Annotated in this window: 43 protein-coding genes and 1 tRNA gene (2 of these 44 only partly in view); 32 read left to right on the top strand and 12 right to left on the bottom strand. The window is 36.6% G+C overall.

What is annotated here, in order from left to right:
- From ACXX8U_RS02875 to ACXX8U_RS02855, 5 genes are all read left to right on the top strand, one after another.
- Positions 1-3,152: the 3' portion of a RemA C-terminal-like gliding motility protein gene (locus tag ACXX8U_RS02875; RefSeq protein WP_458564525.1), read on the top strand. It extends 1,465 nt beyond the left edge of the window; 3,152 of the gene's 4,617 nt are visible here — the last part of the coding sequence; the start codon falls outside the window, past its left edge; its stop codon occupies positions 3,150-3,152.
- Between the two features lie 51 nt (positions 3,153-3,203).
- Positions 3,204-3,428: an Fjoh_0651 family PID-CTERM protein gene (locus tag ACXX8U_RS02870; RefSeq protein WP_458564524.1), complete on the top strand. Its 225-nt coding sequence runs from the start codon at positions 3,204-3,206 to the stop codon at positions 3,426-3,428.
- A 299-nt stretch (positions 3,429-3,727) separates the two neighbouring features.
- Positions 3,728-7,522, top strand: coding sequence for a M14 family zinc carboxypeptidase (locus ACXX8U_RS02865; protein ID WP_458564523.1), 3,795 nt, complete (start codon positions 3,728-3,730; stop codon positions 7,520-7,522).
- 282 nt (positions 7,523-7,804) lie between these two features.
- Positions 7,805-12,922 carry a DUF8202 domain-containing protein gene (locus ACXX8U_RS02860; protein ID WP_458564522.1) on the top strand — a complete coding sequence of 1,706 codons (5,118 nt, stop codon included), beginning with the start codon at positions 7,805-7,807 and terminating at the stop codon, positions 12,920-12,922.
- A gap of 306 nt (positions 12,923-13,228) precedes the next feature.
- Positions 13,229-18,892 carry a DUF8693 domain-containing protein gene (locus ACXX8U_RS02855; RefSeq protein ID WP_458564521.1) on the top strand — a complete coding sequence of 1,888 codons (5,664 nt, stop codon included), beginning with the start codon at positions 13,229-13,231 and terminating at the stop codon, positions 18,890-18,892.
- A gap of 87 nt (positions 18,893-18,979) precedes the next feature.
- On the opposite strand, the gene ACXX8U_RS02850 is transcribed toward ACXX8U_RS02855, so the two are convergent.
- On the bottom strand, positions 18,980-19,432 hold the full coding sequence (locus tag ACXX8U_RS02850; protein ID WP_210788758.1) for a DUF4442 domain-containing protein: 453 nt from the start codon (positions 19,430-19,432) through the stop codon (positions 18,980-18,982).
- Positions 19,433-19,717: 285 nt separating this feature from the next.
- Here ACXX8U_RS02850 and ACXX8U_RS02845 point away from each other — a divergent pair, with 285 nt between their 5' ends.
- The 5 genes from ACXX8U_RS02845 to ACXX8U_RS02825 all read left to right on the top strand — a co-directional run bounded on the left by ACXX8U_RS02845 (position 19,718) and on the right by ACXX8U_RS02825 (position 24,148).
- Positions 19,718-20,173 (top strand): DUF4870 domain-containing protein, encoded by a 456-nt coding sequence (locus ACXX8U_RS02845; protein ID WP_458564520.1) that lies wholly within the window; start codon positions 19,718-19,720, stop codon positions 20,171-20,173.
- Positions 20,174-20,391: 218 nt separating this feature from the next.
- Positions 20,392-20,724, top strand: coding sequence for a PadR family transcriptional regulator (locus ACXX8U_RS02840; RefSeq protein WP_458564519.1), 333 nt, complete (start codon positions 20,392-20,394; stop codon positions 20,722-20,724).
- Positions 20,725-20,726: 2 nt separating this feature from the next.
- Positions 20,727-22,490 carry a PspC domain-containing protein gene (locus ACXX8U_RS02835; RefSeq protein ID WP_458564518.1) on the top strand — a complete coding sequence of 588 codons (1,764 nt, stop codon included), beginning with the start codon at positions 20,727-20,729 and terminating at the stop codon, positions 22,488-22,490.
- 2 nt (positions 22,491-22,492) lie between these two features.
- Positions 22,493-23,236 (top strand): head GIN domain-containing protein, encoded by a 744-nt coding sequence (locus ACXX8U_RS02830; protein ID WP_458564517.1) that lies wholly within the window; start codon positions 22,493-22,495, stop codon positions 23,234-23,236.
- Between the two features lie 81 nt (positions 23,237-23,317).
- Positions 23,318-24,148: a GIN domain-containing protein gene (locus ACXX8U_RS02825; RefSeq protein ID WP_458564516.1), complete on the top strand. Its 831-nt coding sequence runs from the start codon at positions 23,318-23,320 to the stop codon at positions 24,146-24,148.
- Positions 24,149-24,228: 80 nt separating this feature from the next.
- On the opposite strand, the gene trxB is transcribed toward ACXX8U_RS02825, so the two are convergent.
- Positions 24,229-25,176, bottom strand: a complete 948-nt coding sequence (gene trxB, locus ACXX8U_RS02820; protein ID WP_458564515.1) for a thioredoxin-disulfide reductase — start codon at positions 25,174-25,176, stop codon at positions 24,229-24,231.
- 125 nt (positions 25,177-25,301) lie between these two features.
- A tRNA-Pro gene (locus ACXX8U_RS02815) sits at positions 25,302-25,376 on the bottom strand.
- A 403-nt stretch (positions 25,377-25,779) separates the two neighbouring features.
- Between ACXX8U_RS02815 and ACXX8U_RS02810 the strand changes: the two genes are divergently transcribed.
- The 6 genes from ACXX8U_RS02810 (at position 25,780) to ACXX8U_RS02785 (ending at position 31,291) form a co-directional block, all read left to right on the top strand.
- Complete coding sequence (locus tag ACXX8U_RS02810; protein ID WP_166136650.1) at positions 25,780-26,547, top strand: ParA family protein; 768 nt, start codon at positions 25,780-25,782, stop codon at positions 26,545-26,547.
- A 4-nt stretch (positions 26,548-26,551) separates the two neighbouring features.
- A complete protein-coding gene (locus ACXX8U_RS02805) occupies positions 26,552-27,451 on the top strand; it encodes a ParB/RepB/Spo0J family partition protein (protein ID WP_458564514.1) in 900 nt (299 codons plus the stop codon).
- Complete coding sequence (locus tag ACXX8U_RS02800) at positions 27,451-28,011, top strand: DUF5683 domain-containing protein (protein ID WP_458564513.1); 561 nt, start codon at positions 27,451-27,453, stop codon at positions 28,009-28,011. Before ACXX8U_RS02805 ends, ACXX8U_RS02800 begins: the two co-directional genes overlap by 1 nt.
- A gap of 227 nt (positions 28,012-28,238) precedes the next feature.
- Positions 28,239-28,937 carry a 4-hydroxy-tetrahydrodipicolinate reductase gene (gene dapB, locus ACXX8U_RS02795; RefSeq protein WP_458564512.1) on the top strand — a complete coding sequence of 233 codons (699 nt, stop codon included), beginning with the start codon at positions 28,239-28,241 and terminating at the stop codon, positions 28,935-28,937.
- Positions 28,938-29,003: 66 nt separating this feature from the next.
- Positions 29,004-30,572 (top strand): signal peptidase I, encoded by a 1,569-nt coding sequence (lepB, locus tag ACXX8U_RS02790; RefSeq protein WP_458564511.1) that lies wholly within the window; start codon positions 29,004-29,006, stop codon positions 30,570-30,572.
- A 92-nt stretch (positions 30,573-30,664) separates the two neighbouring features.
- Positions 30,665-31,291 (top strand): WbqC family protein, encoded by a 627-nt coding sequence (locus ACXX8U_RS02785; protein ID WP_458564510.1) that lies wholly within the window; start codon positions 30,665-30,667, stop codon positions 31,289-31,291.
- 6 nt (positions 31,292-31,297) lie between these two features.
- Here the strand turns inward: ACXX8U_RS02785 and ACXX8U_RS02780 are convergent, their stop codons facing one another.
- From ACXX8U_RS02780 to ACXX8U_RS02755, 6 genes are all read right to left on the bottom strand, one after another.
- On the bottom strand, positions 31,298-32,344 hold the full coding sequence (locus tag ACXX8U_RS02780; RefSeq protein ID WP_458564509.1) for an endonuclease/exonuclease/phosphatase family protein: 1,047 nt from the start codon (positions 32,342-32,344) through the stop codon (positions 31,298-31,300).
- A gap of 44 nt (positions 32,345-32,388) precedes the next feature.
- Entirely contained in the window at positions 32,389-33,258 is an 870-nt protein-coding gene (locus tag ACXX8U_RS02775) for a rhomboid family intramembrane serine protease (RefSeq protein WP_458564508.1), read from the bottom strand.
- A gap of 62 nt (positions 33,259-33,320) precedes the next feature.
- On the bottom strand, positions 33,321-34,070 hold the full coding sequence (locus ACXX8U_RS02770) for a rhomboid family intramembrane serine protease (protein WP_458564507.1): 750 nt from the start codon (positions 34,068-34,070) through the stop codon (positions 33,321-33,323).
- Positions 34,067-35,908, bottom strand: a complete 1,842-nt coding sequence (mutL, locus tag ACXX8U_RS02765) for a DNA mismatch repair endonuclease MutL (protein ID WP_458564506.1) — start codon at positions 35,906-35,908, stop codon at positions 34,067-34,069. The genes ACXX8U_RS02770 and mutL overlap by 4 nt, the downstream gene beginning before the upstream one ends.
- 162 nt (positions 35,909-36,070) lie before the next feature.
- Positions 36,071-36,643: a 6,7-dimethyl-8-ribityllumazine synthase gene (gene ribH, locus ACXX8U_RS02760; RefSeq protein WP_458564505.1), complete on the bottom strand. Its 573-nt coding sequence runs from the start codon at positions 36,641-36,643 to the stop codon at positions 36,071-36,073.
- Between the two features lie 128 nt (positions 36,644-36,771).
- Positions 36,772-37,548 carry a tetratricopeptide repeat protein gene (locus ACXX8U_RS02755; RefSeq protein WP_458564504.1) on the bottom strand — a complete coding sequence of 259 codons (777 nt, stop codon included), beginning with the start codon at positions 37,546-37,548 and terminating at the stop codon, positions 36,772-36,774.
- Between the two features lie 236 nt (positions 37,549-37,784).
- Between ACXX8U_RS02755 and recF the strand changes: the two genes are divergently transcribed.
- The 10 genes from recF (at position 37,785) to ACXX8U_RS02705 (ending at position 47,738) form a co-directional block, all read left to right on the top strand.
- Positions 37,785-38,864: a DNA replication/repair protein RecF gene (recF, locus tag ACXX8U_RS02750; RefSeq protein ID WP_458564503.1), complete on the top strand. Its 1,080-nt coding sequence runs from the start codon at positions 37,785-37,787 to the stop codon at positions 38,862-38,864.
- Positions 38,865-38,935: 71 nt separating this feature from the next.
- On the top strand, positions 38,936-39,628 hold the full coding sequence (locus tag ACXX8U_RS02745) for a thioredoxin domain-containing protein (RefSeq protein WP_458564502.1): 693 nt from the start codon (positions 38,936-38,938) through the stop codon (positions 39,626-39,628).
- Between the two features lie 4 nt (positions 39,629-39,632).
- Complete coding sequence (locus ACXX8U_RS02740) at positions 39,633-40,304, top strand: DUF2461 domain-containing protein (protein WP_458564501.1); 672 nt, start codon at positions 39,633-39,635, stop codon at positions 40,302-40,304.
- Positions 40,305-40,310: 6 nt separating this feature from the next.
- Positions 40,311-41,378 carry a glycosyltransferase family 4 protein gene (locus ACXX8U_RS02735; RefSeq protein ID WP_458564500.1) on the top strand — a complete coding sequence of 356 codons (1,068 nt, stop codon included), beginning with the start codon at positions 40,311-40,313 and terminating at the stop codon, positions 41,376-41,378.
- Between the two features lies 1 nt (position 41,379).
- On the top strand, positions 41,380-43,227 hold the full coding sequence (gene asnB, locus ACXX8U_RS02730) for an asparagine synthase (glutamine-hydrolyzing) (protein WP_458564499.1): 1,848 nt from the start codon (positions 41,380-41,382) through the stop codon (positions 43,225-43,227).
- 39 nt (positions 43,228-43,266) lie between these two features.
- A complete protein-coding gene (murB, locus tag ACXX8U_RS02725; protein WP_458564498.1) occupies positions 43,267-44,280 on the top strand; it encodes a UDP-N-acetylmuramate dehydrogenase in 1,014 nt (337 codons plus the stop codon).
- Positions 44,281-44,321: 41 nt separating this feature from the next.
- Positions 44,322-44,936, top strand: a complete 615-nt coding sequence (locus ACXX8U_RS02720; protein WP_458564497.1) for an FMN-binding negative transcriptional regulator — start codon at positions 44,322-44,324, stop codon at positions 44,934-44,936.
- A gap of 98 nt (positions 44,937-45,034) precedes the next feature.
- Positions 45,035-46,141: a glycosyltransferase gene (locus tag ACXX8U_RS02715; protein ID WP_210788794.1), complete on the top strand. Its 1,107-nt coding sequence runs from the start codon at positions 45,035-45,037 to the stop codon at positions 46,139-46,141.
- The gene (locus ACXX8U_RS02710; RefSeq protein ID WP_458564496.1) at positions 46,132-46,689 is read left to right on the top strand and encodes an RNA polymerase sigma factor; all 558 of its coding nucleotides are present in this window, start codon (positions 46,132-46,134) and stop codon (positions 46,687-46,689) included. Before ACXX8U_RS02715 ends, ACXX8U_RS02710 begins: the two co-directional genes overlap by 10 nt.
- A 230-nt stretch (positions 46,690-46,919) precedes the next feature.
- Positions 46,920-47,738, top strand: coding sequence for an energy transducer TonB (locus ACXX8U_RS02705; RefSeq protein WP_458564495.1), 819 nt, complete (start codon positions 46,920-46,922; stop codon positions 47,736-47,738).
- A gap of 70 nt (positions 47,739-47,808) precedes the next feature.
- Here the strand turns inward: ACXX8U_RS02705 and ACXX8U_RS02700 are convergent, their stop codons facing one another.
- Complete coding sequence (locus tag ACXX8U_RS02700) at positions 47,809-48,657, bottom strand: M48 family metalloprotease (RefSeq protein WP_458564494.1); 849 nt, start codon at positions 48,655-48,657, stop codon at positions 47,809-47,811.
- A 254-nt stretch (positions 48,658-48,911) separates the two neighbouring features.
- Here ACXX8U_RS02700 and lipA point away from each other — a divergent pair, with 254 nt between their 5' ends.
- The 3 genes from lipA (at position 48,912) to ACXX8U_RS02685 (ending at position 53,051) form a co-directional block, all read left to right on the top strand.
- Positions 48,912-49,781 (top strand): lipoyl synthase, encoded by an 870-nt coding sequence (gene lipA / locus ACXX8U_RS02695; protein WP_166136576.1) that lies wholly within the window; start codon positions 48,912-48,914, stop codon positions 49,779-49,781.
- Positions 49,782-49,868: 87 nt separating this feature from the next.
- Entirely contained in the window at positions 49,869-50,870 is a 1,002-nt protein-coding gene (gene gap / locus ACXX8U_RS02690) for a type I glyceraldehyde-3-phosphate dehydrogenase (protein ID WP_458564493.1), read from the top strand.
- A gap of 15 nt (positions 50,871-50,885) precedes the next feature.
- Positions 50,886-53,051: a tetratricopeptide repeat-containing hybrid sensor histidine kinase/response regulator gene (locus ACXX8U_RS02685; RefSeq protein WP_458564492.1), complete on the top strand. Its 2,166-nt coding sequence runs from the start codon at positions 50,886-50,888 to the stop codon at positions 53,049-53,051.
- Between the two features lie 98 nt (positions 53,052-53,149).
- Here ACXX8U_RS02685 and ACXX8U_RS02680 read toward each other — a convergent pair whose 3' ends face one another.
- Both ACXX8U_RS02680 and lpxK read right to left on the bottom strand, forming a co-directional pair.
- The gene (locus ACXX8U_RS02680) at positions 53,150-53,962 is read right to left on the bottom strand and encodes a purine-nucleoside phosphorylase (protein WP_458564491.1); all 813 of its coding nucleotides are present in this window, start codon (positions 53,960-53,962) and stop codon (positions 53,150-53,152) included.
- Entirely contained in the window at positions 53,934-54,971 is a 1,038-nt protein-coding gene (lpxK, locus tag ACXX8U_RS02675; protein WP_458564490.1) for a tetraacyldisaccharide 4'-kinase, read from the bottom strand. Before lpxK ends, ACXX8U_RS02680 begins: the two co-directional genes overlap by 29 nt.
- 92 nt (positions 54,972-55,063) lie before the next feature.
- Between lpxK and ACXX8U_RS02670 the strand changes: the two genes are divergently transcribed.
- The 3 genes in view from ACXX8U_RS02670 to ACXX8U_RS02660 are tightly spaced (at most 38 nt apart) and all read left to right on the top strand, a layout consistent with a single transcriptional unit that may run on beyond the window.
- On the top strand, positions 55,064-56,158 hold the full coding sequence (locus tag ACXX8U_RS02670; RefSeq protein ID WP_458564489.1) for a Nif3-like dinuclear metal center hexameric protein: 1,095 nt from the start codon (positions 55,064-55,066) through the stop codon (positions 56,156-56,158).
- Positions 56,159-56,161: 3 nt separating this feature from the next.
- Positions 56,162-56,941, top strand: coding sequence for a zinc ribbon domain-containing protein (locus ACXX8U_RS02665; protein WP_458564488.1), 780 nt, complete (start codon positions 56,162-56,164; stop codon positions 56,939-56,941).
- Positions 56,942-56,979: 38 nt separating this feature from the next.
- Positions 56,980-57,671, top strand: the 5' portion of a protein-coding gene (locus ACXX8U_RS02660) for an alpha/beta fold hydrolase (protein ID WP_458564487.1). 154 nt of this gene lie beyond the right edge of the window; the window shows 692 of its 846 coding nt (coding positions 1-692); its start codon is at positions 56,980-56,982; its stop codon lies off the right edge, out of view.

The raw sequence follows: 57,671 nt of genomic DNA, 5'->3' as shown, positions 1-57,671 counted from the left end.
GCAAATTCGCCCAATTACACGATTTAAATACCTCTGACGTCACAACCAAAAGCGGTAACTTAAAATTTGGGTTAGAATATTTGGGTCAAACACTAGGAAACTTAACTTTAACCGTTACACCGGTTTCTGCCAACATTACTTCTATTACATCTCCTCCTGTTCAAACAGGCTGGAGCAAACTAGAACAAAGAACTGTTACCGCAGCTTTTGAATTAGATACAAACATCAAAGACAAAGAAGTTATCGAATTTAAAATTTCATTACGCAATGATGATGGCTATGTTATGTATGAAACAACAATTATAAAAAATTACAACCCAACCGTTATTTTTTCCAACAACCCAGACGTAACTGGCATTACAGGATGGACAAGCTCACCAGCTTCGTCATGGGGAACTACCACCGATGGGTTTTTAGGAACAACTGCATTGACAGATTCTCCATCGGGAGCGTACGCCAATAATTCCGCAAAAACGTTACGTTTAACGAACTCTGTAAGCTTATCTGGTGCAGCTGCTACCGTGGTTCAGTTTTACGCAAAATGGGATTTAGAACGTAATTTCGATTATGTTCAATTACAAGGTTCCACAGATGGTATCAATTGGACAGCACTAAATGGTAAATACACTAAACCAGGTGCTTCACCGAGTACAACTCCTTACAATAGTGCCGCAAGCACAAACACTTCAACTGGCAAAACAGCTACTGACAGAGATAATCAGCCTGATGGTCAACCAGTTTACGAGGCAGATACGATGGATAAATGGGTGATGGAAGAAATTTACATCAGTCCAACCGAAAATAGTTTTCTACACAATAGTGGTACCGCACGTTTTAGATTTTTATTAGACTCTGACGCTTCTAATCGTGCAGACGGTTATTCTACAACTTTTGACGGCTTTGTTTTTGACGATTTTAAAATTGTTAAAATTCCATCTGCACCACCAGTTGCAATTTGCAAAACGGCGACTATAGCTTTAGATGCTAATGGAAATGCAACCTTATTACCAGCAGCAGTAAATAATAACTCAACGGATGATGTAGCTATTACAACAATTACTGTATCACCCAACACCTTCAACTGTACACATATTGGCACTCCACAAACAGTTACACTTTCAGTTACTGATGCTGACGGTCAAACAAGGACTTGTACAACAACTGTAAACATCATTGACAACTTAAGCCCTGTTGCAAGTGTGACTAACTTAACTGCATTAAATGCTCAATGCTCAGTAACGCCAACTACTCCTACTGCTCTTGACAACTGCTCTGGAACAATAACTGGTACTACCACGACTAGCTTCCCAATAACAAACCAAGGGACCACAGAAGTAACTTGGACTTATACAGACGCAAATGGTAACAGTAGCAATCAAACTCAAAACGTGACTATTGACGATACCATCGCACCTGCAGTTCCAACCTTAGCGTCTATTAGCGGTCAATGTTCAGTTACACCAACTGCACCTACTACAACTGATAATTGCGCTGGAACCATCACAGGAACAACTACTACTAGCTTCCCTATTACAGAAACTACTGTAATTACTTGGACTTTTAATGACGGAAATGGCCAGCAAGTAACTGCCAATCAAACCGTAACTATTGGTTCTACAACATGGAATGGCACAAACTGGTCTGCTGGAGTACCAGTAGGCGGAACTAATGCAATCATAAATGGCAACTTAACGATTTCAGAAAATATTACCGCTTGTAATTTAACGGTTAATAACACAGCTGTGGTATTAGTTAAAAGCGGATTCAACCTTAATATTTTTGGTAATGTGACTGTAGCAAGCGGCGCAACGCTTACATTTGAAAATAATGCTAACTTAATTCAAAGTAAAAACACAAATGGAAACACTGGTAATATCGTTGTAAACAGAAAAACAAGTCCTTTGATGCTTTTAGATTATGTTTTATGGTCTTCACCAGTTGCTAGCCAACAATTACAAGCTTTTTCACCAGCAACTTTAAGTAATCGTTTTTATACCTATAACCCTGCTACAAATTTGTATAATGCCATTACACCAACAAACCTTTTCAACAACGGAGTAGGATATCTCATTCGAATGCCAAACACACATCCTACTACCCCAACCATCTGGGAAGGACAGTTTAGAGGTGTACCTAATAACGGTACTTATACAATATCAGTTAGCGCAAATGCATTCAACGCAGTAGGTAACCCGTATCCATCTACTGTTAATGCTAACACTTTTATCAGTACCAATGATTTAACTGAACCTCTATATTTTTGGAGAAAAACCAATAATTCAGCAACCACTTCATATGCTACTTATACAACCGCAGGAGGAACGGCTAATGCTGGAGGAGCTAGTAGCATCATTCCAAATGGAATTATTCAAGTTGGACAAGGATTTATTGTAAAATCTCCTTCAAACGCTATTACTTTCAATAATGGAATGCGTTTATTGAACAATGATGATCAATTTGTAAGAACAAATAATTCGTCAACACACCGTATCTGGTTGAATTTGACAAAAGGAAACACTGCCATAAATCAAATGATGATTGCTTATTTACCAAAAGCAACTACCGGCATCGACGCCACTATCGACGGAAGATATATTAATGATAATTCTACTGCATTAAACTCGTTAATTAACAATGAAGAGTTTGTAATTCAAGGAAGAGGCATTCCATTCGAAAATACAGATACCGTACCATTGAGCTTTAAAACAAGTGCTGCCGGAGATTTTTCGATTACAATCGACCACGTAGATGGATTATTTTTAGGTAACCAAGCCATATACATCAGCGACAAAGTGACTGGAGTAACCCACGATTTAAAGAAAAGTGCTTACAATTTCTCTGCTACAGCAGGTGTATTTAATGATCGCTTTAATGTTGTTTATAAAACAGACGCTACACTAGGATTGCCTGAAAACCTAACAGCAAACGACATTATCGTATATAACGAAAACGGAGTTATCAACGTTAAATCAAGTAAAACTGCAATTAAAGACATCAAAATTTTTGATATCAGAGGAAGACTGTTATTTGAAAAAAATGGGGTTAATAGCACATCATCTAGCTTAACAAAGTTTACCGCTGCCAACCAAACTTTAATCATTCAAATCACTGCTGAAGACAACCAAACCGTAAGCAAGAAGTTAATCTATTAAATAGCAACTACAAGCTGTTTAATAGGAACAGCTTGTTTAAAAGATAAAAAAATGAAAAAATATACATTCAAATTAATATACACATTTTACTTTGTATTACTAAGTTGCTGTTCTGTACTAGCTCAAATTCCGGGAGATGAGAATGACACCGGAAACTTAGAAGGAACTGATCCGCCTTCAAGTGTACCAATCGACAATTTACTACTAGCGCTAGCAGTGGCAGGAATACTCTTTGCTTTTTATCATATTACAAAAACTAAAAAAGCGCTTCAATAGTTGTATTCTTGACTTCTTTCCTATCATAAGGATAGATTATTTTTAGAAATTAGAGAATAAAAATTTTATGAAAGGATGTTTAATCGATTTGATTATAACATCCTTTTTTTTGTACCTCTATTTAAATTTTCTAAAAATGATTTAAAAGCGCCTACATTACAAAATACCTGTATAACAAATACTTAAAGAAAAGGCCTTGTGGAAAAATGCACTTTATCGAATTTAAATGCATTTTATCGGTAAAAAAATTTGAGATTCACATTTTTTTATTAGATATTTACGTACCAAACAAAATCACTATGAAAAAAACTACTCTTCTTTTTTTACTGTTATTAGGCGCAATTACAACTGAGTATGGACAAACAACAAAACCCAAAGCGATAACTACTCACGATTCGCAAGACCAAGACGCATACAAAAGAGTTCAAATTCTTAAAACACAAAGCAATGTAGAACAAAAAGTAGCAGACTTAGGTATTGATTTGGACTGTGGTATTGTAAATACAAAAGCATATTTACAATTGGAACTTTCAGCTTATGAACTACAAAAACTAAAGGACGCAGGGCTACAGTATAAAGTTGTTATTAACAATCTAACCAAACATTATGCGGAGCGCGCTCAAAAAGACATGCCACAAGCACAGCTCAATTTATTGCGTGAAAAAAGACAAGGTCAAACCAACAAATCCTTTAGCGTTCAAAATGTAATCATTGGCAATATTGGGCAACAGAATGATTGCAGCGAAATTGACTTTGTTACGCCAACCAATTTTACTATTCCAACTACATTTGGCGGCAGCTTGACTAATAGTGGTGTGAATGCTGAATTGGATAAAATGCGCCAGTTGTATCCCAACTTAATTTCAGTAAAAACCAACATATCACCTAGTAATCAACTCACACATCAAGGACGACCTATTTATTATGTAAAAATATCCGATAACCCTTCTTCAAATGAGACTGAACCACAAGTTTTATACACAGGAATGACTCACTCTAGAGAGGTTAGTAGTATGATGAATACCATTTACTACATGTGGTATTTACTTGAAAATTACAACACTGATCCTTTTATAAAAAGTATTGTTGACAATACAGAACTGTTTTTTGTTCCTGTAGCAAATCCTGACGGACTAGCTTGGAACCAAACCATAGCGCCAAATGGTGGTGGTATGCAACGCAAAAACTTAAGACCTTCAATATGTGATGCAGGAACCACTGCAAGTACTAACAATACTAGAGGTGTTGACTTGAACCGAAACTATGGCTATTACTACGGTCTTGTTGGTTCATCAGCAGTGGCATGCGACAATACATACCGTGGCACAGCTGCCTTCTCTGAACCTGAAACACAAATGATGCGTGACTTTGTACTTACCAAAAATTTTAAAACTGCTTTGAACCACCATGCCTACAGCAACTTGGTACCACACCCTGTAAATGGAAAGTCTGCAGTATTAACTGGTCGAGAGCGTGAATTTGCTAAACTGAGCCACGATATGACACAGTATAACCGCTACGTGTATGGACCTGCACCCGGTATTTTATATGCTGCAAGTGGAGATGCCAGTGATTGGATGACAGGTGGTGCGAACGATGGCACGGGATCAATTGGATCCGGCAAAAACACTCTTTCTTTATCTCCTGAAAATGGTAGCCTTGCTGAAGGTGGTTTTTGGCCTAGCCCACTAAACATTACTGCGATTGCAAAAAGAGCGCTACGCATGAATTTAATTGCAGCTTATTATGCCGGAAAATATGCAAAACTACATGATCTAACACAAAGCAACATTACTGCACTAAATAGCAACATTACTTTAGGTGTGGAAAGATTAGGACAAACAGCGGGCAATTATACTCTAACTATCACTCCTATTTCATCAAAAATTACTTCAATAACATCGCCTGCTACACTAAGCAACATGGCTATCTTGGAACAACGCAATGTTACCGCAGCATTACAACTATCACCAAACATCGCTGCAAACAGCAAAATAGAATACAACGTAAAACTTAGTAATGGAGATTACGTGCTATACGATGCTAATTTTGTAAAATACTACCAACCTGCTGTTGTTTTTAATGACAATCCTGACACAAACTTATTGGCTAATTGGACACAAGCAGGAGGAACATGGGTCAACGCATCCTCAGGTTTTACGGGCACTAGATCAATCACAGATGCCTCTACAGTAGCCTATGCCAACAATATTAATAAAACATTAACAACGGCTACAACCTCTAATTTAGCAGGCGCAACTAGAGTTTTAGTACAATACTATGCCAAATGGGACATTGAAAGAAATTTTGATTTGGTACAAATACAAGGTTCTACCAACGGTACCAACTGGACACCGCTCTGCGGAAATTACACCAAACCAACTTCAACCACAGAGACCAACGGACATGCTACAAAAGCATCTACCAACAATTTTCAAAATACAGCAGGAGCAGGCGGAGTAGTCTATGATGGGGATCAAATGGGTAAATGGGTAATGGAAGAAATAGTAATTGATGCCAACAATAATAGTTTTTTGGTTGGCGCTACTGCTGCACGTTTCCGTTTTTACATGCGATCTGATGGCTCAAACAACACCGATGGCTATACCACTACTTTTGACGGTTTTTATATAGATGACTTTAAAGTTATTAAAATTGTAGAACCTTCAGCGCCGCCAGTAGCTAATTGCAAAAATGCAACCTTGTCATTAAACAGTAATGGCACCGTAACCGTCACAGCTGCTGACATTAATAATGGTTCAACCGATGATGTAGCCATAACCAGTATGAGCGTAGCTCCAAATACTTTTACGTGCGCTCAAGTGAATACCAACCAAAATGTAACCTTAACCGTAACCGATGGGCAAGGTCAAACAGCAACTTGCGTGGCAGTTGTAACAATAAAAGACACCACCGCTCCAGCAGCACCAACCATTGCTAGCATAACAAGCAATCAAGCTGTGACACCAACAGCACCAACAACAACAGACAATTGTAGCAATACAGTAACAGGAACCACTACAACTAGTTTTCCTATCACAACCCAAGGCACAACAGTAGTTACTTGGACTTTTACAGATGCACAAGGCAATAGCAGCACCACTACTCAAAATGTAATTATTGACAGTACTGCTCCTACTGCACCACAAAACTTGTTGGCTAGTGGCACTACAAGTACAAACACCAATTTGTCTTGGACTGCTGCAACAGATAACAACCAAGTCACCGCCTACGAAGTGTATCAAAACGGAGTGCTACGTGCTACTGTCACAGGAACAACCTTCACCGCAACTGGACTAGCGGCTGCTACAAACTATACTTTTACGGTGCGTGCCAAAGATGCCGCAGGAAACCTGTCTGCAACCAGCAACAACTTAATTGTAACTACAACAGCGGTAGCGGTTACTTATTGCAATTCACAAGGAAACAATACCACTCGCGAACGCATTAGCCGTGTTGTTTTCAATACCATTAACAACCCAAGCACGAGCAGCGCAGGTTATGAAAACTATACCAACTTAAGCACTACAATACTCAGAAATTCATCTTACACTTTGACCATTACACCAGTATGGGCGAGTACTAGATACAGCGAAGGTTATTCAGTCTGGATTGATTATAACGGCGATGGAGATTTTATTGATGCGGGTGAGCAAGTTTTTACGAGAGCTGCCAGCACCACCTCGCCAGTTAGTGCTACAATCAAAATACCAACAACCGCACTATTAGGCGCCACTCGTATGCGAGTGTCTATGAAATTTAACGCTACACCAACATCATGCGAAGTATTTACGTACGGTCAAGTAGAAGATTACACCGTAAATATCAGTTCAAGTACCGCTCGACTGATCAACTCCGAGACAACAGCAGCAAGCTATCTTGTTTTGTATCCCAACCCGGTGAATGATGTAATTTATTTGAGCGCTACGCCTGAGAAAGCACAATATGTCATTTATTCTATTTTGGGGCAAGTAATTGCCAAAGGCAAATTAGACCAACCTAAGATTGACGTTTCTAACTTAAGCCAAGGAACCTATATTTTAGAGATGGAATACGAGGGCCAAGTCAGCAGTAAAAAATTTGTTAAAAACTAAAACAAAGACTTGTCATACAAAACCAAAAGCTACCCTAAACCGGTAGCTTTTTTGGATTTTAAAAATTTTAATATTTATTGACAAGAGTAATACAAGTCTTAAAATACTGAATTTAAACGGTATAAAATGCTTTTTATCGAGAAAAAGACCTTGCAATTAAAAATAAATACTTTACTTTTGCAATGTAATTTCTTTTAAATTTAGCACACAACAAAGGTCTTAAAACCACAAAAGCAAACTTTACGTAAATACCACAAATATAAATTGTCAAAAACTAAGCTTATGAATAAAGTTTTACTTAAAAAATTGAAAAACATTTTCAATGTGTTTCTTATTTTAAATTGTTCCGTTTTGTTTGCTCAGCAAATTGATGTTTATGGAAGTGGCAATTTAATTAATGACAACGGAACCAATTCTCCGAACGTTGCTAACCAAACAAATTTTGGCTCAACAAACGTAAGTTCTGGAGTAATTACAAAAGTTTTTACGATTGAAAATAACGTGGTATTTGCACTACAGCCTTTAAATCTTAGCACTATAACTATTGGCGGTGCAAATGCTACTGACTTTACAGTTATAAGGCAGCCAGCAGGGAGCGTTAATACCGGCGGGAGAACAACTTTTGAAATAGCTTTCAAGCCCTCAGCTTTAGGGACAAGAAATGCAACGGTATCTTTCAACACTAACGTTATTGGAAAAAACCCTTACAACTTTAATATTAGTGGTACCGGAACTAGCTTTCCTACTCAAAGTTACACACTATACTATGAAAATTTTGACGCAAACGATGGAGGATGGAGCCCAGTTAGTAATACTGCTAGTAATTGGGTAAATACTAATACTCCTTTTAGAGGTGAAGGTAATTATTGGAGACTGGGAAATAATTATAACAACAATACTCAAGCTACATTAACATCACCCATAATTAGCTCCGCTGGATTCACAAACATTAGAGTTTCATTAGATGTAAGATTTGATACTAGTAATGATTCAGACGATGGTATGCAAATACAATATAGCGTAGATGGTGGAACAACTTGGTTTATTCTTGGAGCATATACAGATGGAACAACATGGTACAATGCTAATAACGTTAATGCATTAAATGCATCGATAGGAAGCACATTAGGATTTAATGCTAACAGTAACAGAGATGCTATGAATAACGTTATAACTCCCGCACCGTTTAATGAATTCATAGAAAGATCTACCACAAGCAATGTTTTAGACAATGCAGCTAATTTAAGATTTAGAGTAGTTTTTAACTCAGATAACAATACAAATGATGTTGGTGTTGCAATTGATAATTTCTTTGTAAAAGGAGACCCAATTACGCCATTGGCAAACAAAACTTTAACGCCAGGGAATTCCCCAGATAATTTACAATTATGGTTAAAAGCCAACGCCGGCACAAGTACCACTGCCGATGGAACTGCATTAAATAGCTGGAGCGACCAAGCAATTGACAATAATGCAGTAGGTATTGGGGCATCTAGACCTATTTTTAGAGACGGTACACGAAACATTAATTACAACCCAATAGTCGATTTTACTGACGCAGGAGCTACATCGATGCGAGGTAAAGGTGGTTTTTACTCTCAAGATTATTTTATAGTTGTTAAGACAAATAATACCGTAAGTAGCACGTCAGTGTTAAGTCAGGCACCGATATCTGGTAGAACCTCTGTAAGCTCTTTTCATCTTGATGGTACAGCATTTGCAGTAGGTCCCTTTACTGCCAGGTACAAAAACGAAATTGTCTCACACAGTATCGGATCAGTCCCTGGAACTCCTTCAACTAACTCATATGGTAGAGCCTACGCATCGACAACAGATACTTACGTTCAAGAAACAACTATTTATAACGTAAAAACAAATGTAGCAGGTACAGCTACAGAAATTTATAAAAATGGCGTTCGTATCGACAATTACACAGGAGAATCTGTTGCAACAGATCAGATAACAGTTACCGGTACTTTAAATTTTTCGGAATTCAACAACCTTCAATACAATCTTGGTGTGGGTAGATTTTCACTAAATGGTAATTCGGCCTCTTATTTGGACGGAAAAATATCCGAAATTATTTCCTACTCTAGCCCAAAATCAGCTGTGGATAAAAAGAAAATAGAATCTTACTTAGCTATCAAAAATGGAGTAACACTGCACGCTACTAATAGCACAACGGCAACAAATTTAGGTGATACGGATTACTTAGATTCAAATGGAAATGTAATTTGGAATTCCATAGCCAATAATGGCTTTAATTATGACATCGCAGGGATCGGTAGAGATGATAGTAGTGCATTAAACCAAAAACAATCAAAAAGTGAAAATGCAGGTACCGTTTTAACTATTGGCCTTGGAGATGTACTCGCAACCAATAGTGCCAATACAAACACTTTCCCTACCAATAGAAATTTTTTAATGTGGGGCTCTAACAATGGTAACATGGCAAATTCTGGAGTTAATTTAAATATCTCTCTAGGACCAACGACCATAACAACAATTACAGAGGTTGTAAACAGAAAATGGAAGATAAATGAAGTAAACGGTGATGTACCTACAACTAGAATTGCTGTTCCAACTGCATCTTTTGCTAGTTTACCTGCTTTAGGACCTACCGATGCTTATGTGATGGTAGTAGCTACTAATGCAGCATTTACAACCGGTTTAGAGACCGTATTTATGTCAACAACAGGAGGCAATCAAACCTGTCTGTATGATTTTGATGGAACTAAATACATCACCTTTGGTGTTGCACATAGAGCTACAAACCCGTTACACATTACCTTAGACGGCGTTGATGATTATGTTCGAGTAGATGATACAAATAATTTACCTGCATCATTTACGGTCATGACATGGATACGACCAAATGGCACTAATAACTCAGGTACCGATAGAACTATTTTATCTAAAAAATCTGCAGCAGGAAATGGCTATCAAATAGTTTTACAAACTAACAATTTAGTTCGCTTTGACTTTTTTAATGGATCTGCAATGCAAACTGCTAGTACAAATACAGCGCTTCCTGATGCTAAATGGCACAACATAGCATTTACTTATGCAAGTAATACATTAAGAATGTACATTGATGGTGTTTTAGATAAGACAGTTACATTGAGTGGTACTCCATTAGCATCTTCAGGAATCTTTAGCATTGGTGCTCAATACCTGAGTAAAACTTCTATAACTAACTTGTTCAAAGGAGATATAGACGAACTTAGAATGTGGGACCGTGTGCTTACACCAACCGAAATTCAGTTCATCATGAATCAAGAAATACTGCAGAGCGGTACGGGCACAATAGGAACAGTAATTCCATTACCACTTTCTAAAAATGATATTAATTCTTTATTATGGAATAATTTATTTGCATACTACTCAATGAACTCTTACATAGGAACACACCTTGACGATGATTCAAAAAATGTAAATAGAGGAAGTTTAGTAATTCCTGACAAAATATCTATCAATGTTCAAACAGCACCTTTGCCTTATGAAAGCGATTCTCCTGGTACGCTATGGGAAGAGACCATAAAGTGGAAAAATGGAACTACGCAAGATTTACCAAATAGCAATTCAATAATAAATGGAACAACTCCCATTGATTGGAATATTGTACGTACCAACCACGCTGTAACATCAAATGGTAATAAAACAGTATTAGGGTTATTCGTTAATAGTAACAAATTGAGCGCTTCAAATAATTCAAAAATTGAGGTTACCCATTATTTAAAGTTAGATGGAACTATTGATTTGGTAGGTCGTTCACAGTTGATACAAAAAACGGGTAGTGATTTGGATATTAATAGTAGTGGTACTTTAGAAAGAGACCAACAAGGACAAGCTAACTTGTACAATTACAATTATTGGGGATCGCCTGTTGGAATTTCGAATACAACAAGTAATAATAACGCTTATACAGTGGAGGGCGTACTTCGCGATGGTACTACTGCTTCCGCACCCGGTATACTAAAGTGGACTGATGCATTAAACGCAAATCCGAGTACAACTCCTAAAACCTTATCAAGATATTGGATTAATAAATTTGATAACCAAGCAAATGCTTACGCAAACTGGAGCAAAATTGGTGAAAAAGGCAACCTTCGTGCTGGACAAGGGTTTACACTAAAAGGAAGTGGTGCAGTAACTGGCACACAAAACCTAGTTTTTATTGGTAAACCAAACAACGGAGAGATTATTAATACAGTAAATAAAAATCAGTTGTTATTAGTAGGAAATCCGTACCCATCAGCCTTGGATGCAGTTAAATTTATTGATGATAATATGGGCGGAAGCAATGACGTAATAACAGGAAGCTTGTATTTCTGGGAACATTATGAAACCAATGACAGTCACATTCTGCCACGATATAAGGGGGGTTACGGAGTTTTCAATAAAACAGGTGGTAGCAGCCCTCCTGGAAGTATAACAGTAGATCTGATATCTGGTCAAGGACTAACAAATAAAGCAGCACCTAGACGATTTATACCAGTAGGACAAGGTTTCTTTGTAATTGGTAACGCTAGTGGTGCAAGTACCAACTTAAAATTTAACAACAGTCAGAGAGAATTTGTTAAGGAAGATGCGGTTGATGGCTCTTCAAACCCACTTTCTCAAACTATGTATAGATCAACTTCAAAAGAAAAAGTCAAAGATCATTGGACGGACAATAGCAATGCGGTTGTACCAGTTGGTAATAATAAAAAGATTTACATCGGCTTTAATTTATTAAGTAATAATTTCCATCGTCAAGTGCTTTTAGGATTTATGGATGAAAAAGCCGATAGCGAAATTAATCCTGGTTATGATGCACCCAATATTGATGGATCACCAAGTGATATGTATTTATTGAACAAAGATCAAATGTTGAGCATTCAAGGTGAAGGCTACTTTAATAAAGAAGCCTCCTATCCTATTGCCGTAAAAATGGAAGAAGAAGGTAAAGTATCGTTTGTAATTGATAACTTAGAAAACTTTGATGCTGATCAAAATTACTTTATCTACGATGCTCAAACCGATACCTACAACAGTATCAAAAAAGGACCGTTTGAAGTACTAGTTGCCAAAGGGGAACACAAAACTCGTTTTGCTTTGCACTTTACAGATAAAAAAGCAGCAACTGTTATTGAGGATCCTAATGCTACCAATAATAAAATTGAAGCAATATTCACGAGGTACAACAACACCTTAAACATAACAAACGGTGTAAAAGATGCCACGATTGAAACAGTACAATTATACAATATTCAAGGAGCATGTATCAAAACTTGGGATATCAAAGATAAAACGCAATTTTATCATAAGTTGCCAATTACAGAAAATAGCTCTGAGTTTTACATTGTAAAAATTAAAACTTCAAAAGGCATCATGACACAAAAAATTATTGTCAAATAACTTTAATTTCTCGAACTTAAAAAAAGAGACTTCTCCACAAGAGAAGTCTCTTTTTTTTATAATTTTACTATAATATTCAAAATCAAGCCATTAAGAACAATAAAAAAGAAACAAGGATATTTCCTAACAATACTATTAATCTTACTTAAAATAAATTAAAGTGTCATTCATCGATTATTTTATACTTTTCAACGTTTTTTTTAAAAAATCAAGTATTTTTATCTAGTATAACACTTCTCTAAAAAAACACTAGAACAAGAGAAAGAAACCAAATACCATAAATTAATAATTAAACCGTATTAAATTATGAATAAAACTCTACCTCTATTCACGTTTATAAGTACTATTTGTCTTTTTATAACCTTACAATATACTGCTTTAGCACAAACGTATTCCTATACTACAGCAGGACTTCATACTTTTTCTGTCCCATCAGGAGTCACCACTATACAGGCAGAAGCCTGGGGCGGCGGCGGTAAAGGCGGTAGTAAATCCTCAGGCAACAGCACTTACGGAGGCGGTGGCGGAGGAGCTTATGCCCGCAAAGCCATAGCCGTTTCAAATGGTACTGTTTACAATTTATCGGTTGGAGCTGGAAGCAGCATTGCAACGTCACCGGGAGGAGATTCGTGGGTGATTGACAACAGCACACTTTTAGCCAAAGGAGGAAATACAGTTCCTAATAATGGAACGACCGGAGCAACCGGAGGCAGCAGTGCTTCCAGTATTGGTGACTTTACTCTTTCGGGCGGAAATGGAGCCAACGGAGGCACTAACGGTGGCGGTGGAGGTTCATCAGCAGGAACCTTACTTGCGGGCACAACCGCGCTTTTACAATCTGGAGCAATCGCCCCAAGTGGAGGTGGCAATGGTGGCAACGGTGCCACAACCGGAAACGCTACTGCGGGAGTCAATCCCGGAGGCGGAGGTGGCGGAGGAAAAGGCAATGATAACGGCGCTTTTGGCGCTTCAGGAAAAGTAACTTTAACATGGCTTTGCCCTTCCTATTTATTACTTTCTACCACAGCAGGAGCTCCAATTTGTGCAGGAGCAAGCAGCACAATTAACGTACTCGGTCTCGCATTAAACTTACCTTCAGGTAATTACACAGTGACTTATAATTTATCAGGAGCCAACACCGCTACAGGACTTACAGCCACTATGGCAGTTAACCTACTAGGTAGCGGAACTTTTTCTACTACGGCACTGAACAATGCGGGAGCTACCACTTTAACCATTACAAACCTTTCTAGCGGGGTGTCACCAACTATTTGCAGTGCAACTCTATCATTAAACAATGTTGCAATCATTACTGTAAATGCGGTACCAACTATTACCGGCACAACTGCTGGCAGCACAATAGGACCCGGCTTAGTAACGCTTTCAGCAACTGCATCCGCAGGCACTATCTCGTGGTTTGGTGCGCCAAACGGCGGTTCAGCCCTAGGTGTGGGCCCAACTTTTATTACACCTCTTATCAATACCACAACCACCTATTACGTTGAAACAAGCACCTTATCTTGTACCTCACCCACTCGCGTGGCCGTGACTGCTACAGTAGCTGAACCCGAAATTGCAATAACAGGTAATTCCGTAGCAATAAGTGATGGTGACCTCACCCCTACAACAGCCGATTGGACCAGCTTTGGATCTATGGAAATCAGCACAGGAATTATCACAAAAACGTTTACAATTTCAAATACGGGAAACGCACCACTACTTTTAGGAGCCATTAGTTTTAGCGGACCCAATGCTGCTGATTTTAGTGTAAATACGTCTCCTAGTTTAATAATTGCTATTGGTGCATCAAGCACATTCTCTATAAGTTTTAATCCAAGTACTCTTGGAATTAAAAATGCCACTTTATCTATCGCCAACAATGATAGCAACGAAAACCCTTTCGATTTTGCGATACAGGGAACAGGTATTCAGAGTTTTTTTGATAGTGATGGCGATGGTGTTTTTGACAATTTTGATATTGATGATGATAACGATGGCATTACCGATATTACCGAAGAAAATAATTGCAACAGTTCAAATGGTAGCAAGGTTGACTACAAATTTTTAAACGAAACATTTGGAACTGGGGGGCGCACCTCTAACTTTACAGCCACATACAATGCAACCACTACTTATTGTTATGAGGATGGTATTGTAGGAACTAATACAACTGCTTGCCCGTTTCAATCTTCAAAAATTTTAGATGATGGTGAGTATACTGTTGTTTCAAAAATAACTGGTACAGTTGCTAGCGACCCTGAAAACATTCATGGCGATTTAGCTTGGTACAATGGCGAAGATCATACTCCGGGAGATACAAACGGAAGAATGGCCGTGTTTAATGCGAGTTTTACACCTGGCACTTTTTATGAAACTACCATAACCGGTATATTATCCAACTTACCCATAACTTATAGTTTTTGGGCGCTCAATATCATGGCAGCTAATACCTATCCTGGTTCTATTTTACCCAATATTACGGTTGAATTTTATGACCTATCTAACAATTTATTGAATACGTTTAATACAGGAGATATCGGTCGTTGTTCCAGTAATGTACTTGACAATACTTGTACACAAGGTCAATGGATGCAGTTTTCTACTAGTGTCAATCTCGGCAATGTCAATGCTTTTACCATTCGGTTCAAAAATAATGCACGAGGCGGCGGAGGTAATGACTTGGCTTTGGATGACATCCTAATATCGCAAACTTTATGCGATCGTGATGGCGATAGCGTTGCAGATTTGTTTGATTTGGACTCCGACAACGACGGACTAGAAGATGTAATTGAAATAGGATTGGGTAGCTTAAGCAACGGTAAAGGTAAAATTGATGCCGCTTGGATTGATATCAACGCCAATGGCTTACATGACTTGGCTGAGCCTATAGCAGCATTGCCAACCTTAGACAGTGATGGTGATGGCGTACCAAATTATTTGGATTTAGACAGCGACAACGATAGCATATTTGATGTAGATGAATCAGGTGCTGGCAATGTCAATGCGGTTTTAGGTTTTGAAAATGGAGACGGAGATATCAACGGAGATGGTGTGGGTGACGGTCTAGAGACAGAAACATTTCGTAACAAAGACATGAACGGCGATGGAACAACCGAAGGATTTGGTGACGGAATTTTAGATATTTATGATTATGGAACCGGAATTAACCAATATGGAAATTTAGGTCAAGGCAGTCTACTGGCACCATTTTTAGACTTTTTACTAGATTCAGATGGAAACAGTATACCCAATTATTTGGATGTAAAATCAAATGGAATTACTTTCGATATTTCGCACACAGCAATTTTGTATCCAAATAAAATATTAGATGCTAATAATGACGGAATTATTGATGGTGGTGCAGATATTGACAAGGATGGTATTTTAGATGCATTTGATACTAATACCGCTGTTTTTGGTTCTCCAAGGGACATCAACACCAAACTATTTTTAAACTTTGATGGTCGAAATGATTTTATTCAAAGTAGCTCGCTTCTTGGCGGATTGGGTGGTGCGACGCTCATGTGTTGGATTGACATCAACCCTTCGTTTTCAGCTGAAGGAATACTTTTAGGTCAAGATAAATTTCATCTCAAAATTGATGCGAGTCGTAAACTTGTCGTGACACTAAACGGTCAAAGCATTCAAACAAGCGTTAGCTTGAATACCGCACAATGGTATCATGTAGGAGCTGTTTTTAATGGCAATTCGTTAAAACTGTTTCTAAACGGAAATGTAGTTGGTGTACTAGCCATCAGTGGAAGTATTGCTCCTGATTTATCCATTTTTACGGTGGGTAAAAATCCTTTGTTAAACACGCAGTTCTTCAGAGGTAAAATAGATGAAATACGCGTTTTTGGCAAGGCGCTAACAGATGTGCAATTGCAAAGAATGGTTTATCAAGAAATTCAGTCTGTTGGATCACAAATTCAAGGAACTGTGATTCCGAAAAATATTGCAAGTGGATCAGAGTTGTTATCGATCACTGACATGCTTCATTATTTCAGAATGGATACCTACAAAGACGATGTTGTTGATGACTTAACCACAGTTGGTGTCGATTTGATAGGCGCTAAATTATTCAACTTTAAAAACATGAATGTGCAAGAAGCTCCAATGCCTTTTCTTACAGAGCGTAATGGCGATTTTTCTATCGCGGCCAACAGTCCAACCAAAGAAATCCGTGGTCAAGATATTATGGACCAAGACTGGTCTATTGTGCATGTAAGACACGATGTAACAGAATCAGCCAATACAATTGACCTCGGGATGATTGTTGATGCCGGTAAAGTTGTAACTGTAACCAACGACTCAAAATTGCAAAACGATTGGTACCTGGTACTAAACGGCAAAATTGATTTAGTAGGAATGTCGCAATTAGTACAAACAGCCGAAAGCGACCTTGCTCCCACTAGTTCTGGATTTATTGAGCGTGACCAACAAGGCCAAACCAATTTGTACAACTACAATTATTGGAGTTCACCAGTAAGCCCGATCAATGCCACCACTAACAATATGGATTACACTGTGAATAATGTTTTTAAAGATGGCACCAACCCCGCAAACCCGGTTAACATTAATTGGATCGACGGATTAAATAGTTCGCCTACTGCCCCACTAAGTGTAACCCGCTACTGGCTTTACAAATATGAAAACAATGCCAGCGCCTATGCCAATTGGATTAAAATTACTGAAAACAGTCCGCTACGCGTGGGACAAGGTTTTACCCTGAAAGGTTCTGGAGCAGGCACCGCTTTACAAAATTATACTTTTGTGGGTAAACCCAACAACGGAACTATCATAACCAATACTGTAAGTGCCAATCAACTTTTGCTCACCGGCAACCCTTACCCTTCTGCCTTAAATGCTTATCAATTTATAACAGATAATATAACTACAATAGACAATTTTGAAAACACAGGAATCAACGGTACTTTATACTTATGGGAACATGCGTCAAATAACAACTCTCATTACCTTAAAGATTACTTGGGTGGCTATGCTGTGCTCAATTTATCCGGAGGTTTACCACCAGTAGTTCCCACTTTAATTGCTGGCGTTGGGTTGAGCAATAAAATACCGAAGCAGTTTATTCCAGTAGGTCAAGGATTTTTTGTTTATGGCAAAAATGGCGGCGGCGGAACTGTCAATTTTAATAATGGGCAACGCGCTTTTCAAAAAGAAACTGCTGCAGTGTCAACTACATTGTTTAAGACTAAAAGCAACTCAAAGAACGCTACTGCAACACCAAAAAATGACAATGATACTGTACCCATAGACACTTTTAAAAGAGTACGCTTGGGTCTCAATACAGCTAGTGGCTACCATAGACAATTGCTATTGGCTTTCATGGAAGACAAGGCAACAGATGGATTTGATTACGGTTATGATGGTATGATATTGGATAACTTCCCTGCAGACATGTATTTTTTACAAGGAACAAATCCTTTAGTAATTCAAGGAGTAGGACGTTTTGATACCGCTGCTAGTTATCCTTTGGGTATAAAAACAGATCGTGAAGGTCCGGTAACCTTTCTACTTGACGGAAAGGAAAATTTTGACAATCAGCAAATGATATTTATTCATGACATGAGCAACAATACCTATCACAATATACAAAATGGAAGTTATACGGTTAATTTACCTCAAGGAAAAATCGAAAACCGTTTTGCATTGACATTCGCTGATAAAACTTTAGGGACTAACGACCCTGAAATTCAAGACAATCAAATTATAGTGATCCATTCTCGAAGCAAAAGTCAGCTTGAAATTACGAATACCACAATAGATAATGGTGTAGAAAATGTAAAAATGTATTCCATCTTGGGGCAATTAATAGCAGAATGGGATGCTAAAGACAAGGGAGTACAGCAGGGAATTTTACCAATAAAATCGGTAACGCCTGGCGTTTATGTTGTGACAGTAATAACCACTAAAGGGCAACTTAACAAAAAAATTATTATCCCGTAAAAGGAAAAAATAAAGACCAATTGAAACCACTTCGCTTCGTATTAAATCTATATTTTGAAGATTTAATATAAAGCGCAGTGGTTTATTTTATTTTACACGTACACTCCATTCAAAATCCATTTCGGATACTTGAACACCTTTTTCGTCAATGCCTATTGATTTCATCCAGAAGGTTTGCCCCTCGCCTGTTGCAATTGTTTCTGAAATAGCTTTGGCAATTAAATGACCATCTTGGCAAGTAAAAGTAATGCGACCAGTTGCTTTTTTGGTAAAATTCCCCTTATTGTTGGCTACCAACATGGAAATTTTGCGTCCGCTTTTTTGAATTTGAAACATGACCAAAGCACCCGTGGCAAGCTCGGCAGCCATGGCCTGAACAGCAAAATACATCGAATTAAAAGGATTTTGATTGATCCAACGGTGTTTTACAGATACCACACAAGCGGATTCGTTTATACTTTGTACTCGCACTCCGCATATAAAAGCCGAAGGCAATTTAAAAAACAAAAATTTATTCAGTTTTGAGGCAGTTAGAGTCATAGTAACTATTTTTTAAAAATTTGTATCGAAAATATTGCAGTCATTTAACGTTCCTTAAAAAGTGAACTCTCATTCGCTGCAAGATGCGTATTACTTGGTTTTTTGGCTAATATACAACAATTTACTATGCGTGCCTACTATTTTATTTTGTTAATTTTATGTTAATTTTAGGTACTATGCGAAACAAGATACTGTCTTTTGAACATATATTTGCATAAGAAATTACTAGGTAACCTAATTTAAAAACGAAAGCCGAGTTTCAATCATCATCAAAAAAATCAAAACATGGAAACATCATCAGAAAAAAACATTGCCACATTTACTCACTTAAGTAGTTTAACACAGTACTTTATTCCATTTGGAAATTATATTTTCCCGATCGTTTTGTGGAGCACTAAAAAAGAGGAATCGACTTTTGTAGATCACCACGGAAAACAAGTACTTAATTTTCAATTGAGTTTATTATTGTACTCCTTGCTATTGCTTGTAATCGCGGTACCTGCTTTTATCATTTCGGTGTTTCAAGACATGCCATTGAACACTTTGGTACATGATCATCATTTTACAATTGAGAATTTCAATTTTGAAAATCACATTGTAGCCTTAACAACAGGATTTGTCTGTATTGCTTTACTGGCAGTTTTAAAAATTTCTGAGTTTTTCTTAATTATCTACGCCTCTATAAAAGCGTCTGCTGGAGAACAATATAAATACCCAATTACTATTCCGTTTATAAAATAAGTTTTAGAATGGGATTCTAGAAAATAAGGATTGGCCCCTAGCCCCGATTGCAATGGAAATCCTTTTTTAAAGTACGAAGCGCGAAGCAGCGAGCTACTTAAAAAAGATTGTAATGAAAAGCGGGAAACAGCTCCTAATAAAAAACATCAAAAATAAATCATCAATCATCAATCAAAAAATGAATCGTTTAATCAACAAAAAATCAAAAAAAAGTACTTATGAACATTGAAAACACAAAAGCACAGATGCGTAAAGGTGTTCTCGAGTTTTGCATCCTATCTGTTTTAAAAGAGAAAGATGCCTACACGTCGGAAATATTAGACACTTTGAAAAACGCAAAATTACTGGTAGTAGAAGGAACCATTTATCCGCTATTGACCCGCTTGAAAAACGATGGTTTACTGAACTATCGTTGGGAGGAATCAACCTCAGGACCACCCCGAAAATATTACGGTTTAACCGAAATAGGACACACATTTTTAAAAGAACTAAGTGGCACTTGGACTGAACTTTCAGATGCCGTAACCTTAATAACCAACCAAAAACAATAGTCATGAACAAAACAGTAAATATTAACTTAGGCGGAATGTTTTTTCATATTGATGAAGATGCATACCAAAAATTAACTCGATATTTTGATGCAATTAAGCGCTCTTTATCTAATTCGTCAGGACATGATGAAATTATTAAAGACATTGAAATGCGTATTTCTGAGTTGTTGAATGAAAAACAAGTGAGTGACAAACACGTGGTTGGTTTAAAAGATGTAGATGCCGTGATTGCTGTAATGGGTCAGCCGGAAGACTATGTTATTGAGGACGAAACAAATACTGGAGCTGCTTTTAGCGCTGGAGACTATCGTAAAAGTAAAAAATTGTATCGTGATAGAGACAAAGGTATGATTGGTGGTGTAGCTGCTGGACTTGGTCATTATTTTGGAATTGATGCGGTTTGGATTAGAATTGTACTTATCCTATTGGTTTTTGCTGGTTTTGGAACGGGAATTTTGGCTTACCTTATTCTTTGGATTGTGACACCAGAAGCTGTTACCACTTCTGAAAAACTTGAAATGACAGGTGAACCAGTTAATATATCAAACATTGAAAAAAAAGTAAGAGAAGAGTTTGAGAACGTTTCTGGTAAATTTAAAAATGTAGATTACGACAAATATGGCAATCAAATTAAAAATGGTGCTGGAAAATTAGGGAACTCTTTTAGCGAATTTGTAATGACTATTTTTAAAATATTTGCTAAGTTTTTAGGTATTATTTTAATCATGACTGGAGTTTCAACCTTGATCTTTTTACTTATTGGAATATTCACCATTGGTTCAGGAGCATTTATAGATTTTCCGTGGCAAGACTTTATAGAGGCGGGCAATTATACAGATTATCCTGTTTGGTCTTTCGGATTATTGATGTTTTTTGCAGTAGGAATTCCGTTCTTTTTCTTATCGTTATTAGGTTTCAAATTGTTAGCTCCAAACATGAAATCGATTGGATCTATCGCCAAATACACCTTACTAGCCTTATGGATTATTGCAGTTTCATTGGCCATTTCGATAGGTATTAAACAAGCAAGTGCCTTTGCAGTTGACGGACGTGTGGTTAAAAAAGAAAATTTAGCTTTACAACCAAACGATACGCTTTTCATTCAATTCAAACACAATGATTACTTTGCTAAAAATGTAGACGATCGCAATGATTTTATTGTAACGCAAGACTCTACAGGTACAGATATCATTTACTCAACAGAGGTGAGCATTCGAATTGAAAAAACAAACGAGAAAGTGGCTTACGTACAAATTGAAAAAGAAGCCAGAGGTAAATCGTTATCAGAAGCAAAAAACAGAGCTGAGGCAATTAAGTACAACTATACTATTAATGGTAATCGCTTGGTGTTTAACAACTACTTATTGACAGAATTGAAAAATAAATACCGCGATCAGGAAGTAGAGATCACATTATTCGTTCCTCAAGGCACACTGATCAAGCCAGATGAAAGCATGCAAAACTACGATCGCTCTGATGATGAATTTTTCAACCTGCACTACAGCTCAGACAATTATATCTACAAAATTGGAGAAAATCAAGCCAAATGTTTGAATTGCCCAGCTGATGAAAACGAATATAATGATGTAGTTGATGAAGATCTTTCAATTGATGTTTCTAGTAATGTTACTGAAAACGATAGCATCACCACTACCACCGTTCGAGTAAATGGCGAAGTTATTAATGTTACTGAAAAAGGAAATCAAAAAACAACTGGAAAAGGATTGACAATAAATAAAGATGGTATAATCGAAAAAAGAAACTAATCATGTTAAAACTAATCACCATAATAACCAAATTTATTGCAGTAGTATTAACCGCATTGTTACTAGGCTCCTGCAATCACAACATCAACTTCAACTCGATTGAAGGCAGCGGAAATATTACTACACAAAAACGCAACATCAGCGGTAGTTTTACTAGTATTGAGGTAAACAATTCCATTGAAGTTATATTAGAACAAGGGGATAAAACAGAAGTTGTGGTTGAAACGGATGACAATTTGCAAAAGCACTTGACTACAACTGTTGAAAACGGAACCTTAGTCATAACATTAGATGAAATTTCAATTAGTGATGCTAGCGAGTTAAAGGTTACTGTTAAAATGCCAACTATTGACGAATTAGAAGCTACAAGTACAGCATCTATAGAAAGTGTTAATTTAATAATAGGCGAAAATGTTCGATTGAATACCTCAAGTGGCGGTAGCATTAACATCGAAATTGAATCGGATATGTTATCCTGTGATAGTAGTAGCGGAAGTGACATAAACGTGCAAGGCAAAGCATTAAAAGTAAAAACTAGCGCCTCTAGTGGAAGCGAAATTAAGGCCAATGAATTACTCGCTAATGAGGTAATAGCAGATGTGTCGAGCGGGGCAAGTACCAGCGTACATCCAATAGTATCCTTAGTAGCAGAAGCCTCAAGTGGCGGTTCGATAACGTATTACAACACACCCAAACGCGTTCAAAAAAATACAAGCTCAGGCGGAAGCATTAACCGTCAGGAATAACAAATCACAAAAAGAAATTAAATCATCCATCACAAGTGGATGATTTTTTTATATTTGTTAAATACCTAATTCGTTTATGCTATGAAAAAATATGCCGCCCTACTTTTACTGCTTTGCTTTACAATTGCAACTGCTCAAAAAAAAGAAAAAATAAAAGGCAATAAAATAGTCACTGTCGAAAACAGATCTATCGCTGATTTTGAACGTTTAGAAATTGAGGACAACTTAGAAATCAACTTAGAACGTGGCGAAAAAGCAGATTTAAAAATTGAAGCTGATGAAAATTTACAAGATGGAATTAAAGTAGAAGAACGCGACGGGACCTTGCGCATTTATTCCACCAAAAATGCTACTTCGTATAAAAAACTATTGGTCCGAATAACCTACACTGCGGCCTTGAGACAAATTATGGCTAAAGGCGAAACAAAAGTTACTGCCATACAAGAATTATTGTTGCCTTCCATGAACTTGGAAGCTACAGATAATGCTGCGCTCTTCATGAACATTAATGCTACTAATTTTGAATACAAAGCCAATGACAAGGTTAAGGCTGAACTAAATATTAAAACCGAAAAATGTCGTTTGGAATTAAGTAAAAATGCAACTGTCAAAGCATTAATAAATGCAACAGATTTACAAATTGATCAGTACCAAAAATCAGAAGCAAAAATTGAAGGAGACGCAACTACAGCAACTATTCGATTGGACAACAATGCTACATTGACAGCCAATAAACTTACGATGAAAAATGTAACTTTAGTTGCTGAGGGTTACACAACAAGTGCCGTAAATGCTAGCAGCACAATAACAATTTCTGCTTCAACAAAAGCTGAAGTACAACTTATTGGTAATCCAAAAATTGAATTAAATCAATTTAGTGATGAAGCCAGATTAATTAAAAAACTAAAATAAATTCGGCACTAAATCGCAGTTTTACAAAAAAGTCCCATTCGCTTTAGCAAATGGGACTTTTATATTTTAATTTAAATCTCTTACTCTTGTGCAGCCAAATATCTCTCTGCGTCTAGCGCAGCCATACATCCTGTTCCAGCAGCAGTAATTGCCTGACGGTAAACATGATCAGCAGCGTCACCAGCCACAAAAACACCTTCCACATTAGTTTTAGAACTTCCTGGAGTGTTCACAATGTAGCCCGTTTCGTCTAAAGTGATATATTCCTTAAAGATATCTGTATTTGGCTTGTGACCAATGGCTACAAAAAATCCAGTTGCTGGAATATCGTAGGTTTCGTTAGTAGATTTATTTAAAACCTTGATAGCCTCTACCACTTGACCATCACCTAATACTTCAACAGTATCATGGTTTAGTAAAATTTCAATATTTTCCGTTTTGCGAACGCGAGCTTCCATAATTTTAGAGGCTCTAAATTTTTCGCTACGAACTAGCATGGTTACTTTTTTACAAAGTTTAGATAAATAATGCGCTTCTTCGCAAGCAGAATCTCCTGCACCCACAATTACAACCTCCTGATTTCGATAGAAAAAACCATCACAAACAGCACATGCAGAAACACCACCACCCATTTGTAAGTAATGTTGCTCTGAAGGCAAACCTAAATATTTAGCAGATGCTCCTGTTGAAATGATTACGGTTTCACAGTGTAATTCTTTAGTATCGTTGATCCAAACTTTATGTATTGGTCCTGAAAAATCAACTTTGGTTGCCCAACCATCTCTCACGTCTGTACCAAAACGTTGCGCTTGCGCTTGCAAACCCACCATCATCTCTGGTCCTGTAATTCCTTCTGGATTTCCTGGCCAGTTTTCTACTTCGTTTGTAGTGGTCAATTGTCCACCAGGCTGCATTCCTTGGTACAATACCGGATTCATATTAGCTCTAGCAGCATAAATAGCTGCTGTGTAACCTGCTGGTCCTGATCCTATAATAAGGCATTTTATTTTTTCGATTGTATCTGACATGATTTGATTATTAAAATTTTCTGGTACAAAAATAAGCTTTTATTGTAGTGCGCGATAATGTACTACATCAGTTTTAATTATTTGGCAATAAAAAAATCCTTCTTGAATGAACAAGAAGGATTAAGTCGGGGTGGCAGGATTCGAACCTGCGGCCTCCTGCTCCCAAAGCAGGCGCGATAACCGAGCTACGCTACACCCCGAAAGCGGGTGCAAATATACAACTCTTTTTGGCTTGCGCAAGTATTTTATTTAATATCGACTAGAAATATTTTTTAATAATATTTTAGCTAAGCCTGATTACTTCTGAATCGGGCAGGCCTTCCCTAGCCCAGATGACAGCGAAAAGCGTTGCGCAGGTTGTATGCTACTTTTTTAGACCTAAAAGAGCGACCAAAGGAAGCTCCTTTTGGGACTTAAAAAAAGTAAATACGACTGCAAAACCTTGAAGTGCACAGCTGGAATGGCTTTAAAATAAAAAAAGTAAAGACAAAATATAACAGTTGCTGTGCTACTTTGAAATCGTGGTTAATCGATTGTTAACAAAATAGATTTTCATGAACCATAAAAAATTGTATTTTTACGGTTCAAAATTCAGAAAAATAAATGGGCAAAATCATCGCGATTGCTAATCAAAAAGGAGGCGTTGGAAAGACTACTACATCGGTCAATCTTGCTGCTTCATTAGGCGTTTTAGAAAAAAAAGTATTACTAATAGATGCTGATCCGCAGGCCAATGCTTCGTCAGGATTGGGTATTGATGTAGAATCAGTTGAGATCGGTACGTATCAAATATTGGAGCACAGTCACACTCCCAAAGAGGCTGTTGTTACCTGTTCGGCTCCCAATGTGGATGTTATTCCTGCACATATTGACCTTGTTGCGATAGAAATTGAGTTGGTTGACAAGGAAAATCGCGAATACATGCTTAAAAAAGCGCTCGAAAGTGTGCGTGAAGAGTACGATTATATTATTATAGACTGCGCACCATCGTTAGGGTTATTAACTTTGAATGCTTTGACAGCGGCAGATTCAGTAGTTATTCCTATTCAGTGTGAATACTTTGCCTTAGAAGGTTTGGGAAAATTATTGAATACTATTAAAAGTATCCAAAAAATTCACAATCCGAACTTAGACATTGAAGGATTATTATTGACCATGTTTGACTCGCGCTTGCGTTTGTCTAACCAAGTTGTTGAAGAAGTTCAAAAACACTTTAACGATATGGTTTTTGAAACCATCATTCAACGAAATGTAAAACTAAGCGAAGCACCAAGTTTTGGTGAAAGCATTATCAACTATGATGCTACAAGTAAAGGAGCTGTAAATTACTTGCACCTTGCACAAGAGATAATAAAGAAAAACAGTAAATAATTTTATGGCACAAGCAATTAAAAAACAAGCCTTAGGAAGAGGATTATCAGCATTGTTAAAAGATCCTGAAAACGATATCAAATCCGTTGATGATAAAAATGCCGATAAGGTTGTAGGTAATATTATTGAGCTTGAAATTGCAGCAATTGAAATTAACCCGTTCCAGCCTAGAAGTAATTTTAATGAGGAATCATTACGCGAATTAGCTACTTCGATCAAGGAACTCGGCGTTATTCAACCTATTACTGTACGCAAATTAGATTTCAATAAATTTCAATTAATATCAGGGGAACGTCGTTTGCGTGCCTCTACCCTTGTAGGCTTAACTACCGTACCTGCTTACATTCGAATTGCTAACGATAACGAGTCGCTGGTAATGGCATTGGTAGAAAACATTCAACGCCATGACCTTGACCCTATTGAAATTGCACTTTCGTACCAACGTTTGATGGATGAAATTCAGTTGACACAAGAGCAAATGAGCGAGCGTGTGGGTAAAAAAAGATCTACAATTGCCAACTATTTGCGCTTGTTAAAATTAGATCCGATTATTCAAACCGGAATACGTGATGGTTTTATAAGCATGGGACATGGTCGTGCGATCATTAATATTGAGGACCAAGATGCACAAGCTGATATTTACCAAAAAATCGTTAGTCAAAATTTATCGGTACGTGAAACGGAAACTTTGGTAAAAAACTACCAAGAAAGTTTGAAACCAAAAGCAGTAGGTAAACCAAAAGCAGCTTCATTTGAAATTGCCGAAGATCATAAAAATGATTTTGCCTCCTATTTTGGAACGAAAGTAGACGTTAAAGTAGCTGGTAACGGTAAAGGAAAAATTACCATTCCTTTTCACTCTGAGGAAGATTTTAATAGAATTATTAAACTAATTAAAACCTAGTGTTTAAATCGTCAATCCTTGTATTGTTTCTGTTTTTGCTAACGAGCGTTTCTATTTTTGCCCAAGATGAAAACGCTACCATTTTAGTTGCAAAAGATTCAGTACAATCCAACAATATCGACCCGTTAACCCCCGCCAAAGCAGCCTTTTATTCGGCTGTTTTGCCTGGTTTAGGGCAAGCCTACAACAAAAAATACTGGAAAATTCCGCTAGTCTATGGGGCTATTGGAACTAGTGTTTACTTTTATGTTGACAGCAACAAAAGGTACCGTCAGTATCGCACTGCTTACAAAGCACGATTGGAAGGCGTAGTAACCGAAGATTTAGCATTTTTAGATAACAACCGTTTAATTACTGGTCAGAAATTTTACCAACGTAACCGCGATTTATCTGCTTTATTTATTGCAGCTTTTTATGCCTTAAATATAATTGATGCCAATGTTGACGCGGCTTTATTACAATTTAATGTTGATGAAAACTTATCGTTAAAACCAGTTCTTTATCCAAATGATGTAACAATGCGCACCAATGTAGGACTAACGTTCAATTACCGTTTTTAAAAGTAAAGAACTTAACATACATCGCTATGGCATTGCTCGAAAAAATAAGTCACAACCAATACCTACTGATACTAACCGCTTTGCTATTGATAACAATAGCAAATTATTCTCAAATCAGTTTTTTTGAACCGATGAAAATGAATGATTTTTTCTCAGGGTTTTTCTTGGGAGCGTTGATTAGCTTGGTACTAATTGGATTCTACTATAAAAAATTTAAAAAATAAAAAATGAAAATTGCGCTTTTAGGATACGGAAAAATGGGTCAAGTAATTGAGCGAATTGCTCTTGAAAGGGGTCATGAAATCGTTTTAAAAAAAGATCAAAATAATAGCTTTGATGGACTAGAACAAGCTGATGTAGCAATTGATTTTAGTGTACCAAGCGCTGCAGCCAACAATATCAGTAGTTGTTTTCATGCTAATGTACCTGTTATCTCAGGTACAACAGGCTGGTTAGACCAATACGAAACTGTTGCTGCACTTTGTTCAGAGAAAAAAGGTGCTTTTATATCGAGCTCTAATTTCAGTTTAGGAGTAAATATCTTTTTTGAGTTAAATGAATACCTAGCTAAAATGATGTCCAAATTTAATAGCTATGATGTGAGCATGGAAGAAATTCACCATACTCAAAAATTAGATGCCCCGAGTGGTACTGCCATTTCATTAGCCAAAGGCATCATTGAAAACAGTAATTACAACAATTGGACATTGGAAAATGCTACGGCAAATGAAATCCACATTGAGGCCAAACGAATAGGAACAGTTCCTGGGACACACACGGTAACCTACGACTCGACTGTTGACGCTATCGAAATAAAACATACGGCACACAATCGTGAAGGTTTTGCTTTAGGCGCAGTTATTGCCGCTGAATGGATCGTAGGTAAAACAGGAATATTTACCATGCGCGATGTTCTAGAACTATAATCAATCAAATAACTTTAATTAGAGTAGCATTATAAAATACAGCTCTTTTACTAAAATAATTATATCATGACAGCATATCAATGGTTCGTTTTTTTCTTGATAGTACAACTGATCCACTTTTTAGGGACCTGGAAATTGTATGTTGCTGCTGGGCGCAAAAGCTGGGAAGCAGCAATTCCTGTGTACAATGCCATTGTTTTAATGAAAATAATTGGTCGACCAACTTGGTGGACCGTATTGCTTTTTATCCCAATTATCAATTTAATTTTGTTTCCCGTAATTTGGGTTGAAACCTTGCGCAGTTTTGGAAAAAGAAGTTCTTTAGATACCTTTTTAGGAATTGTAACTTTAGGATTGTACATCTACTACATCAATTACACTCAAAAATTGACGTACATAGCGGATAGAAATTTGACACCGCAAACGAAAGCTGCTGATACAATTAGTTCTTTATTATTCGCTATTGTGGTTGCAACAATCGTACATACGTATTTTATTCAACCTTACACAATTCCGACATCATCACTTGAAAAATCATTATTGGTTGGTGACTTTTTGTTTGTTAGTAAGGTAAATTATGGCGCAAGAGTGCCTATGACCACTGTTGCTTTGCCTATGGTACATGATTCTATCCCCTTAACGCACAAAAAATCGTATTTGAAATGGCCTCAGTTGCCTTATATGCGCATGCCTGGCACTCAAAAAATAGATCGTACTGACATTGTGGTTTTCAACTGGCCTGTTGATACGGTTTATCGATTTTTTGATACGTCAAAAAGAAGAGCCGACAAACCTATTGACAAAAAATCGAATTATGTAAAAAGATGTGTTGGTATTCCTGGTGATTCGTTGTCGATTGAAGACGGTTACGTTTATATTGATGGCAAATTATTAACGTTGCCAGAACGCGCAAAACCGCAATTTTCATACAAAGTTGCTCTTGATGGTAAAACGCCTATTGATTTAGAATATCTTTTTAAAGAGCTTGATATTACTGATCGCGCTTTTTATACCAATGAAACAACGAAAGATACTATTTTCATGAGCGCTCTGACCGAAGCATCAGCAGAGGTTTTAAAAAATACTCCTGGCGTAACAGCAGTAGTTAGACAAATTGCTAGAGATGTTGATCAGGCTAACTTTGGAAAAGGTGTTTTCCCTCATGTACAAAAGTGGAATAGTGATAACTACGGTCCAATTTACATTCCTGAAGCAGGTAAAACGGTAGCTTTGAACAGCACTACTTTGCCTTTTTACAAAACTATCATTAGCGATTACGAACAAAATGACTTAAAAGTTACAGGAGATGAAATCCGCATCAACGGAAAAGTAGCTACTACTTACACTTTTAAACAAAATTACTATTGGATGATGGGTGACAACCGCCACAACTCTGAAGATAGCCGTTATTGGGGTTTTGTACCTGAAAATCACATTGTAGGGAAACCAATTTTTATTTGGTTGAGCATTGATCCAAACGGAAAAGGCTTGAATAAAATTCGTTGGGAACGCGTGTTTACCACCGTAAGTGGTGAAGGACAACCACAATCGTACCTACAATTATTTTTGATTGGATTAGTCGTATTTTTCGTTGGAGATTATTTCTGGAAAAAGAGAAAAGCTTCAAAAGTTTAAAACTCAAATACTCTAATAAAATTCATAAAGGAAAGCAGTAGATTTCCTTTATGAATTTTTGTTTTTTATTACTCATTTTATTTCAAACGATCATGAATATTATTTTACACCCTACCTACTTCCCATCCATCAGTCAATTTGCTGCTATTGCACAAGCGGATCAAGTAAGCTTTGAAGTAGAAGATAATTTCCAAAAACAAACCAGCCGTAACCGTACCTATATTTACAGTCCAAACGGAATTCAGCTTTTAAATATCCCTATTAAACATTCGAAAGAGAATCGTCAAAAAACAAAAGACATTCGCATTGAAACTGAATTTGGATGGCAAAAACAGCACTTTAAATCACTAGAAGCGGCCTATAGAAGCTCACCGTTCTTTGAATTTTTTGAAGACGATATCAGACCTTTGTTTGAAAAACAGCACGAGTTTTTATTAGACTTAAATTTTGAAGCGCTAGAAATCGTTTTGAAATGCCTGCGATTGAAGCTCGATTATACCAAAACAACAGTGTATTCACCTGAAATTACTGACGGTCAAACTATTGATTTTAGACATTTGGCAAACGGAAAAAAAGACACATCCATTTTTGAACCTTACACACAAGTATTTGATGATAAGTTTGGATTCTTAAACAACTTAAGTACTTTAGATTTACTTTTTAACGAAGGGAAATTTGCGTTGGATTATCTTAAAAAACAACCGCTACTGCATTTGTAAAAAATTTTATTCGTAGGAAAGGCGTGCCATAATTGGAAAATGGTCAGAATTGATGAATTTTGGAAAACTCTCGAAGTCTTTCACTTTCATTTTTTCATCGGCAAAAATATAATCAATACGCGCTGGATAGTATCTGAATTTATAAGTTTCGCCGAAACCTTTACCTGCTTCTTCAAAACTGTCTTTCATTTTACCCTTAATATTGCGATACACGTACGAAAATGCACTATTATTCATATCACCACAAATGATGATTGGATAGGTGCATTGCGCTTTATGCTCGCTAAATAAAGCCGCTTGTTGCTGTTGTTGTTTAAAAGCTTTGCTTATTCTAAAGAACAGCTTTTGCGATTTGCTTTGGTTGATGGCATCAATATTTTCATCAATTTCATTTACGTCAGGCGAAATTTTGATCGATTGTAAGTGCATGTTATATACTCTAATAATATCTTTTCCTCGCTTGATATCAGCATAGATTACATTATTACTAGAGTTTGGAAAAACGATATGACCGCGATCAATAATAGGGAATTTAGAAAAAATAGCTTGACCAGATTTGATTTGGTCACCTGAGGTATGAATGTAGCGGTGCGGATACACTTTTAAATCGATTCCGGCACTAGCAGAATATTCTTGAATACACAGAATATCTGGATTTTTTTCGTTGACAAATGAAAGAATATCTGCTGGCACATCATCGCGATCAATCCACTTGAAAACGTTGAGCAAGCGCACATTGTAACTCATTACTGTAAAATCTTTCTCTTCAACTGGAAAATTTGGATGCGAAAACTTGTAAAATTTATTGATAAAAGTGATTCCGATTAACAAAACCAAACCCGATACCACCAATTGTTTTTTAAATTGAAGCGTCCAATAAACAAAAAACAAAGCATTAAAAATAAAAAATAAGGGCATAAAAAGCGTGAGTACCGAAAGTATCGGGAACGATTTTGGAGCCAAAAAAGGCAACAAATACGCGATAAATGTAACTAGAGTTAACAGGATATTCAACAAGAACATTCCTTTATTAAACCAAGAAAGATTTTTCATGCCAACTAATTTAAACCATTATTTGTGCTTTGCACATTAATGAACTACTTCCCTACTTTAAACAAAAATTCTTTTTCTTCTTTAGATAAACTATCATAACCTGATTGACTAATTTTGTCTAAAATAGCATCAATTTGTTGCTGAGATTCATCTTTTATTACAATTCGTGAACTTGTGTTTGCCACAGGTTTTTGATATGTTTTATGAACCGCCTTGAATGGTGTTCCTTGTTTTCTCTTCAATCCATTTACAAAAAAGTTTATTAATTGAGTAACACCTTTTGATAAATCAGTACCATTTTGTAAGCACTTTATAAAGATATAACCAAACAATGCTCCGCCTAAATGCGACAAATGGCCGCCCATGTTGGCAGAGCGCAATTGCATCAAATCCATAATTAAAATTACAGCAGTAATATGCCATAATTTTACGTTACCAATGATTAATAATCGCAAATCCATCAAAGGATTATAAGTAGTTACTGCTACTAAAATAGCCATGATAGCGGCTGAAGCGCCAATGATAGGCATACTCACACCCAATAAATAAAACACCAAGCAGTACACCAAACCAGCAAAAATGGCACTGAGAACGTACAAACCAAATAATTGTTTGCCTGTGAAATAGGTTAAAAATAATCGTCCTGAAAAGTTAAGCACCAATAAATTAAACAAAATGTGCATAAAATCATTATGGAAGAAAGCATAGGTAAGCAATGACCACGGCTTCCAAAGCAAATCAGAAGCATCCGAAGACAAGCTTACATAATGCAAATAATCAATTTGTACTCCAGCCAAAGAAAGTATTGAGAACAAAAGCCAAGGCAAAACAAAACAAGCGATATTCCAAAAAATGAGTCGGATCACGATGCCACCCATTTTGTATTGTAATTTTAAATCATCAATAATCCCCATACGATTTCAGCTATTAAATAAATCGGCATTTAAAAATAATTAATTTCAAGCAAAATGAAAAGTTAGTTCCAACGATTTTTATTGAATTGATTTTTTTTCCAATACCACATCATAAAAAAACCAACAAGCGCTCCGCCTAAATGTGCAAAATGTCCGATGCCACTTCCGCCGCCAAGCACTGATTTGCCAACTATTCCTGAATACAAATCCAAAAGTAAAACTGCGGGAACAAAATACTTGGCTTTAACAGGAATTGGCACAAACATCATAAACATTTCTACATTTGGAAACATAAAAGCAAAAGCCACCATAACCCCATAAATAGCACCCGATGCACCAACGGCAGTACCGCCATAAGCCGAAACAAAATTATAGAAAGCAGTTGGTGACATTACCTCTTCCCATTTTGAATTAACCTGACCTTGCTGCAACAATTGCAGCACCTCTGCTTTTGTAAAACCATTCGAAGCCAAAGCATCAATCCCCGATTGGAAGAAATAATAATTCACTCCTGTATGCAACAAAGCAGCACCTAAACCACAAGAAATGTAAAAAAATAAAAACTTGCCACTGCCCCATCGTTGTTCAAGTGTGCATCCAAAAGAATACAACGCAAACATATTGAAAAAAATATGCATAAAACCACCATGCATAAACATGTGAGAAAGTGGTTGCCACGCTTTAAAATGGGTGTTTTCAGGAAAATATAAAGACAATATTTTATACACAGGCTCGCCAAGTAGATACGTTCCTGCAAAAAATAAAAAATTAATAATAATTAGTTGCTTTACGGTTTCGGTCATATTTCTCATACTGCAAATTTTTTATCAAGATCCTCAACACGCATGGTGATAAAGGTCGGTTTTTGAAATGGTGAAACATTAGGCTCCTTACAAGCAAACAAGCCGTTTACTAAATTTTCTTGCTCTTTTTCAGAGAGATGCGTGCCTGTTTTAACGGCTAGACTTTTGGCCATAGACTTGGCAATAGTATCATTTTGACTGAAACTACTATCTGGAATTCCGTCTTGTAAATCACTTAACAATTGCTCTAAAACCAACGAAACCTCACTCTCAGTCACATTAACAGGAATCCCTGAAATGACAATATGATCAGTAGCATTGTCATCAAATACAAAACCTGTATGAACCAATGCTTGTTGCAACTCTTTGATTAACTCCATCTCAGTTGTCGAATAAAATAAATTGAGAGGAAAAAGCAATTGCTGACTAGCCGCTTGATTTACTGTCATGTTAACCAAAAATTGTTCGTATAGAACTCTTTGGTGCGCACGCTGCTGATCTACAATCACCATTCCGGATTTTATGGACGAGACAATGTATTTTTTATGAATTTGATACGTTTTATGAACGGCTTGCTCCACCTCATCATCGCCAAACAAGGACGATGTTACCTCTTCATTTTCAAAATTCATCTGCCCAACTTCAAAAGTATCTTGCTTAAGACCTACATACAAGCTTTCCCAACTAGCGGTAGGTTCTGTTTTTTTATACGAAGAAAAAGACGCTTTTGGTTTTTGTTCTGCAAAAGGATTAAAATTTCCATCCACCTGAATGGTTGGTGTTTCGCCAGTCAAATCCTTGTAATGATAAGGCGTATCTAAATTGGCATCTCTATCAAAATCTAAAACTGGAGCAACATTAAACTGACCCAAACTGTGTTTAATAGCAGCTCTCAAAATAGCATACAAAGCATGTTCATCATCAAACTTGATTTCGGTTTTGGTAGGATGAATATTGATATCTATTGTATTCGGTGGCACTTGTAAGTATAAAAAATAACTAGGTTGAGCACCGTCTTTTAAAATTCCGTCGTACGCAGACATGACTGCATGATGCAAATAACCGCTTTTGATGTAGCGATCGTTCACGAAGAAAAATTGTTCTCCTCTGCTTTTTTTTGCAAATTCGGGTTTGCTCACAAAACCTTGAATGGTAACGATATCTGTTTCTTCCTGTACCGGAACCAATTTCTCGTTTGTTTTTCCGGAAAAAATACCAACAATACGTTGCCTAAAACTCGCTGGAGGCAAATTAAACATCTCGCTACCGTTGTGGTAAAAAGTAAAATAAATAGATGGGTGTGCCAATGCTACGCGCTGAAATTCATCAACAACATGACGAAATTCGACCACATCCGATTTTAAGAAATTTCGGCGCGCCGGAATATTAAAAAATAAGTTTTTGATAGCAAACGAGGTCCCTTTTGGAAGCACCGCCATTTCTTGCGAAACAAATTTACTGCCTTCAATTATAATATGATGTCCTAACTCCTCTTGATCTTGTTTGGTTTTCAGCTCTACGTGTGCAATTGCAGCAATTGAAGCTAAAGCCTCACCGCGAAATCCTTTGGTATGCAGCGAAAATAAATCTTCGGCCAAACGGATTTTTGAAGTAGCATGACGCTCAAAACATAAGCGCGCATCTGTTACACTCATTCCTTGCCCGTTATCAATAACTTGCACAAGCGCTTTACCGGCATCTTTTATAATTAATTTGATATCAGTGGCTTTCGCATCAACCGCATTTTCCAGCAATTCCTTTACTACTGATGCTGGTCTTTGAACAACTTCACCGGCAGCAATCTGGTTAGCAACATGATCAGGAAGCAATTGAATAATACTCGACATTAAAAAAATAGATTTAAAAGTTGGTGGTTTATTTTTTTAAACCAAGAGGCACAAATTTAAGGAAATTATAGCTGCAAAGGACTACTTTACACTCTTAAATAAAACAAAAAACCCATACTGTTTTTGCAACAATATGGGTTTCTGGGAACTTATAAAATAATTTTATTCTTCTAGTTTTAGCGTTCCATCTTCAAGTTGCAAAGCGGCAGCGCCTAATTTTGGCTGATGATTGAATTGGTGTTGTAAACTAGCTTGCTGACGAATGTACGCCATTTTAATCGCTGCAATAGCTGCTTCGGTACCTTTGTTTCCGTGTACACCACCGCTTCTATCAAGAGACTGTTGCATAGTATTGTCGGTTAAAACACAAAATATAACCGGAATATCCGTTTGAATATTCAAATCTTTGATACCTTGAGTAACGCCTTCGCAAACAAAATCAAAGTGTTTTGTTTGACCTTGAATTACGCAACCAATAGCGATAACAGCATCAACATTTTGAGTTTGCAACATTTTTTTCGAACCATAAATAAGTTCAAAACTTCCAGGAACATTCCAACGCACAATATTCGCCTGAGGAACTTCATTTTCGATCAATGCCTGATAAGCGCCATTGAACAGGCCTTCGGTAATTACTTCGTTCCATTCTGCAACCACAATTCCGAATCGAAAATTACTTGCATCAGGAATTGCACTTTTGTCGTAATCAGATAAATTTTTATTTTCAGTAGCCATAAAGGTTAATTTTATTGTATGATTTTAAAAGTTAAAGATACGAGAGAAGGTTAGAAGTTACAAGGATTAAGAAAAAAATCTTAAAGCCAATGTAACCACTAACCTTCGCTATATAAAGTAAGTTAAACTTACTGAGACAATCCGATCAATACATCAACAGATGCTGCTTCTGGAGTTGCTTCGTAGTTCTCTTTAATATCTGTAAAATACTTCAAGGCATCCGCTTTGTTACCAAGAGCTAATGCTACTTTACCAGCTTTTAGCAAAAAGCGTGGTGTTGTAAAGTCGTTTTTATTCATTTCAGCTGCTTTGATATAATACTCTAAAGCCTCTTTTTGTTGGTTCTTTTGTGAATAAGCATCTCCAATTGCTCCTTTAGCCAAAGCTGAAAGTACGATATCATCTGATGAAAATTTGTTTAAATAATCAATAGCCTCTGTGTACTTTCCTGTGTTCAAGTAAGCGATACCAGCGTAGTAGTTCGCTAAATTTCCGGCAGCTGTACCAGAATACTCATCCGCTAATTTTACAAATCCAAATTTTCCTTCAGATCCGTTCAAAGCTAGTTTGTATAATGAGTCGCTCGCTACACCATCGGTAGCTTTTTGAAAATTTTGTTGTGCAACAAACATTTCGTTAGCAGCTTCGTCCTCTTTTGGAGCAGCAATAAATCGTTGGTAAGCCAAGTAACCAATAGTTACGATAGCTGCGGCAGCAACAAATCCTAGAATAACTTTCTGATTTTTAGCAACAAAATCTTCCGTTTTGGATGCAGTCTCATCTAATTTAGAAAATACTTCGGCAGTTGTACTATCTTTATCATCAATAACCACTGCTTCTACTGCTTCTTCCTTAACTTCTTTTTCTTTTGGTACTTTATATCCTCTCTTATTGTAAGTTGCCATTTCAATTTAATTTAGTGAGTGGCAAAAATAAAATTTTTATTCAAACCCACACAAAAAAATAGGTTTTATATTAAAAAAATTTAGAATGTACTGAAACAGCCTCAAAACCTTGCATTATTTCCGCTTCAAAGACCAACAAAAAGAAAGTTATATCGATAATTTTCGATAATTTGCACCCGTTTTCAAAGCCACAAAAATACTCTTGAAAGCAAAAAATACCAGCACAAGCACCACTCATGTATTTAAAAAAGATTTCGTTATTCAATTATAAAAATTTCTCTGAAGTCAGTTTTAGTTTCGACCATAAAATCAATTGTTTTGTGGGTAAAAACGGAATTGGCAAAACCAATGTATTAGATGCTATTTACCATTTGGCTTATGGCAAGAGTTATTTTAATCCGCTCGCGGTGCAAAATATCAAGCATGGTGAAGATTTTTTTGTGATTGATGCCGAATTTGAGAAGAACGATCGCACCGAGCAAATTGTTTGCAGTTTAAAAAAAGGTCAAAAAAAAGTTTTAAAACGCAATGGCAAGGCTTATGACAAATTTTCGGATCATATCGGTTTTATTCCGCTTGTGATTATTTCTCCAGCAGACCGTGATTTAATTGTTGAGGGCAGTGAAACCCGACGCAAGTTTATGGATAGTGTAATCTCTCAATTGGATGCGCAGTACTTGCAACAATTAATTCATTATCAAAAAGTAATCAGTCAGCGCAATGCTTTGTTGAAATATTTTGCTTTGAATCATGTTTTTGATGCGGATACCTTATCTATATATAATGAGCAGCTAGATCAGTACGGCAGTTCCATTTTCGAAAAAAGGAAAGCTTTCATAGAACAGTTTGTTCCTATTTTTAACAAACACCATCAAGCCATAACAGGATCACAAGAAACCGTTCAACTAAAATACGAGAGCCATTTAGAAACTAAAAATTTGTTGCAACTTTTAGCTGAAAACCTTGGCAAAGACCGCGCGTTACAGTATACCTCAGTTGGTATTCATAAAGACGATTTATCATTTTGTATTGACGAGCATCCAATTAAAAAATTTGGATCACAGGGTCAGCAAAAATCCTACTTGATTGCTTTAAAGTTGGCTCAATTTGAATTTTTAAAAAAGCAAAGTGGCGTAAAACCACTGCTTCTATTTGATGATATTTTTGATAAGTTAGATGAAACTCGCGTTGGAAAAATAATTGAAATGGTCAACAGCGATACATTTGGCCAATTATTTATTTCAGATACACATCCGGAACGCACGGAGGCTATTGTGAAATCGACCTTGCAATCGTATTCGATTTTTAATTTATAACGTTAGATTTAATCTTACACACAGTAAGATAATCGAGAAAATCCGTATTTTAGCCTAAATAAATAGCAACCATGAATTACAAGTCATTCCTTTTACTTTTAGTTTTCACATTTATTTCTTGTTCGGGTCAAACTTCTAAAAACGCTAAAAAGTTAGCCGCTACAGAATTTTCAGAAAAATTAGCTACAACACCAAATGCACAGCTAATAGATGTTCGTACACCGTCTGAATTCGCTACAGAACACCTTGACAATGCCAAAAACATCAACTGGATGGGAACCGATTTTACATCTAAAGTAGCAACACTTGACAAGTCAAAACCTGTTTTTGTGTATTGCAAAAGCGGAGGCCGCAGTGAAAGTGCCGCTGAAAAACTTGAGCAATTAGGATTTACCACTATTTACGAACTACAAGGAGGTATCTTAAAATGGGATGCCGCAGGATTATCAAAACCTTCTGGTAAAATAATGGGGATGACCCAAGAGCAATACAAGCAACTTTTGCAATCTAACCAAAAAGTGTTAATCAATTTTTACGCAGAGTGGTGCGCGCCATGCAAAAAAATGGCACCCTATGTTACGGCCATGCAAAAAGAAAAAGGAGCCACAACAATCATAAGACTTGATGCCGATGCAAACAAAACACTTATGACCGAACTTAAAATTAGCGAATTACCTACTTTATTATTGTATGACAACCAAGCTTTAGTTTGGAGACAATCAGGTTTTGTGAGTGAGGAAGATTTAAGAAAACAAATACAGTAGCACAATGCTTTCAAAAAACACACTCGCTTTTTTAGATGATTTAAAAGCCAACAACAACAGAGATTGGTTTTTAGAACATAAAAAACAATACGAAGCTTTCAAAAAAGATTATCAAAACATGGTAGCCGCTTTGCTTGATGTCATGAAACCTCTGGATCCTACTTTAGAAATGCTTGAGGTTAAAAACTGTACGTTCCGCATTAATCGTGACATCCGATTTTCAAAAGATAAAACACCATACAAATCACATTTAGGCATTTGGATTTCTTCAGGAGGAAAAGGCATCACGCGTTCCGGATATTACATTCACTTAGAAAACGGTGCTAGTTTTATTGCTGGCGGCTTGTATTGTCCTGAAGCCGAAGATTTAAAAAAAATGCGCAAGGAAATCGCCTTTTTCTATGACGATCTTGAAGCTATATTGCAAGAAAAAAACTTCAAAAAAGAATTTGGAGATTTTGATCGCGACGAAAAAAACACCTTGAAAAATCCACCTCGCGGTTACGAAAAAGAGCATCCTGCCATTGAATTTTTAAAATTAAAAAGTTTTGAAACTTCACAAAAAATAGATTTTCAAGCAGCCTCAAAACCTGATTTTGTAACTACTGTGGCTCACAAATTAATTCTCTTAAAACCGTTGAACGATTTTATAAATAGAGCTTTAACCTCCGAATAGTGCGAAATGGCTAAAAGAAAAATACTTTTTCTTGGAGAATCTTACCGAGCCGATGCTATAACTTGGATCAAAGGTTTACAAGAATTTGGAGATTTTGAAGTGATAACTTGGGAGCTAAAAACCCCGAGCAATTCTTTTTACAATAGAGTGTTACGAATTCTGGAATACAAATTAGCCATTTTTAAAATCAAAAAACTAATTAAAGCAGTGCAGCCTGATATGATCATTGCCGAACGCACTACAAGTTATGGATTTCTAGCTGCGCTATCCAACTTAAAACCAATAGCTATTGCGCAACAAGGCAGAACTGATTTGTGGCCAGAAAACTCAATCCTCTTGCCCTTAAAAAAAGTGATCCAAAACTATGCGTTTAAAAAAGCAGATTTAATTCATGCGTGGGGTCCCATAATGACACATTCTATGATTACTGCAAAGGTTGATATGAACAAGGTGCTGGTACTACCTAAAGGAATCGATTTACAAAATTTCAGCAATAACAACACCGCCAATCCACAAAAAATACAAGCCATTGTTACGCGCTCACTGTTACCAGAATACCGCCATGATATTATCTTAAAAGCTTTTGCTATTATCAACCAAAAGGGTTTCGATTTCGTACTTTCCATTATAGGAGATGGTACCCAACTCGAAAAATTAACGAATCTAGCAAAACATTTAAAAATAGATACTAAAGTTCATTTTAAAGGACGAATTCACAATTCACAATTGCCAGAACTGTTGCAACAGTCAAATTTTTATATTAGCATGCCCATTACAGAGGGTGTATCGGCTTCTTTATTTGAAGCGATGGCAAGCCACTGTTATCCAATCGTGACTGATTTACCAGGCAATCAAAGTTGGATTACACATCGAAAAAACGGGCAATTAATACCTGTTGATGATTATATAAGTCTCGCCAACGAACTTATTTGGGCCTTTGAACAGCCTGAATATCGTAAGCAAGCGGTTTTGCAAAATAGATTCTTTGTGGAACAAAATGCAAATTATACCACGAACATGAAAATTATTGCAAAAAAATACCTCGAACTAATAAACACAAATAGCCCCAAGTAAAATGTGCGGAATTAACGGAATTTATCATTTACATCCACAAAAAAAAGTAGATGAACATGTTCTTACAAAAATGCGAGACGCTCTCGAACACAGAGGCCCTGACGACAAAGGGCTCTTTATCAATCAAAATATAGGATTGGGACACAGACGTCTCTCAATTCTTGACACTTCTACCGCTGGCCATCAACCTTTTCGATCTGATGACGGCCGTTATATCATGGTTTATAACGGTGAAATTTATAATTTTAAAAGTTTTTATCCAGACTTAAAAGCCAACGGATTCTCGATAAAAACCAGTTCTGATACCGAAGTTTTATTGAAATTATTCGAACTGTATGGTTTACAAATGTTACCTAAACTGAACGGGATGTTTGCTATTGCCATTTGGGATAGTCATTTAAAAAAACTAACACTTATTCGTGACCGAATGGGCGTAAAACCTTTGTATTACAGTCAATTTAATGATACTATTTATTTTGCCTCAGAGCAAAAAGCACTTTTTGTAGCTGGTGTACCCTTAAAATTGGCACAAGATGGTTTAGAAGAATATGTTTTCAATCGCTTTGTGGCAGGCGAAAACACTTTGTATCAAAATGTACACAAAGTGCTACCTGGTCATGTTTTGACTTTTGAAGAGGGCGGCAAAACAACAGTAAATCGCTGGTGGAATTTAAAATCGGAAATCGAAAATCAATCGCCTATTAAAAACCCTGAAGAGTGGTTTAGAAACACTTTTGATGATGCCGTGAAATTACGCATGGTCAGTGATGTACCCGTGGGTGTTATGCTTAGTGGCGGATTAGATTCGTCCTCCATTTTAGCCTCGTTACACCACCAAGGGTTTAAAGACATTCAAACCTTTAACATCGGATTCAAAGAAAAAGAACACAATGAATCACACCTTGCCAAAGCATTTGCGGCCCAGTTAGAATATGGTTTTCATAGCAGGCAACTCGAAGATCAAAACTTATACGATCAAATGATTCAGGCCACCTATTACCAAGACGAACCATTGATGCACTTGAGCGAACCTCACCTCTTGGCAGTATCCCAAATGGCAAAACCAAAAGTAAAAGTATTATTATCAGGTGAAGGAGCAGACGAACTAATGGGAGGTTATGTGCGATACAAAGCCTTGCAATACCCTTCTGTTTTACAATCAATTAACGCCATTAGTTCAATTGATGTTTTTTCGAAAAATCCACGCTACGACAAACTGGTACGCTACTCTAAAATCGAAAAAAAGTCGGATTTGATTCTATTTAACGGATCGAATATTTATCCAGACGATATTGCAGATAAGTACGGAATCAACAATCAACCCAAAAATGAATACCGTAACCTTATTTACAAAGAAGCAAAGGCACTTTATCCAGGCAACCTGCGCCGTCAAGCCTTGTATTTTGACCAACACACTTATTTATGTAGTTTGCTAGACCGCAACGATCGCTGTACAATGGGCGCTTCAATAGAATGTAGAGAACCATTCTTAGACCCACGATTAATTGTAGGGCTTGGCACCTTAGACGATAAATGGCTTTTTACAGGTAAAAAATGGAAGTACATTCTAAAAAAATCAATGCAACAGCGATTACCAAGTGCTATTCTTAATTTTAAAAAAGTAGGCCTGAGCGCTCCTTGGGGTGATTACATTACCAAAAGTCCCGCTTTTAAAGAGGAATTACAGGCATTTTCAAAAAGTGATTTATTTCAAATGCCCTATTTTGAGAATATTAAAATCGAAAAATTGATTCAACAGCTTGAAAATGGCAACACTAACATGACGCCATACATTATGCCATTGTTCATGATGCATATCTGGATGAAAACCTATGCAAGTAAATTTTAATTCTTACTTTTGAAGGATACAAAAAACGCAGTCCCATTCATGGAAATACAGTCTAATTTTTCATTAAAAAAACACAATACCTTTGGTATTGACGCTCTAGCAAAAGAGTTTATTGCTATTCATAACATCAGTGCTTTACAGCAGGTTTTACAATCATATGCCAATAAACCGAAATTTATTTTAGGAGGCGGCAGCAATATGCTACTTACAAAAGATATCGATGCACTTGTACTTCATATTGATTTAAAAGGAAAAAAAATCATTCAGGAAAACGACGATTTTGTTTGGGTTGAAAGCCAAGCTGGCGAAAACTGGCACGAATTTGTGCTTTGGACTATCGCGCAAGATTTTGGAGGTTTAGAAAACATGTCGCTCATACCAGGAAATGTAGGAACAACACCCGTGCAAAATATTGGTGCTTACGGTACTGAGATCAAAGATACTTTTGAGTCTTGTACTGCAATGGCAATCACTACCCAAGAAATGAGAACATTCACCAAAGAAGAATGCCAGTTTGGTTACCGTGAAAGCATATTTAAAAATGAGGTCAAAAACCAATACATCATTACATCGGTAGTTTTTAAATTGACCAAAAACAACCACAATATCAACATTTCATACGGAGATATAAAAGCCGAATTGGCCAAAAAAAATATTGAAACTCCTTCACTACAAGAAGTAAGCGAGGCTGTAATTGCCATCCGCCAAAGTAAATTACCTGACCCTAAAGAGTTAGGAAACAGTGGCAGCTTTTTTAAAAATCCGATTTTAAAGAAAACTGATTTTGAACCCATTCATCAAAAGTTTCCAGAAATGAAATATTTTGACATTTCAGCGACCGAGATAAAAGTTCCTGCAGGATGGCTTATTGAGCAAGCTGGTTTAAAAGGAAAACGCTTTGGCGATGCTGGAATTCACAAAAATCAAGCGTTGGTTTTAGTAAACTACGGCTCAGCTACTGGAAAAGAAATTCTAGAAGTTTCCCAAATTGTCCAAGACACCGTTTTCAGAACCTTTGGCATTAAAATAGAGGCCGAAGTCAATATCATTTAAAATTGTAATTCGTAAAAGTGGCGCTTTAAAAACTACCAACCATGTACATACCTGAAATTTACAAAAACGAGAATAAAGCCGAAATCCAAAAATTTCTGCAAGAAAATAGTTTCGGTATTTTAATCAATCAAACGCAAGGTCGTTTGTGTGCCACTCACATTCCGTTAGAATTAGAAACAAGGCTAGATGGCACCGAAATTTTATATGGGCACCTATCAAAAGCCAACCCGCAATGGAAAGGATTTTTAGAGAACGATCAAGTTTTGGCTGTGTTTTCAGGTCCGCATAGCTATATCTCCTCATCCTGGTACGATCATGAAAACGTACCTACTTGGAACTATATCGCGGTACAAATTCATGGTAAGATAAAAATAGTGACGGGCGACGCTGTGATTGATTCATTAAAAAAATTAGTTAACAAATACGAAAAAGACCAGCAAAATCCAGTTCGTATCGAGGATTTATCAGATGAAACCATGCAGCAAGCTAACGGAATTATAGCTTTTGAAATTGAAGTCACTGAACTAAATGCTACTCGAAAAATGTCGCAAAACAGAGATCAAAAAAACTATCAAAATATCATTGCAGAACTAGAAAAAATCAATTCTCACCAGTCAATTGATACAGCACAGGAAATGAAAAAATGTCCGATTTAAAATCTTTTGAAATTTTAAAATAGTAGTTAAACATTTAGCAATTGTATTCATACCTTTGCAGCCCACAAAACATCGGTTTTAAAACTCATTAAATTCAAATGCTTATTATCCTATTTTACTTTTTTATTTTTATTGTTTTTGTTCAAATTGCTTACTATTTAGGTGTTTTTAGAAGCTTTGCTTTTGCAAAAGCACAAAAAATCACATCTAAACGCATCCCGATTTCGGTAATTGTTTGTGCGAAAAATGAAGAGGAAAATGTATCCAAATTCATTCCGATATTGGCCGCTCAGGATTATCCTGATTTTGAAATTGTATTGATCGATGATGCTTCAAGCGATGGTACACTAGATATTTTTGAGGAATATGAAAAACAATACTCCAACATTCGATTAGTAAAAGTAGCTAATAATGAAGCCTTTTGGGGAAACAAAAAATACGCTCTCACGTTGGGTATTAAAGCTGCTAAAAAAGAATATCTCTTATTCACTGATGCTGATTGTTTCCCAACTTCAAAAGATTGGATTACCGCAATGAGCTCGCAATTTACCATGCAAAAAACAATTGTTTTGGGATACGGTAAATACGAACGAATTTCAGGATCTTTTTTAAACAAACTGATTCGATTTGAAACTTTATTGACTGCAGTCCAATATTTTTCATGGGCAAAAATAGGGCGTCCGTACATGGGCGTAGGTCGCAATTTAGCCTACAAACGAGAAGAGTTTTTTAACGCAAATGGATTTATCGAACATATGAAAGTACGTTCAGGAGATGATGATTTGTTCGTTAATCAAGTAGCTACCAAAAAAAATACAACAATTGTTTTTGCCCCTGAAAGTTTCACGCAATCAACTGCAAAAACAACATTTTCGGATTGGTTAACCCAAAAACGCCGCCATGTAGCCACTGCAAGTCATTATAAATTTGCAGATCAATTACAACTAGGAACCTTTTACGGTTCACAATTATTGTTTTTTATTCTTCCTATTCCGCTTTTAATATTCCAATTTCAATGGATTGCAGTAGTAAGTTTAATTGGAGTTCGTTATCTTGTGGCATGGATTATGATTGGTTATTCAGCAGGAAAACTTCAAGAAAAGGGTCTTAAATTATGGTTTCCTATTGTTGAATTAGTGTTGATATTCACCCAACTCAATATTTTCATAGTTAACCTATTCTCAAAACCAGCCTCGTGGAAATAATTCAACAAATTGAAAAAGCAAAATTAGGCGACCAAATTGCCTTTACCTTTCTATTGGATTATTACTGGAATGAGGTCTATGGCTTTATGCTCAAGCGTACCGAAAACGAGACCAATGCTGAGGATATCACCATCGAAACCTTCTCAAAAGCATTTGACAAATTAAGTAGTTATAATCCTGAATTTCAGTTTAACACCTGGTTAATTGCTATTGCCAAAAACGTGCATATTGATTTGCTACGAAAAAAAAGAACCAATCTTTTTATTGAAATTACTGACGAGGAAGACCAACAAGCATACAATATTGCCGATACTACACCATCAGCCGAGGACGAGTTAATCACCGAGCAAAACCTATCGCAATTATTGCAATTCATCAAAGAGTTAAAACCAATTTATCAAGAAGTAATTCAATTGCGCTACTTTCAAGAATTGAGCTACCAAGAAATTGCCGATAAAACTGGTGATCCTTTGCCTAATGTAAAAATTAGACTTTTGCGAGCCAAAAAACTACTTGCAGCGATTATTCAAGGTAAAGCCACAAATTAAATAATTCCGAGTAGGTAATTAATCAAAATCTAGCAACGTATCTTTTTACTGAGATGCGTTTTTTTTATTTAAAATTATGAACAATAAAAAAGTTAAATACTTAAGATTTTCTTACACAATTTAAAAATAAATTAGTAAATTTAGATAATAAAATTCCTATCACTACGTTATTGATAATAAAAACACTTGGCTTATGATTTAATTGTACCTAACCACTAAATCTAATTATCATGTCAAAACTAAGCATTTACGAAACCGGTTGGATTGATTTTGTTTTTCAAGACAGAAACAAGGATTATGGCGCTTATCAATTGCGCCAAGAAAGCACAAAAACAACATTAAAAGCATTATTTTTTGGAGTTAGTGTTTTGGTAACCGCAATAAGTGTCCCTGCTGTTCTTCGAGCGATAAACCCTAGTGAAATTATTGAACCCGTGTTGCCTCCAATTATTCAAACTACTGTCAAACTAACAGATATTGTTAAAATTGAAGAACCGTTACAACGTGCCTTGCCGCCTATCAAAAATAAAGTAGCAAATCCGGTAGAGAATGTTCCATTTGTAAACCCTGTGGTAGTAGCTACAGATCAAGCTACTCAAGATGTTCCAACAACTGCTGCTATCATTGCAAGCAGTCCAACAGCACCCGAGGGTTCAGGAACAATTGGAATAAATTCTAGCACAAGCGCTGGTTCAACAACAGGAACAGCTCCAAGTACTGACCCAGGAAACACGGCAGTAGTAAGCGCTGCATTAGATAAACTACCAGAATTTCCGGGAGGAATTAACAAATTTTACACCTATGTAGGAAACAATTTCGAAAAACAAGAAATTGACGGTAGCGGTATCATTAAAATTTATGTAGCATTTGTTATTGAGCGAGATGGAAGCATGACCGACATTGCAGTTAAAAAAGATCCTGGACACGGTTTAGGACGCGAGGCTATACGAGTACTTAAATCATTGCGTACCAAATGGGCGCCAGGAATGATTGATGGCAAACCGGTACGAACTGCCTATAGCTTGCCAATTGTAGTTCAATTGAATTAATAGATCTTAAGCCTTAGTATAAAAAAAGCAGAACGAACGTTCTGCTTTTTTTATGATGCTATGCCTAAAACTATTTTTTCTTTTTTGCTACCGGCTTTTTCGCCACGGGCTTTTTAACAATTGGTTTTTTCTGCACGTAAGGCTTGAACAAACCATCTTTCTCAGCTCTAAGTCTAGCATTTTCAGCACGCTCTTCGGGATCTGGATGCGAACTCATCATTTTATCTAGAAATGATGCTTGCGATCCTTCGCTCATTTTAGCTAAAATCGAAAAAGCAGAAGCTACTGCATTCACATTGTAGCCGTTGCTTTTCATGAAGTTATATGAAAACTCATCCGCCTCAGACTCTTGCTTACGGCTGTGTTTACTATCAATCATGCTACTTCCAATTTTAGCCAATTGACTATCTGTAATAGCAGCTACCTTTTCTGATTGTGAAGCGGCCAAACCTATTAAAGCTTCCTTTTTGTATGATGCCTTAATTGCATCTTTGGTGTCACTATTGGCAACGTGACCAATTTCATGACCAATTACAGCTAATAGTTCATTATCATCCATGATATCCATTAAACCTGAATATACACGAACACTTCCATCCGCTGTTGCAAATGCATTTACTTCATTTAACTTGTACACCTTGTAATTCAAAGTATAACCTTCACTTTTTGTGTGCTTGCCAAAAACCCTGTTCAAGCGAACAGTGTAGGGATCCGTAGGTCCAGCCACAGTATTTTCAGCATCTAATTTTGTAACTGCTGCCTTTGATAGTTGTGCCGCATCAGCATCGCTAAAAGTAAGACCAGCTACACCTTTACTCAAGGCTCCCAAGGCTCCTTCTTTTAAATTAATTTGCGCCTGAGACGATAGACACATCATAAAAGTTCCTAAAACCAAACTAGTTTTCAATTTATTTTTCATCTAATAGATTTATTGTTGATTGTGACTTCAAAGATACATTTTTATACAAATCACAAACAAAATGGTCGGCAATAAGTAGCTTTTTCAAACCTTTTCTGCTGAGCAAAAGAATGTTTCGATTAATGAGGAAACGAACAATTGTTAAAACTATCTTTAGGAAGTTTGATTCAAGGTAAAACAACTGCTAAAAGGCATTTTACATTAGGATATCTTCAAACAAGTTTCGCTATCTTTGTGCTTTGAAAAAATAAAATATGGAAACTGTTTTAGATACTGCTTTGCCAACTGGAAAACCGAAATGGTTGAAAGTAAAACTACCTATAGGTCAAAAATATACTGAACTAAGAGGTTTGGTTGATAAATATAGCTTAAACACGATTTGCACGTCAGGAAGTTGCCCAAATATGGGTGAATGTTGGGGCGAAGGCACCGCTACTTTTATGATATTGGGCAATGTATGCACACGTTCTTGCGGATTTTGCGGTGTTAAAACCGGTCGACCAGAAACTGTAGACTGGGATGAACCAGAAAAAGTAGCTCGTTCTATCAAAATCATGAATATAAAACACGCGGTAATCACAAGTGTAGATAGAGATGATTTAAAAGATGGAGGTTCTATTATTTGGATTGAAACGGTAAAAGCAATCCGTAGAATGAATCCTAATACAACACTTGAAACTTTGATTCCAGATTTTCAAGGAATTGAGAGAAATATCGATAGAATTGTAGAAGCTAACCCAGAAGTAGTTTCGCACAATGTTGAAACAGTTCGTCGCCTTACGCGAGAAGTTCGAATTCAAGCAAAATACGATCGTACCCTTGAAGTATTACGCTACCTAAAAGAAAAAGGTATCAATCGTACCAAGTCAGGTATAATGCTTGGACTTGGAGAGCAAGAAGAAGAGGTTTTTCAAACCTTGCGAGACCTTAGAGCTGCCAATGTAGACGTAGTAACAATTGGTCAATATTTACAACCTAGTAAAAAACACCTTCCGGTAAAAGAGTTCATCACGCCAGAACAATTTGCAAAATATGAGCAATACGGATTGGAACTTGGTTTTCGTCATGTAGAGAGCGGCCCATTGGTTCGTTCATCATACAAAGCACAAAAACATATATTGTAGTCAAACGTTATAAAGTCAGAAAGTCGAAAGGCTAGATATCTTGACTTTTAGACTTTTAGACGTTGATACTTTAAGACTTTAAAACTTATGATTAGAATTGCTATAAACGGTTTTGGAAGAATCGGCAGAAATTTATTCCGATTACTCCTTAATCACCCAACCATTGAAGTTGTGGCTATCAACGATATTGCTGACAAAAAAACAATGGCACACCTTGTCAAGTACGACAGTATACACGGTGTTTTATCAGAAACTGTTAGCCATGATGACACAGGTATATCTGTTGGAGGTAAAAAAGTACTTTTTTTTCACGAAAAAAACATCGCAAACTTGAACTGGAAAGATTGCAACATAGATTACGTTATTGAATCAACTGGTAAGTTCAAAACCTATGAAGAATTATTCCAACACATTGAAGCTGGTGCAAAAAAGGTGATTCTTTCTGCTCCATCAGAAGTGGATAGTATCAAAACCGTAGTACTTGGAGTAAACGAGCATATTTTAGATGGTTCTGAAATCATAATTTCAAATGCGAGTTGCACTACCAATAATGCAGCTCCAATGATACAAGTCATCAATGAGCTTTGTGGTATAGAGCAAGCGTATATTACCACCATACACTCTTACACAACAGATCAAAGTTTACATGATCAACCACACAAAGATTTACGAAGAGCGCGTGGTGCAAGCCAATCAATAGTTCCTACTACCACGGGAGCTGCAAAGGCACTAACTAAAATTTTCCCTGAATTTGAAGGAAAAATTGGAGGGTGCGGAATTCGCGTTCCTGTCCCTGACGGATCACTTACAGACATTACTTTTAATGTTAAAAAAGCAGTGAGTATTGAGGAGATAAACACCGCATTTAAAAATGCAGCTGCAACCAGCTTAAAAGGGATTTTAGATTACACTGAAGACCCAATTGTATCTGTAGATGTTATAGGAAACAAAAATTCATGTATATTTGATGCTCAACTTACTTCAGTTATTGATAAAATGGTAAAAGTAGTGGGTTGGTACGACAATGAAATTGGTTATTCATCCCGATTAATTGATTTGATTTTACTAACATCTCAACAAAAAAATTAACCTTATTAACTGCGCATGAAATACTCTTGTTTGTTTATTTTAATGCTAACGCAATTGCTTTTTTCGCAAAAGAAAGAGCCTAAAGACAGCATATCCTTTTACACTCAGCAATCTCAAGCGGCAGTTCAAAAAAACAACTACAAGGACGCATTAAATCTAACAGAAAAAGCCATCCAATTGGCCCACAACACAAATGACGTATCCTCCTTAGCTTTTCAACATTTCAATTTAGGAAAGCTTTTTTTTGATCTAAAAAAATATAAAGACGCGCAAGAATCGCTAGAAAGAAGTTCTCGTTTCTATAATGCACTCCCACCTACTTTGGTAACTGCTAATATGCATTTTTATCTAGCTGCTACCTACCAAGAATTATCAGACTATAAAAATGCCGCTGCTCATTTAGATAAAGCTAGTACGCTACATCGAAAATTAAATCACACTGATAAAAGCGAAAAAATACTACTTCAAAAAGGATTACTCTTGACTGCAGAAAAGAAAAACGCAGAAGCAGTTAGAGTTTTTGGTACAATCATAGCGCAAAAAGATGCAACTGAACTAATACCAGCAAAAGCCACCGCATTGTACCAAATTGGACGTTTTGAAATTGAGCAAAAGCACTACAATTTGGCAATTAACTATTTAAAGAAAGCTTTAGAACTAACTCAAAAAAGAGATGATTTAGAACTCAAAACAGCTATATTGCTTGCTTTAAGTATTGCTCATGATAAAATATTAGACAAGAATAATGCCTACACCTATTTAAAGTTACACCTCAATCTTAAAGAGAGATTAGCCATAATTACAAATGAAAGGTTGGGTATTGACGATTATACTCAATTCAAAGAATCTGAAAAACTCAAAGAAATTAAGGCGCTCAGCAACGAGACTCGAGAGCAACAAAAAGCTAATAAATTTTCAAAACTAATTAGCATTTTGGCAATTGCCTTAATCTCGATTTTATCTCTATTAAGTCTTTCTCTTTACAAAAACAACATTATTAGAAACCAATCTAATTTATTGTTAAAAGAAAAAAACAACGAATTAGAGCTCGCCAAAAACAAAGCGGAAAAAGCGTCGCAAGCAAGAGCCGAGTTTTTATCAACTGTTAGTCATGAGCTTCGTACTCCTCTCAATGCCATCAATGGAATCACGCATTTACTTCTACAAGAAAATCCAAAAAAATCACAAATTGACTACTTGAGTTCGCTAAAATTTTCGGGAGATTATTTAACTAAATTTATTAACGAAATCTTAGAAATCAACAAAATCGAATCGCACAAACTAGAAATTGAGCAAATCCCTTTTCACCTCAAGCAACTCTTAATCAATATCAAACATTCCTTGAAGGAATTAGCCATCGTAAACAATAACGAATTCAGCCTCGAAATTGACGATACTATTCCGGATTACCTTGTGGGAGACCCTACAAAGTTGTCTCAAATTGTTTTGAATTTAATCAATAATGCATTGAAATTCACCAAAAACGGGGTGGTGTACGTGCGCGCAAAATTAGAAAAAAACGAAAATGAAACAGCTTTCGTTTACTTTGAAATCACGGATACCGGAATTGGTATTCCCGCTGATAAACTAGAAAGTGTTTTTGATAGTTTTTCTCAAGGTTCAATTGAGGTAAATCGCAAATATGGCGGTACTGGATTGGGATTAACCATTGTAAAAAAATTGATCAAAATTCTTGGAGGAGAAATTAAATTAAGCAGTATTGTAAACAAAGGATCTACTTTTTCTTTTACTCTAGGATTTCAAATTGGTGAAAAACCTGCTACTATAGTACTCTCAGACAATGCTGCTGAAAATAAATTCTTGGCTAACAAAAAAATCTTATTGGTTGAAGACAATAAAATCAATCAAATGATTACCAAAAAGATGCTCCACAACAAGAAAATTATTTGCGAGGTTATCGATAATGGTGAAGAAGCTATCGAAAGGATGCGCAAATCAAGCTTTGATATGGTTTTAATGGATGTGCACTTACCTGGAATAAACGGCACTATTGCGACTCAAACTATTAGAACTTTTGACAACACCACGCCGATAATTGCCTTAACTGCCATCTCACTTCACGAAAACCGTGATATGCTGCTTTCGTTTGGTATGAATGATGTAATCACAAAACCATTTATCCCTGATGAATTTTACAAAATAATCGCTCACCACATCTAAACAATTGGCGAGCAACTGTAACTACAACGTATTCAAATTGTTTTTTGACCATCCTTACTTTACTCAAAATCACAATATTTATTGTAATCCAGTATGTATTAATAATTCAATATCAACTCTTTTATCAAGCTACGCACCTTTGGTTCAGCTGCTTTTGCTGCTTCTAATACTTCGTCATGAGAAATGGTATCAATACTTTCTGCATTTCCCATATCTGTAATTACTGAAATTCCAAAAGTTTCTACATCCATATGGCGGGCCACTATCACCTCTGGAACAGTTGACATCCCAACACAATCGGCTCCAAGAATCTGAACCATTTTATATTCTGCCAAGGTTTCAAATGTAGGACCTTGCAAACCAAGATAAATTCCTCTTTGAACTTCAATATTTAAATTTTCAGCAATTTCCGTAGCTTTTGCAATCATTTTTCGAGAATACGGCTCGCTCATATTTACAAATCGAGGTCCGAACCGTTCATCATTTTTCCCTCGTAGCGGATGCTCTGGTGTCATGTTAATATGATCTGTAATCATCACAATAGACCCGACTTGATAATTCGGATTTACTCCGCCTGACGCGTTAGATACGACTAATTTCTCAATTCCTAAAAACTTCATCACACGTACCGGAAACGTAACCTCAGTCATAGAGTAGCCTTCATAATAATGAAAACGACCTTGCATGGCTACCACTTTTTTAGTACCAATTGTACCAAAAACCAAAGCTCCTTGATGCCCTTCAACGGTAGAAACGGGAAAATTAGGTATTTCATGGTAAGGCATAGTATGCAAAACCTCCATGTCAGTTGTAAAACTGCCCAAACCGGAACCTAAAATAACACCGTATTCTGGCGTAAAATTGATTTTATCTTGAATGTAACTAACTGTTTCTTGTACTTGTTCCCACATAATTTAAAATTGTTTGATCAAAATCATTTCCTGATAAAGTTGCATTTGGCAAAAATACAGTTTGAATAGGCAGATAAAACAATTGCTCAACTGACAACCTACCTAGCAAGCGCACATAATCTTTTTCAGTAGTAATAATGATTTTGTTTTGAGCTATTTTTTTAATTTCTTCTATTTCTTTTTCACTAAAATTATGATGATCCGGAAACGACAAACAAATATCATTGGTGTTTTTTAAATGATTAAAAAAAGGTTCAGGCTTGGCAATCCCAGCTATCAATACCTTTTCAGTTTTCAAAACTTCAGCAACCGTATAAGTACTTGCTTCACCATAGACTTGATCATCGTAACCAATTGCAGTAAAATACAATTGTTGATTATCTCTTAATTTTAATTTCTTTTCGATCTCCTTTTGTTCCTGAGAACTCAAATCTGGAGGACATTTGGTCACCACCACCACGGCAGCTCGGTCCGCTCCGCTCCTACTTTCTCGTAAGTTTCCAGTTGGTAACATCCAATCTGTCACGTACAAATCGCCATAAGCTGTGAGCAGCACATACATGCCTGCTTTTACTTTACGGTGCTGGTAGGCATCGTCTAACAAAATGACCTCCGGAATTTCGGCTTGCGAAAGTAATTGATTTATTCCATTATTTCGATCACTATCTACTGCAACTTGTATGTTTTTAAATTTTCTAAAAAACTGATACGGTTCATCTCCCAACAAACCCGCTGTCGCATTTACATTTGCCAAAACAAATCCTTCAGACTCTCGTTTGTAACCACGACTCAACGTTGCCACTTTATATTTTGAAGATAGTAACCGAATTAAATATTCAATCTGCGGAGATTTACCGGTTCCGCCTACGCTTAAGTTACCCACAGCAATCACTGGCAAATCAAATGAATGCGATTGTAAAATTCCTTTGTCAAAAAGAAAATTCCGAATACCCGTAACAGCGCCGTACAAAACAGCAAACGGAAAAAGTAGTTTTCGAAGTAAATTCATTTTACGAAAGTAGAATATTTTATTTTAATGTTCTTTTCTTTATTCGTTATTTTGTTCTTCGCAAAACCCTATACCTCTCAATTAATTCAGTTATGAAAATCAAAGATATTATAAGTGTTCTCGAAGAGATGGCTCCACTAGCCTATGCCGAAGATTTTGACAACGTAGGTTTACTTGTGGGCGACCAAAATGTTGAGGCTACAGGCATACTAGTGTGTCATGATGCGCTAGAACATATTATTGGGGAAGCCATCACTAAAAAATGTAACATGATTGTGTGCTTTCATCCTATATTATTCGCGGGATTGAAAAAAATAACTGGAAAAACATATGTTGAGCGCGCCATCATCAAAGCAATAAAAAATGATATTGCTATTTATGCAGTACACACCGCTTTAGACAACCACCAAGACGGAGTAAACAAAATATTTTGTGATGCTTTACAACTAATCAATACCAAAATACTGATTCCGAAAGAGCAATACATTCGTAAACTTACGAGTTTTGTACCAACTGAAAATGCGAATAAAGTGCTCGAAGCACTATTTGCAGCAGGCGCAGGAACTATTGGCAATTATGAAAATTGTAGTTTTAGTTCCAATGGCATCGGAACATTTAGAGGCAATGCAAAAAGCAATCCGGTTCTTGGCGAGCGTTTTGAATTGGTAAAAGCCAACGAAATTAAAATTGAAGTAACCTACGAAAAACATCTTGAAGGAAAAATTTTAAAAGCTTTACTAGAAAGTCATCCGTACGAAGAAGTTGCTCACGAAATATACACACTGCAAAACAAGCATCAAAACATAGGTTTGGGTCAATTAGGTGAATTACCTGAACCGATGAGCGAAACCGACTTTTTACTTTTCGTAAAAGATAAAATGCAATGCGGTGGCATCAGGCATTCCGCCTTTACAGGAAAACCGATCAAAAAAGTAGCAGTTTTAGGAGGCGCAGGAAGTTTCGCGATTGCAAACGCGATTCGAGCAGGAGCTGATGCGTATTTAACCGCTGATTTAAAGTACCATCAGTTTTATGAGGCCGAAAACCAACTTCTTTTAGCCGATATTGGACATTTTGAAAGCGAACGCTATACAAAAAATTATATTGTAGAGTATCTTCGAAAAAAAATCCTTAATTTTGCAGTTATTTTATCAGAAGAAAATTCAAATCCAGTTAAGTACTTATAGAATATGGCGAATACGAAAGAATTAAGTGTTGAGGACAAGTTAAGAGCAATTTACGATTTACAGCTAATTGACTCGAGAATTGACGAAATCAGAAACGTAAGAGGTGAATTGCCTTTAGAAGTTGAAGATTTAGAAGATGAAGTGGCCGGTTTAAGCACACGTTCAGAAAAATTAAAAGGGGAACTTGAAGTAATTGAAGACCTTATTAAAGCTAAAAAAATTGCAATTGAGGAGCACAAAGAGTCCATCAAAAAATATACAAAACAACAGGAAACTGTTCGTAACAATAGAGAATTCAACTCTTTAACTAAAGAAATAGAGTTTCAAGAACTTGAAATTCAATTGGCTGAAAAGCAAATTAAAGAAATGAAAGCTTCTATCGAGCACAAAAAAGAAGTAATTGCTAATTCTAAAGAAAAATTAGAAGCAAAAAGCAACCACTTAAAGCATAAAAAATCAGAGTTAGACGCTATTATGGCTGAAACTGCAAAGGAAGAAGAATTTTTATCTCAGAAATCAATTGAGTTCCAAGGTCAAATTGAAGAGCGTTTATTAAATGCTTACAAAAGAATCAGAAGTAGCGTTCGTAACGGTCTAGCAGTAGTTTCAATTGAAAGAGGTGCTTCTGCAGGATCTTTTTTCACCATTCCACCGCAAACTCAAGTAGAAATTGCTTCAAGAAAAAAAATCATCACTGATGAACATTCTGGAAGAATTCTTGTTGACAGCGTTCTGGCTGAAGAAGAAAAAGAGAAAATGGAACAAATGTTCGCTAAAATATAATACCTTTAAAGTCCCGATGTCATCGGGACTTTTTTTTTATGATCAAGCAGATAGTCTATAAAACATTTACCAAGTCAGTGGGTACCTACATTAACCTACTCAGCTACCTTGCCCCTACAAAAGCGGTGCAACTCGCCTACAACTTGTTCAGTAAACCGCGCGACGGAAAGCTACAACTTGACCAATTACCCACAGTACTGCAACAAGCCCAAACCCAAACACTCTCGTTTCAAGATCAAAAAATACAAACCTACACCTGGCCAGGCAACAGTAATGTCATTTTATTGGTACACGGTTGGGAGAGCAACGCCTCGCGCTGGGAAAAACTCTTGCCTTACCTCACTAAAACCGGCAGCACCATCGTAGCACTTGACGGTCCTGCGCACGGACTCTCCAGCGGAACAACCTTTAATATTCCGCATTACGCCGAATTTTTACACCAAGTGGTACAACATTTTCAGCCACAAACTTTAATCGGACACTCGCTAGGTGGCAAAACCTGCTTGTACTACCAGTCCGTTTACCAAAGCGACAACTTGAAAAAAATGGTTATACTTGGCGCTCCAAGTGATTTCAAGATAATTTTAAACAATTACATCGCACTGTTAAGTCTCAATTCTAGAGTTTTTACAGGCCTAAAAAAATATTACCAAGATGTTTTTCAACTCAATACAGATGAGTTTGCAGGACAACATTTTGCAAAAAATATACTTACTCAAGGATTTCTTGC

This window comes from Flavobacterium sp. GNP001 (assembly GCF_054343775.1).
This window is presented reverse-complemented; position numbering and strand designations above follow the sequence as displayed.

Excerpts from the sequence above, each read along its gene's own strand:
- ACXX8U_RS02870 (WP_458564524.1), top strand. The coding sequence starts at position 3,204 with ATGAAAAAATATACATTCAAATTAATATACACATTTTACTTTGTATTA.
- ACXX8U_RS02865 (WP_458564523.1), top strand. The coding sequence starts at position 3,728 with ATGAAAAAAACTACTCTTCTTTTTTTACTGTTATTAGGCGCAATTACA.
- ACXX8U_RS02860 (WP_458564522.1), top strand. The coding sequence starts at position 7,805 with ATGAATAAAGTTTTACTTAAAAAATTGAAAAACATTTTCAATGTGTTT.
- ACXX8U_RS02855 (WP_458564521.1), top strand. The coding sequence starts at position 13,229 with ATGAATAAAACTCTACCTCTATTCACGTTTATAAGTACTATTTGTCTT.
- ACXX8U_RS02850 (WP_210788758.1), bottom strand. The coding sequence starts at position 19,432 with ATGACTCTAACTGCCTCAAAACTGAATAAATTTTTGTTTTTTAAATTG.
- ACXX8U_RS02845 (WP_458564520.1), top strand. The coding sequence starts at position 19,718 with ATGGAAACATCATCAGAAAAAAACATTGCCACATTTACTCACTTAAGT.
- ACXX8U_RS02840 (WP_458564519.1), top strand. The coding sequence starts at position 20,392 with ATGAACATTGAAAACACAAAAGCACAGATGCGTAAAGGTGTTCTCGAG.
- ACXX8U_RS02835 (WP_458564518.1), top strand. The coding sequence starts at position 20,727 with ATGAACAAAACAGTAAATATTAACTTAGGCGGAATGTTTTTTCATATT.
- ACXX8U_RS02830 (WP_458564517.1), top strand. The coding sequence starts at position 22,493 with ATGTTAAAACTAATCACCATAATAACCAAATTTATTGCAGTAGTATTA.
- ACXX8U_RS02825 (WP_458564516.1), top strand. The coding sequence starts at position 23,318 with ATGAAAAAATATGCCGCCCTACTTTTACTGCTTTGCTTTACAATTGCA.
- trxB (WP_458564515.1), bottom strand. The coding sequence starts at position 25,176 with ATGTCAGATACAATCGAAAAAATAAAATGCCTTATTATAGGATCAGGA.
- ACXX8U_RS02810 (WP_166136650.1), top strand. The coding sequence starts at position 25,780 with ATGGGCAAAATCATCGCGATTGCTAATCAAAAAGGAGGCGTTGGAAAG.
- ACXX8U_RS02805 (WP_458564514.1), top strand. The coding sequence starts at position 26,552 with ATGGCACAAGCAATTAAAAAACAAGCCTTAGGAAGAGGATTATCAGCA.
- dapB (WP_458564512.1), top strand. The coding sequence starts at position 28,239 with ATGAAAATTGCGCTTTTAGGATACGGAAAAATGGGTCAAGTAATTGAG.
- lepB (WP_458564511.1), top strand. The coding sequence starts at position 29,004 with ATGACAGCATATCAATGGTTCGTTTTTTTCTTGATAGTACAACTGATC.
- ACXX8U_RS02785 (WP_458564510.1), top strand. The coding sequence starts at position 30,665 with ATGAATATTATTTTACACCCTACCTACTTCCCATCCATCAGTCAATTT.
- ACXX8U_RS02780 (WP_458564509.1), bottom strand. The coding sequence starts at position 32,344 with ATGAAAAATCTTTCTTGGTTTAATAAAGGAATGTTCTTGTTGAATATC.
- ACXX8U_RS02775 (WP_458564508.1), bottom strand. The coding sequence starts at position 33,258 with ATGGGGATTATTGATGATTTAAAATTACAATACAAAATGGGTGGCATC.
- ACXX8U_RS02770 (WP_458564507.1), bottom strand. The coding sequence starts at position 34,070 with ATGAGAAATATGACCGAAACCGTAAAGCAACTAATTATTATTAATTTT.
- mutL (WP_458564506.1), bottom strand. The coding sequence starts at position 35,908 with ATGTCGAGTATTATTCAATTGCTTCCTGATCATGTTGCTAACCAGATT.
- ribH (WP_458564505.1), bottom strand. The coding sequence starts at position 36,643 with ATGGCTACTGAAAATAAAAATTTATCTGATTACGACAAAAGTGCAATT.
- ACXX8U_RS02755 (WP_458564504.1), bottom strand. The coding sequence starts at position 37,548 with ATGGCAACTTACAATAAGAGAGGATATAAAGTACCAAAAGAAAAAGAA.
- recF (WP_458564503.1), top strand. The coding sequence starts at position 37,785 with ATGTATTTAAAAAAGATTTCGTTATTCAATTATAAAAATTTCTCTGAA.
- ACXX8U_RS02745 (WP_458564502.1), top strand. The coding sequence starts at position 38,936 with ATGAATTACAAGTCATTCCTTTTACTTTTAGTTTTCACATTTATTTCT.
- ACXX8U_RS02740 (WP_458564501.1), top strand. The coding sequence starts at position 39,633 with ATGCTTTCAAAAAACACACTCGCTTTTTTAGATGATTTAAAAGCCAAC.
- ACXX8U_RS02735 (WP_458564500.1), top strand. The coding sequence starts at position 40,311 with ATGGCTAAAAGAAAAATACTTTTTCTTGGAGAATCTTACCGAGCCGAT.
- asnB (WP_458564499.1), top strand. The coding sequence starts at position 41,380 with ATGTGCGGAATTAACGGAATTTATCATTTACATCCACAAAAAAAAGTA.
- murB (WP_458564498.1), top strand. The coding sequence starts at position 43,267 with ATGGAAATACAGTCTAATTTTTCATTAAAAAAACACAATACCTTTGGT.
- ACXX8U_RS02720 (WP_458564497.1), top strand. The coding sequence starts at position 44,322 with ATGTACATACCTGAAATTTACAAAAACGAGAATAAAGCCGAAATCCAA.
- ACXX8U_RS02715 (WP_210788794.1), top strand. The coding sequence starts at position 45,035 with ATGCTTATTATCCTATTTTACTTTTTTATTTTTATTGTTTTTGTTCAA.
- ACXX8U_RS02705 (WP_458564495.1), top strand. The coding sequence starts at position 46,920 with ATGTCAAAACTAAGCATTTACGAAACCGGTTGGATTGATTTTGTTTTT.
- ACXX8U_RS02700 (WP_458564494.1), bottom strand. The coding sequence starts at position 48,657 with ATGAAAAATAAATTGAAAACTAGTTTGGTTTTAGGAACTTTTATGATG.
- lipA (WP_166136576.1), top strand. The coding sequence starts at position 48,912 with ATGGAAACTGTTTTAGATACTGCTTTGCCAACTGGAAAACCGAAATGG.
- gap (WP_458564493.1), top strand. The coding sequence starts at position 49,869 with ATGATTAGAATTGCTATAAACGGTTTTGGAAGAATCGGCAGAAATTTA.
- ACXX8U_RS02685 (WP_458564492.1), top strand. The coding sequence starts at position 50,886 with ATGAAATACTCTTGTTTGTTTATTTTAATGCTAACGCAATTGCTTTTT.
- ACXX8U_RS02680 (WP_458564491.1), bottom strand. The coding sequence starts at position 53,962 with ATGTGGGAACAAGTACAAGAAACAGTTAGTTACATTCAAGATAAAATC.
- lpxK (WP_458564490.1), bottom strand. The coding sequence starts at position 54,971 with ATGAATTTACTTCGAAAACTACTTTTTCCGTTTGCTGTTTTGTACGGC.
- ACXX8U_RS02670 (WP_458564489.1), top strand. The coding sequence starts at position 55,064 with ATGAAAATCAAAGATATTATAAGTGTTCTCGAAGAGATGGCTCCACTA.
- ACXX8U_RS02665 (WP_458564488.1), top strand. The coding sequence starts at position 56,162 with ATGGCGAATACGAAAGAATTAAGTGTTGAGGACAAGTTAAGAGCAATT.